50 protein-coding genes and 1 tRNA gene (2 of these 51 running past the window's edge) are annotated in these 57220 nt (G+C 60.5%); 18 read left to right on the top strand and 33 right to left on the bottom strand.

Annotated elements, in window-relative coordinates; translation table 11 throughout:
* The 3 genes from EL18_RS13995 to acnA form a co-directional block, all read right to left on the bottom strand.
* On the bottom strand, nt 1-5458 hold the 5' portion of the coding sequence (locus tag EL18_RS13995; protein WP_036485579.1) for an Ig-like domain-containing protein. Its footprint begins 413 nt before the window's first position; the window shows 5458 of its 5871 coding nt (coding positions 1-5458); it begins with the start codon at nt 5456-5458; its stop codon lies off the left edge, out of view.
* A gap of 190 nt (nt 5459-5648) precedes the next feature.
* Nucleotides 5649-6401: a DUF1223 domain-containing protein gene (locus tag EL18_RS13990; RefSeq protein WP_081871247.1), complete on the bottom strand. Its 753-nt coding sequence runs from the start codon at nt 6399-6401 to the stop codon at nt 5649-5651.
* A 161-nt stretch (nt 6402-6562) separates the two neighbouring features.
* The gene (gene acnA / locus EL18_RS13985; RefSeq protein ID WP_036485576.1) at nt 6563-9259 is read right to left on the bottom strand and encodes an aconitate hydratase AcnA; all 2697 of its coding nucleotides are present in this window, start codon (nt 9257-9259) and stop codon (nt 6563-6565) included.
* A 281-nt stretch (nt 9260-9540) separates the two neighbouring features.
* Here acnA and ccmA point away from each other — a divergent pair, with 281 nt between their 5' ends.
* The 5 genes from ccmA to EL18_RS13955 all read left to right on the top strand — a co-directional run bounded on the left by ccmA (nt 9541) and on the right by EL18_RS13955 (nt 12609).
* Nucleotides 9541-10146 carry a heme ABC exporter ATP-binding protein CcmA gene (gene ccmA, locus EL18_RS13980; protein WP_036486407.1) on the top strand — a complete coding sequence of 202 codons (606 nt, stop codon included), beginning with the start codon at nt 9541-9543 and terminating at the stop codon, nt 10144-10146.
* Nucleotides 10147-10345: 199 nt separating this feature from the next.
* On the top strand, nt 10346-11011 hold the full coding sequence (ccmB, locus tag EL18_RS13970; protein ID WP_036485575.1) for a heme exporter protein CcmB: 666 nt from the start codon (nt 10346-10348) through the stop codon (nt 11009-11011).
* A 79-nt stretch (nt 11012-11090) separates the two neighbouring features.
* Nucleotides 11091-11855 (top strand): heme ABC transporter permease, encoded by a 765-nt coding sequence (locus tag EL18_RS13965; protein ID WP_036485574.1) that lies wholly within the window; start codon nt 11091-11093, stop codon nt 11853-11855.
* Complete coding sequence (ccmD, locus tag EL18_RS13960; RefSeq protein WP_036485559.1) at nt 11852-12019, top strand: heme exporter protein CcmD; 168 nt, start codon at nt 11852-11854, stop codon at nt 12017-12019. The genes EL18_RS13965 and ccmD overlap by 4 nt, the downstream gene beginning before the upstream one ends.
* Nucleotides 12016-12609 carry a DsbE family thiol:disulfide interchange protein gene (locus EL18_RS13955; protein ID WP_036485557.1) on the top strand — a complete coding sequence of 198 codons (594 nt, stop codon included), beginning with the start codon at nt 12016-12018 and terminating at the stop codon, nt 12607-12609. The genes ccmD and EL18_RS13955 overlap by 4 nt, the downstream gene beginning before the upstream one ends.
* A 453-nt stretch (nt 12610-13062) precedes the next feature.
* On the opposite strand, the gene typA is transcribed toward EL18_RS13955, so the two are convergent.
* The 5 genes from typA to EL18_RS13930 form a co-directional block, all read right to left on the bottom strand.
* The gene (typA, locus tag EL18_RS13950; protein WP_036485555.1) at nt 13063-14886 is read right to left on the bottom strand and encodes a translational GTPase TypA; all 1824 of its coding nucleotides are present in this window, start codon (nt 14884-14886) and stop codon (nt 13063-13065) included.
* Nucleotides 14887-14982: 96 nt separating this feature from the next.
* Nucleotides 14983-16548: an alkaline phosphatase D family protein gene (locus EL18_RS13945; protein ID WP_036485551.1), complete on the bottom strand. Its 1566-nt coding sequence runs from the start codon at nt 16546-16548 to the stop codon at nt 14983-14985.
* Between the two features lie 137 nt (nt 16549-16685).
* Nucleotides 16686-18203 (bottom strand): tripartite tricarboxylate transporter permease, encoded by a 1518-nt coding sequence (locus tag EL18_RS13940; RefSeq protein ID WP_036485549.1) that lies wholly within the window; start codon nt 18201-18203, stop codon nt 16686-16688.
* A gap of 13 nt (nt 18204-18216) precedes the next feature.
* Nucleotides 18217-18648, bottom strand: a complete 432-nt coding sequence (locus EL18_RS13935; protein WP_036485547.1) for a tripartite tricarboxylate transporter TctB family protein — start codon at nt 18646-18648, stop codon at nt 18217-18219.
* A gap of 75 nt (nt 18649-18723) precedes the next feature.
* Nucleotides 18724-19710: a Bug family tripartite tricarboxylate transporter substrate binding protein gene (locus EL18_RS13930; protein WP_036485538.1), complete on the bottom strand. Its 987-nt coding sequence runs from the start codon at nt 19708-19710 to the stop codon at nt 18724-18726.
* 105 nt (nt 19711-19815) lie between these two features.
* On the opposite strand from EL18_RS13930, the gene EL18_RS13925 reads away from it, so the two are divergent.
* Genes EL18_RS13925 through EL18_RS13915 form a run of 3 tightly spaced genes read left to right on the top strand, consistent with a single transcriptional unit; the run spans nt 19816 to nt 22951 of the window.
* On the top strand, nt 19816-20487 hold the full coding sequence (locus EL18_RS13925; RefSeq protein WP_036485536.1) for a response regulator transcription factor: 672 nt from the start codon (nt 19816-19818) through the stop codon (nt 20485-20487).
* Nucleotides 20488-20489: 2 nt separating this feature from the next.
* Entirely contained in the window at nt 20490-21878 is a 1389-nt protein-coding gene (locus tag EL18_RS13920; RefSeq protein ID WP_051914296.1) for a sensor histidine kinase, read from the top strand.
* Entirely contained in the window at nt 21875-22951 is a 1077-nt protein-coding gene (locus EL18_RS13915; protein ID WP_036485534.1) for an ABC transporter substrate-binding protein, read from the top strand. Before EL18_RS13920 ends, EL18_RS13915 begins: the two co-directional genes overlap by 4 nt.
* A gap of 3 nt (nt 22952-22954) precedes the next feature.
* Here the strand turns inward: EL18_RS13915 and EL18_RS13910 are convergent, their stop codons facing one another.
* Nucleotides 22955-25009 (bottom strand): M3 family metallopeptidase, encoded by a 2055-nt coding sequence (locus EL18_RS13910; protein ID WP_051914294.1) that lies wholly within the window; start codon nt 25007-25009, stop codon nt 22955-22957.
* A 163-nt stretch (nt 25010-25172) separates the two neighbouring features.
* Here EL18_RS13910 and EL18_RS17630 point away from each other — a divergent pair, with 163 nt between their 5' ends.
* Nucleotides 25173-25619: a MarR family winged helix-turn-helix transcriptional regulator gene (locus tag EL18_RS17630; protein ID WP_081871271.1), complete on the top strand. Its 447-nt coding sequence runs from the start codon at nt 25173-25175 to the stop codon at nt 25617-25619.
* A gap of 85 nt (nt 25620-25704) precedes the next feature.
* Entirely contained in the window at nt 25705-26919 is a 1215-nt protein-coding gene (locus EL18_RS13900; protein ID WP_036486399.1) for a multidrug effflux MFS transporter, read from the top strand.
* 9 nt (nt 26920-26928) lie between these two features.
* On the opposite strand, the gene EL18_RS13895 is transcribed toward EL18_RS13900, so the two are convergent.
* From EL18_RS13895 to EL18_RS13885, 3 genes are read right to left on the bottom strand one after another with little or no spacing between them, the layout of a single operon-like run.
* Nucleotides 26929-27570: a carbonic anhydrase gene (locus EL18_RS13895; protein WP_036485530.1), complete on the bottom strand. Its 642-nt coding sequence runs from the start codon at nt 27568-27570 to the stop codon at nt 26929-26931.
* Nucleotides 27571-27610: 40 nt separating this feature from the next.
* Nucleotides 27611-28474 (bottom strand): pyridoxal kinase PdxY, encoded by an 864-nt coding sequence (gene pdxY, locus EL18_RS13890; RefSeq protein WP_036485529.1) that lies wholly within the window; start codon nt 28472-28474, stop codon nt 27611-27613.
* Nucleotides 28471-28731 (bottom strand): hypothetical protein, encoded by a 261-nt coding sequence (locus EL18_RS13885; protein WP_036485527.1) that lies wholly within the window; start codon nt 28729-28731, stop codon nt 28471-28473. The genes pdxY and EL18_RS13885 overlap by 4 nt, the downstream gene beginning before the upstream one ends.
* Nucleotides 28732-28822: 91 nt before the next feature.
* Here EL18_RS13885 and EL18_RS13880 point away from each other — a divergent pair, with 91 nt between their 5' ends.
* The 5 genes from EL18_RS13880 to ppa all read left to right on the top strand — a co-directional run bounded on the left by EL18_RS13880 (nt 28823) and on the right by ppa (nt 32205).
* The gene (locus EL18_RS13880) at nt 28823-29446 is read left to right on the top strand and encodes a LemA family protein (RefSeq protein ID WP_081871246.1); all 624 of its coding nucleotides are present in this window, start codon (nt 28823-28825) and stop codon (nt 29444-29446) included.
* 18 nt (nt 29447-29464) lie between these two features.
* Nucleotides 29465-30313: a TPM domain-containing protein gene (locus EL18_RS13875; RefSeq protein WP_161782005.1), complete on the top strand. Its 849-nt coding sequence runs from the start codon at nt 29465-29467 to the stop codon at nt 30311-30313.
* Complete coding sequence (locus tag EL18_RS13870; protein WP_036485524.1) at nt 30313-30951, top strand: TPM domain-containing protein; 639 nt, start codon at nt 30313-30315, stop codon at nt 30949-30951. Before EL18_RS13875 ends, EL18_RS13870 begins: the two co-directional genes overlap by 1 nt.
* Before the next feature lie 71 nt (nt 30952-31022).
* Nucleotides 31023-31529: a GNAT family N-acetyltransferase gene (locus tag EL18_RS13865; RefSeq protein ID WP_036485521.1), complete on the top strand. Its 507-nt coding sequence runs from the start codon at nt 31023-31025 to the stop codon at nt 31527-31529.
* 142 nt (nt 31530-31671) lie between these two features.
* The gene (ppa, locus tag EL18_RS13860) at nt 31672-32205 is read left to right on the top strand and encodes an inorganic diphosphatase (RefSeq protein ID WP_036485519.1); all 534 of its coding nucleotides are present in this window, start codon (nt 31672-31674) and stop codon (nt 32203-32205) included.
* Nucleotides 32206-32268: 63 nt separating this feature from the next.
* Here the strand turns inward: ppa and EL18_RS13855 are convergent, their stop codons facing one another.
* From EL18_RS13855 to EL18_RS13800, 11 genes are all read right to left on the bottom strand, one after another.
* Nucleotides 32269-32871, bottom strand: coding sequence for a hypothetical protein (locus EL18_RS13855; RefSeq protein WP_036485516.1), 603 nt, complete (start codon nt 32869-32871; stop codon nt 32269-32271).
* 88 nt (nt 32872-32959) lie between these two features.
* Nucleotides 32960-33439 carry a 23S rRNA (pseudouridine(1915)-N(3))-methyltransferase RlmH gene (rlmH, locus tag EL18_RS13850; RefSeq protein WP_036485514.1) on the bottom strand — a complete coding sequence of 160 codons (480 nt, stop codon included), beginning with the start codon at nt 33437-33439 and terminating at the stop codon, nt 32960-32962.
* A 219-nt stretch (nt 33440-33658) separates the two neighbouring features.
* Nucleotides 33659-34033, bottom strand: a complete 375-nt coding sequence (gene rsfS / locus EL18_RS13840) for a ribosome silencing factor (RefSeq protein ID WP_036485510.1) — start codon at nt 34031-34033, stop codon at nt 33659-33661.
* A 278-nt stretch (nt 34034-34311) separates the two neighbouring features.
* Nucleotides 34312-35628 (bottom strand): MFS transporter, encoded by a 1317-nt coding sequence (locus EL18_RS13835; RefSeq protein WP_036485507.1) that lies wholly within the window; start codon nt 35626-35628, stop codon nt 34312-34314.
* Nucleotides 35629-35783: 155 nt separating this feature from the next.
* Nucleotides 35784-36374 carry a nicotinate-nucleotide adenylyltransferase gene (locus EL18_RS13830; protein WP_036486394.1) on the bottom strand — a complete coding sequence of 197 codons (591 nt, stop codon included), beginning with the start codon at nt 36372-36374 and terminating at the stop codon, nt 35784-35786.
* 38 nt (nt 36375-36412) lie between these two features.
* The gene (locus tag EL18_RS13825; protein ID WP_036485505.1) at nt 36413-37702 is read right to left on the bottom strand and encodes a glutamate-5-semialdehyde dehydrogenase; all 1290 of its coding nucleotides are present in this window, start codon (nt 37700-37702) and stop codon (nt 36413-36415) included.
* A gap of 3 nt (nt 37703-37705) precedes the next feature.
* Nucleotides 37706-38860 carry a glutamate 5-kinase gene (gene proB, locus EL18_RS13820; protein WP_036485503.1) on the bottom strand — a complete coding sequence of 385 codons (1155 nt, stop codon included), beginning with the start codon at nt 38858-38860 and terminating at the stop codon, nt 37706-37708.
* Nucleotides 38861-38873: 13 nt separating this feature from the next.
* Entirely contained in the window at nt 38874-39914 is a 1041-nt protein-coding gene (obgE, locus tag EL18_RS13815) for a GTPase ObgE (protein ID WP_036485500.1), read from the bottom strand.
* Nucleotides 39915-40060: 146 nt separating this feature from the next.
* Nucleotides 40061-40648: a GNAT family N-acetyltransferase gene (locus EL18_RS13810; protein ID WP_036485497.1), complete on the bottom strand. Its 588-nt coding sequence runs from the start codon at nt 40646-40648 to the stop codon at nt 40061-40063.
* A 119-nt stretch (nt 40649-40767) separates the two neighbouring features.
* A complete protein-coding gene (rpmA, locus tag EL18_RS13805) occupies nt 40768-41037 on the bottom strand; it encodes a 50S ribosomal protein L27 (protein ID WP_036485495.1) in 270 nt (89 codons plus the stop codon).
* A gap of 90 nt (nt 41038-41127) precedes the next feature.
* Nucleotides 41128-41781, bottom strand: a complete 654-nt coding sequence (locus EL18_RS13800; protein ID WP_036485493.1) for a 50S ribosomal protein L21 — start codon at nt 41779-41781, stop codon at nt 41128-41130.
* 268 nt (nt 41782-42049) lie between these two features.
* Here EL18_RS13800 and EL18_RS13795 point away from each other — a divergent pair.
* A tRNA-Ser gene (locus EL18_RS13795) sits at nt 42050-42139 on the top strand.
* A 57-nt stretch (nt 42140-42196) separates the two neighbouring features.
* Here EL18_RS13795 and EL18_RS13790 read toward each other — a convergent pair.
* Nucleotides 42197-42556, bottom strand: coding sequence for a DUF2200 domain-containing protein (locus EL18_RS13790; RefSeq protein ID WP_036485491.1), 360 nt, complete (start codon nt 42554-42556; stop codon nt 42197-42199).
* On the bottom strand, nt 42529-42858 hold the full coding sequence (locus tag EL18_RS18090) for a hypothetical protein (RefSeq protein ID WP_200875547.1): 330 nt from the start codon (nt 42856-42858) through the stop codon (nt 42529-42531). Before EL18_RS18090 ends, EL18_RS13790 begins: the two co-directional genes overlap by 28 nt.
* 18 nt (nt 42859-42876) lie before the next feature.
* Here EL18_RS18090 and EL18_RS13785 point away from each other — a divergent pair, with 18 nt between their 5' ends.
* Complete coding sequence (locus EL18_RS13785; RefSeq protein ID WP_244444604.1) at nt 42877-45963, top strand: PAS domain-containing hybrid sensor histidine kinase/response regulator; 3087 nt, start codon at nt 42877-42879, stop codon at nt 45961-45963.
* Nucleotides 45964-45968: 5 nt separating this feature from the next.
* Here the strand turns inward: EL18_RS13785 and EL18_RS13780 are convergent, their stop codons facing one another.
* The 6 genes from EL18_RS13780 to EL18_RS13755 all read right to left on the bottom strand — a co-directional run bounded on the left by EL18_RS13780 (nt 45969) and on the right by EL18_RS13755 (nt 52767).
* Complete coding sequence (locus EL18_RS13780) at nt 45969-46739, bottom strand: hydroxypyruvate isomerase family protein (RefSeq protein ID WP_036485488.1); 771 nt, start codon at nt 46737-46739, stop codon at nt 45969-45971.
* Entirely contained in the window at nt 46736-47386 is a 651-nt protein-coding gene (gene otnC, locus EL18_RS13775) for a 3-oxo-tetronate 4-phosphate decarboxylase (protein WP_036485486.1), read from the bottom strand. The genes EL18_RS13780 and otnC overlap by 4 nt, the downstream gene beginning before the upstream one ends.
* On the bottom strand, nt 47383-48654 hold the full coding sequence (gene otnK, locus EL18_RS13770; RefSeq protein WP_036485485.1) for a 3-oxo-tetronate kinase: 1272 nt from the start codon (nt 48652-48654) through the stop codon (nt 47383-47385). Before otnK ends, otnC begins: the two co-directional genes overlap by 4 nt.
* Nucleotides 48655-48743: 89 nt before the next feature.
* Nucleotides 48744-49652: an L-threonate dehydrogenase gene (ltnD, locus tag EL18_RS13765; protein WP_036485483.1), complete on the bottom strand. Its 909-nt coding sequence runs from the start codon at nt 49650-49652 to the stop codon at nt 48744-48746.
* Nucleotides 49653-49654: 2 nt separating this feature from the next.
* Nucleotides 49655-51670 (bottom strand): TRAP transporter large permease subunit, encoded by a 2016-nt coding sequence (locus EL18_RS18340; protein WP_081871245.1) that lies wholly within the window; start codon nt 51668-51670, stop codon nt 49655-49657.
* Nucleotides 51671-51747: 77 nt separating this feature from the next.
* Nucleotides 51748-52767: a TRAP transporter substrate-binding protein gene (locus EL18_RS13755; RefSeq protein WP_036485480.1), complete on the bottom strand. Its 1020-nt coding sequence runs from the start codon at nt 52765-52767 to the stop codon at nt 51748-51750.
* 235 nt (nt 52768-53002) lie between these two features.
* On the opposite strand from EL18_RS13755, the gene EL18_RS13750 reads away from it, so the two are divergent.
* Nucleotides 53003-54013: a LacI family DNA-binding transcriptional regulator gene (locus tag EL18_RS13750; RefSeq protein WP_036485471.1), complete on the top strand. Its 1011-nt coding sequence runs from the start codon at nt 53003-53005 to the stop codon at nt 54011-54013.
* 59 nt (nt 54014-54072) lie between these two features.
* On the opposite strand, the gene EL18_RS13745 is transcribed toward EL18_RS13750, so the two are convergent.
* Together EL18_RS13745 and EL18_RS13740 are read right to left on the bottom strand one after the other, a co-directional pair.
* Complete coding sequence (locus tag EL18_RS13745; RefSeq protein WP_036485468.1) at nt 54073-57126, bottom strand: efflux RND transporter permease subunit; 3054 nt, start codon at nt 57124-57126, stop codon at nt 54073-54075.
* Nucleotides 57127-57134: 8 nt separating this feature from the next.
* On the bottom strand, nt 57135-57220 hold the end of the coding sequence (locus tag EL18_RS13740) for an efflux RND transporter periplasmic adaptor subunit (protein ID WP_244444603.1). Its footprint extends 931 nt past the window's final position; only the last 86 of its 1017 coding nucleotides appear in the window; its start codon lies off the right edge, out of view; the stop codon is at nt 57135-57137.

Here is a 57220-nt window from a genome sequence, read left to right as displayed (position 1 = left end):
TAAGCTGGTCATTCTTATCGGAGCCGGACATCCAGTCATCTGCACCCGACCCGTTTCGTATCAGCCCCGCACCAAAACCGTTCGTCTGGCCATAAATGATATAGGAAGCACCAGCATCGGTACCGCCCAGATCATTATTGTTACTGCCGATGATGATGTCATTCACTCCATCCCCGTTCATGTCGCCTGACGCGTCGACACGTTGTAGACCATCAGCGACATTCTCGCCGTGGAAGCTCACACCTTCCTCGGCAGTAAGCTCGGTGATATCGAGTATCCTCTTTCCTCCGACCACCTCGCCCCATACCCCGTCCGACTTGCCAAAGACGACCGTGATAAGTCCAGAATTTGCGTGGTAACCTCCGCCCAATGTGGAAATGAGCAGATCATCATGCCCGTCGCCGTTGATATCGCCATGCGTTACAAGGGTCGGATTTGACAATTCAGGGTCATATTTGATTGTAAATCCATCATCAGGTCCAATAGTTGCGAGGTTAAGAGATTGCCTTCCGGTAGTCTCAGTCCAATCCGTGCCGGCTTTTCCGTAGAGAATGGTTGTTTCGCCTGCGCTACCGTTAGCGTTTCCACCGACTGCGAGATCATCCAACCCGTCCTTGTTCAAGTCGCCAACGGAAGCCAATACATGTCCCAGAGAAATGCTCCCCGTCCGGTAGAACATGACGCCTTGATCATGTGTCATCGCTTCCAGGTTCATGCTGGTCCCGAGGCTGCGCTCCGCGTCACCGAAGACGATGTATGCCCTGCCGGGGGCATCATTTGAGCTGCCGCTTCCGGTGTATTCTCGCTGCTGACTGATTAACAGGTCCGTCAAGCCGTCGCCATTGAAGTCCCCGCTGTCAATATGCAGACCAATCAAACCCTGTTTCTTGGTGCCCACAAAAGCAACACCTTGACCCGTTGGTATGCTCGAAAGATCCAGTAACCTGCCGCTTCCATTCGCATTGCCCCACGCTCCATCTTCACGTCCGTAGATCAGGTACGAACGACCCGTTGTGGATGGATAGTTGGACCACGGTGTGCTCACGAGAAAGTCTTCTATGCCGTCTCCATCGAAATCTCCGGCAGAACTGATTTGAAATGACGAGTTCTCCAGAACCGGGTTGCTGGTGTTTCTGATCCTGACGCCATATTCGGCTGTCAGCCCCGCCAGTTTGAGCACCTGCCTTCCGCCTTCGACATCGCCCCATTGTCCATCGGCGCGCCCGAATAGGACAAAAGCTCCGCCTGCATTGCTCAGGTTGCTTTCTCCTCGGCCTTGGAGCAGAAGGTCCGCAATGCCATCATTGTTGAAGTCGCCCCCCAGAGAGGCGCCGGTAAGAAGGTGAAACCTCGTCCAGGGGCCTTGAATTACCAGCCCATCCTCTGGCGCCAAACTTCCCAGATCCACCATTCGCCTACCGTCGACAAGCGAACCATAATCTCCATTTGTTTTTCCGTAGATGAGGTAAACTTCGCCCGCATTCGTGGTATAGTCGTCACCGCCGTTAGCACCGACAATAAAGTCTCCAATCCCGTCGTCATTCACATCACCGACAAGTCTTACACTACCTGCGAAATCATTCGTCCGATCACCAACCACTACGAAGCCGCTATCGGGATTGAGCACCGATAGGGGTATTTCGTGATTGTGGCGCTCCACCACCTGCTCCGCAGTTGCCGTAATGCCTGCTGCGTTTCTGGCGCGTACGGTAACGTTGAGCGTGTCGCCAACGCCGAGTGCGCTGAGGTCGATGATTTCGGATTCCCAGTAGCCATTGGCATCCGAGATCATGGAGCCGATATTCACGCCCTCGACAAAGACATCGATGCGAATATTCGGGTCCGTCGTGCCTGACAGGCGCGTTTCTTCCGCATGCGTGATGAAGTCTCCCACCACGCCGAAGTCGTTGGACATGGCGCGGATCGACACGCTCGGCGCATCCGTGTCCACGGTCACCTGATAAGCATCGGAATAGCCCGAGATGTCATTGCCCGCGGCATCTTGCTGGCGCGCCGTGATCTGGTAGGTGCCCTGGCCAAGCGCGTTCTCCGTGTTGTCGATGAACCATTCGCCGTTCTCATCGACAATGTTCGAGCCGATCTCGTCGCCATCAATGTAAAGCCACACCGTCGCACCCGCCTCGCCCGTGCCATGGAAGACCAGATGCTGGTCCTGCGTGATGCCGTCTGTTGGATCGAAGCCGGAATCGGGATCGATATGCGTCACCACCGGCGGCGGTGTCGCATCGGCTCCGCCATTATTGGTGTCGATCACCATGTCGAACAGGTTCGAGGGAGCTGAAGGATCATTGCCCGCCGCGTCCTGCTGCGTGGCGCTGATCGTGTAACCGCCATCCGCAAGTGCTGCGGTCGGCTCCGTGCTCCACCGTCCCTCGAAGACCGTCGCCGTCAGCGTTGCGACCACTGCATTGGCGCTGTCGCGGATCGTCACCGTGACCACCGCGCCATCCGGCTCGTCGGAGGTGCCGAGGATCTGGATCGTGTTGTCATTGGTGATGCCGTCATCATTCTCGCGGCCATTGTCATCGGCAATGGCAAGGATCACCGGCGGCGGCGTGACATCAGCACCGCCATCATTGGTGTCGATGGTGAGGCTTGTGGCTTCGGACGCCGCGGATGGCGGATTGCCTGCTGCGTCCTGCTGGGTTGCCGTTGCGGTATAGTTGCCGTCGGGCAGCTCCGCGCTCTCATTCGTCGTCCAGGTGCCATTGGCAACCGTTGCCGTCAGGGTCGCGACTGTTGCACCACCCTCATCCAGAAGCGTCACCGTCACCACCGTGCCGTCTGTTTCCGTCGAGGTGCCGGTGAAGGCGATCATGTTGTCATTGGTGATGCCGTCGCCCACCACGCCGCTGTCTTCCTCGAAACCCGTGATCACCGGCGGCTCTGTCGGCACCGTGCCCCCTTCATTGGTATCGACAATGACGCGATAGGGGTCCGAGACGGGTGAAGGCGGATTGCCCGCCGCATCCTGCTGGGTGGCCGTCACCTGATAGGTGCCGTCGGCAAGCACCGTGCCGGTATGGTCATAGCGCCAGGCGCCGGTCTCGTCGGCAGTGGCTGTGCCAAGCTCCACACCGTCGAGCAGCACCGTCACCAGCGCATGCGGCTTGGCCGTGCCGAGGAAGAACAGCATGGTCTCATCCGTGATGCCATCGGCCGGATCTAGCCCGCCATCCACCTCGATGCCGGTCACCACCGGTGCCGGTGAGGGCGTCTCGCCACCCTCGCCGCCGCCATTGGTGTCCACCACCACCGTGAAGGGATCGGATGGCGCGGATACCGGATTGCCTGCCGCATCCTGCTGCGTGGCTGTGACCTGATAGGTGCCATCGGCAAGCGAGGTTTCGCTGTGGTCGAGATGCCAGACGCCATCCGCGCCCGCAATCTCCGACCCGATGACGACGCCGTCCAGCATGACTGTCACCAGCGCATGCGGCTCCGCCTCGCCAAGAAAGTGCAGCGTCGTGTCATTGGTGATGCCGTCGCTGCCGGACGCGCCATTGTCATCCAGTATGCCCGTGACCGTGGGCGGTTCGGCGGGCACCGGCGTGCCTTCGCCCGCACCATTGGTGTCGACCACCACCTCGAATGGCGCCGACATGGCAGACTTGGCATTGCCCGCCGCATCCTGCTGTTCGGCGGTCAGTTCGTAAGTGCCGTCGGCAAGCACCGTGCCTGTATGGTCATAGCGCCACGCGCCGTCATTGTCGGCCTGAACCGAGCCCAGAAGCACTCCGTCCAGATAGACCCAGACCGTGGCCAGCCGGTCGGCGGTGCCCTCGAAGAAGAGTGTGGGATCATTGGTGATGCCGTCCTCGGGATCGATCCCGCCATCCGTGTCGATGCCGGTGATCACAGGCGGCTCGGTCGGCACCGTGCCGCCCTCATTGGTGTCGATGGTAAAGGCCAGCGGAGCGGACGCCTGGCTTTCCGTGCCGCGCGGGCTGAGTTGGGTGGCCGTCAGCTCATAATCGCCATCGGAAAGCTCGTCGGAGGTGTAATGCCACTCCCCGCCCTGCACCGTGGTGGAGCCGACTTCCCTGCCGTCGAGATAGATCTTCACCACCGTTCCGTCCTCTTCCGTGGAGGTTCCGCGGATCGTCGGCGTCGTGTCGGAGGTGATGTTGTCGCCGACCGTGCCGGTATCCTCCTCGATGATGTCGGAGACCTCGGGCGCATCGGGCAGTTGTGCATCAACCACGATGGGCACCTTGCCCGATTCATTGCCGGCCGGGTCCTTCTGGCTCACATCAAGCTCACTGCCATCGCCAAGCGGCGGGTCGAAGGGAATGGACCAGTTGCCGTCATCTCCGACAATGACCGAATGATCGGGCGTGCCATCGCGTTTGTCATCAATGATGATGGTTGCACCCGGCTCACCCGTGCCCGACAGTTCGCGCCCGTCGGTCGGATTGACCTGCGGCAGGTCGGGCGCTTCCCCGTCCACCACCACCGGCACCTTCTCCGATTCATTGCCGGCCGGGTCCTTCAGGCTCACTTCAAGCTCGCGCCCGTCCTCAAGCGGCGGATCAAGCGGGATCACCCATTTGCCGTCATCGCCCACCACCGCCGTGTGATCGGGAATGCCGTCGCCATTGTCATCCACGATTACTGTGGAACCGGGCTCGCCCTCGCCGGACAGCTCCTTGCCATTGGTCGGGTTGACCTTCGGTGCATCGGGCGCCAGCGCATCCACCACTTCACGCACCGGATCGGAGGGATTGCCTGTCTCGGGGTCCCGTCCGACAAATTCCAGCTCGTCGCCATGCTCTGCCGGCGGATCGATTGGTATCACCCATTTGCCATCATCGCCTGCAACGGCCGAGGCATCGGGAATGCCATCGCCGTCCCGGTCCATTTCGATGATCGTGCCGGGCTTCGCAGTACCGGAGGCTTCCTTGCCATTGGTCGGATTGACCACCGGCTTGATGCCCGGCTGACCGCCGCCTCCATTGCCGCCGCCATTGTCGTCATCATCATCAAGCGCCAGAGCCAGCCCCACCGCACCGGCGGCAACGAGCCCGCCAATGACAAGCGGTCCGGCAATACCGCCAAGCGCCCCGCCAAGACCCGCACCGCCACCAAAATCCGCATTGCTGCAGGCGCCTGTGCTCACCTGCGGCTGCAGAAGGCCAGGATATTCGTCGGCAAAACTCACTGCGACGTAGCAGCTTGCATCCTCATGCATGATCTGCAGCTCGCCGCGCTCGTCCCCGTCCTCCTCGAACCAGCCGGCCAGAATGATCTGTTCGCCATCGAGAAGTTCGATCACCAGATCATCGCCCACCCGCCGGTAATTGGCGATCTGGCTGGAAGACGCGTCAAGCCGGATCTTCGAGATCGCCCGCGCATCAAGCGTCGGTGCAGAACCCTGAAACAGAACCTCCTGCGCAAGCGCATGATCGGAAGAAATGAATTGTGCGCGAATATCCATGGAAAACGTCCTTCAAAATGCCCCGGTAAAACCCGGCCTGAAAAAACGCCCCCACTGAAAATAAAGATGCCGCCGACACGGCCAATATGCGCCCACCCTGCCAGAGCAGGTGCTTATGCGTAAATCTACGAGGAAAGATGAAGGGTCCCGCAAGGACAGGACCATGCAGAACGAATTCGCGGATCCGCGCCTAGAGACGGGTGCGGGCTGCTCCCAGGATCGGACCGGGATGGCCGTCACCGTCGACCTGTTGAACCAAAACAACACATTCCTGGGCAACCGAATTGCCGACTTCATCGAGCGGCAACTCCAGCCGCATTTCAGCGCCTTTCCACATGCCGATGATGCGGTGATCACGCACGATGTTGCGATAAAGTATCGTTGCGCCGGAATTCTCGCCCGCCTCTATGCTCACCTCGCGTTGAGGCTCCACCGAAAGAAGCAGGATTTCCGTGCGGCCAGCCGGAACGGCCCCGGAAGCGCCTATGTGAAGCTGCAGCACATTGTCGTGCACCGCGAGATCGACTTCTACCGGCAAGGGTGTCCTGCTCTCTTCATGGAGCGCTCTGGCGATGGCTGCGCTGTCAGAACCCACAAGCGCCGTCTTGCCGTTGAGGATAAGCTGCGGCGTGTAGACGGTTCCGTCCGATCCCGCGCTGTATTCCCGTTGCCGCCTGCTGTTCTCCGGCGAGGCAAGCGCATCCTTCCAGCCCAGATAATCCCAGTAATCCACATGGTAGGACAGCGTCAGAAAATCCGGGTTTTCGGACAGATCGTTCAGCAAGGCATCAGCAGGGGGGCAGGAGCTGCAGCCTTGGCTGGTGAACAGCTCCATGACGGCCAGAGGCCGTTCCTGGGCGTGAATTAAGGAGGTTGGAAGCAGCACGGACGGCATGAGTGCGGTCAGGAAGCCAAACGTTAGTGTCCCTTTTCCAAAGCTCATGCCGCGTTTGTCTCCTGATGGTCCGATAGTGAGAGGAACAGTTCTACCGGTCTGTGCTGCTCCTTTGGAAGTCACTTTGCGGTGAGAAAGTCTTCAACGAAAAACGCCGCGCTCCCCGGTTGGGAGCGCGGCGCAGGATCGGCTTGTCCTGGTGAGCTGGCTTACGCGGCCAGATCGCGCAGCACGTACTGGAGGATGCCGCCATTGCGGAAATACTCCAGCTCGTCCAGCGTATCGATGCGGCACAGGATCGGCACGGTTTTCTCCGAACCATCCGCATAGGCGATCTTGGCATTGAGCGTTGCGCGCGGCTTCAGGTCTTCCAGACCTTCTATCGTCACCTGCTCGTCACCCTTCAGGCCTAGCGTCTGCCAGTCGACACCGTCTTCGGCGAAGACAAACGGGATAACGCCCATTCCGACCAGGTTGGACCGGTGGATGCGTTCGTAGCTGACCGCGATGACCGCACGGACACCAAGCAGATTGGTGCCCTTGGCCGCCCAGTCACGGGAGGAGCCATTGCCGTATTCGCCACCGGCGATGACGACGAGCGGCACGCCTTCCTGCTTGTAGCGCATGGCCGCATCATAGATCGACATCTCTTCCTTGGAAGGATAGTGGATCGTATAGCCGCCCTGCTGGCCGTTCTCGCCCAGCATGAAGTTGCGGATGCGGATATTGGCGAAGGTGCCGCGCATCATCACTTCGTGGTTGCCGCGGCGCGTGCCGTACTGGTTGAAGTCCACGATTTCCACGCCATTGTCCATCAGATACTTGCCCGCAGGCGACTGCGCCTTGATGGAGCCGGCAGGAGAGATGTGGTCGGTAGTGATCTTGTCGCCGAAGAGGCCGAGCACGCGTGCGCCCTTGATGTCGGAAACCTGGGCGACATCCTTGCCCATGCCGGCGAAATAGGGCGGGTTCTGCACATAGGTCGACTTGTCGTCCCAAGCATAGGTCTCGCCTTCGGGAACCTGCACGGCCTGCCAGTTCTCGTCACCCTCGAAGACCTCGGCATATTTCTGCTCGAAGAGTTCACGGGTAACGTGCTTCTGGATGAATTCCTGGATCTCCTGATTGGAGGGCCAGATATCCTTCAGATAGACGTCATTGCCTTGCTTGTCCTGACCGATCGGCTCCTTGGTGAGGTCCTTCGTGACCGAACCGGCAAGTGCATAGGCAACGACCAGCGGCGGCGACGCCAGATAGTTGGCCTGAACGTCAGGCGAGATGCGGCCTTCGAAGTTGCGGTTGCCCGACAGAACGCCGGCAGCGATCAGGTCCTTGTCATTGATCGTCTTGGAGACAGGTGCCGGCAGCGGACCGGAATTGCCGATACAGGTCGTGCAGCCAAAGCCGACAAGGTTGAAACCGATCTGGTCGAGCTCTTTCTGCAGGCCCGACTTTTCCAGATATTCGGCAACCACCTGCGAGCCGGGTGCCAGCGAGGTCTTGACCCAGGGCTTCTGCTTCAGGCCAAGGCGGTTGGCGTTGCGAGCCAGAAGGCCGGCACCGATGAGAACGCTCGGATTGGAGGTGTTGGTGCAGGAGGTGATTGCGGCGATGGCAACGTCGCCATGGCCCAGATCATAGTCCTCGCCTTCAACCTGCCAGCGCTTCTCCAGCGTAGACGGGTCCTTCTTGTATTCCTTCTCGAGCGAGGAGGCGAAGCCGGAGGCGATCTTCTCGAGCGGGATGCGGCCTTCGGGGCGCTTCGGTCCTGCCATGGACGGCACGACATCGCCGAGATCAAGCTCAAGCGTGTCGGTGAAGACCGGATCGGGCGAACCCGTCTCGCGGAACATGCCCTGCTGCTTCGAATAGGCTTCGACCAGCGCCACGCGATCCTTGTCGCGACCGGAAATGTTGAGATAGCTCAGCGTCTCCGAATCCACGGGGAAGAAGCCGCAGGTCGCGCCGTATTCGGGAGCCATGTTGCCGATGGTCGCAGCATCGGCGAGCGTCATGTGGTCGAGACCGTCACCGAAGAACTCGACGAACTTGCCGACCACGCCCTTCTGGCGAAGCATCTGCACGACGGTGAGCACGAGGTCGGTTGCCGTCACGCCTTCTTTCATCTTGCCCGTCAGCTTGAAGCCGATGACTTCCGGCAGCAGCATGGAAACCGGCTGGCCAAGCATGGCAGCCTCTGCCTCGATGCCACCAACACCCCAGCCAAGAACGCCAAGACCGTTGATCATGGTCGTGTGGGAATCGGTGCCCACGCAGGTATCGGGGAATGCGACCTCTGCACCATCCTCTTCCTTGGTCCAGACGGTCTGGCCGAGATATTCGAGATTGACCTGGTGACAGATGCCGGTGCCGGGCGGCACGACGCGGAAATTCTTGAACGCCTTCTGTCCCCATTTCAGGAAGCGGTAGCGCTCGCCATTGCGCTGGTATTCAAGCTCAACATTGCGCGCGAAAGCATTTGGATTGCCGAATTCATCGACGATGACCGAATGGTCGATGACCAGATCGACAGGCACCAGCGGGTTGATCTTCTGCGGATCGCCGCCAAGATTGGCCATGGCATCGCGCATGGCGGCCAGATCGACCACGGCAGGGACGCCGGTGAAGTCCTGCATCAGGACACGTGCCGGGCGATAGGCGATCTCGTGGCCGGCCGTGCCGCGGTCCTCGATCCAGTTCTTCACCGCTTCGATATCGGCCTTCTTGACCGTGCGGCCGTCTTCGTTGCGCAGCAGGTTCTCAAGCAGCACCTTCATTGAGAAGGGTAGCTTGGAGACGCCGTCGAGGCCGTTCTTTTCGGCCTCTTTGAGGTCGAAATAAACATATTCCTTGTCACCCACCTTCAGGGTGCGGCGGCAATTGAAACTGTCGAGTGATTTGGTCACGAGCGATCCTTTACAGTCTGTTCATCCGAAACGGGAACGGACTCCTCAAGGCATCACGCGCAAAAGGTGCGGGTACGGTCATTTCCGCTGTCCGCCCCCAAGCGTCCCGGCCGTTCAAGGCGGCGCGCGCGCGGGTATCGGCACAAAGAGTTACACGCCGACCGCTGGCGTGGTTGCCCGGGATATAAAGAATTTCGTAGAAGAGTTCTAGACTGCCATTGCGCATTTTCGCCTCAAACTCTCAAATCATGGAATCCGCCTTGTCCGCCGCATCGACCGCCTTGAAGCTTGAAGTGGAGGAATTGGCTGGAGACCGCGGAGATGAACGGGTTTTCAGCGCGGTTGCCTTCACCTTGACCGAGGGTGAAGCCCTGCTGGTCACGGGCCCCAACGGTTCGGGAAAATCGACCTTGCTGCGTGTGCTGGCAGGACTTCTGCCCAAGGCGCAGGGCGTGATTCGACTCGGCGGTGGAGGTGAGGAATGGCCGGACCTGGCAGCCGCCTGCCATTATCTGGGCCACCGCAACGGCCTCAAGGATGCGGCAAGCGTGGAGGAGAATCTCCGGTTCTGGCAAAGCTATTGCGGTCATGAGCACCTGGAACCCTGGGAAGCGCTTGAAATGGTGGGGCTTGGCGATATCGGCCATCTGCCCTTCGCCTATCTCTCAACCGGCCAGCGCCGCCGCGTGGCCATTGCCCGCATGCTGGTCAGCTACCGCCCGGTCTGGCTTCTCGATGAACCCACCGCCGGCCTCGACCGTGCTTCCGAACGCCAGTTCTCCGAACTCATGAAGGCTCATCTGGAAGATGGCGGGATGATTGTCGCCGCGACCCATCTGCCGCTTGGCCTTGATGGCGTACGGGAATTGCGGATGGGAGGAGCTTGATGGTGAGCGCCAAGGCCACCCCCCTCTGTCCTGCCGGACATCTCCCCCTCAAGGGGGGAGATTGGCTGGCTTTTGTGTCCCGTACACTTTTACGAGGTGGTGCGTCTCGGCACCGACTGATCTCCCCCCTTGAGGGGGAGATGCCTGGCAAGGCAGAGGGGGGTGAGCTAGGCACCACGCATCTCCACGAGAGCGCCCCATGCTAGCGCTCTATCTCCGCGAAATCGGCTTAAGCCTTCGCACAGGCTCGGGTGCGCTGACGGGGATTCTCTTTTTCCTCGCCGTTGTGGCCGTGGTTCCCTTTGGCGTCGGCCCCGACCTGAACCTGCTTGCGCGCATCGGACCGGCGATACTCTGGATCGGTGCATTGCTTGCAAGCCTGCTCGGTCTTGACCGTCTGTTCCAGGCTGACCGGGAGGATGGCTCGCTGGATCTGATCCTCATCAATGATCATCGCCATATGCTGGCACTGGCGATCTTCGTGAAATGCCTCGGCCACTGGACTGCAAGCGTGTTGCCGCTGGTGATCGTCTCACCGCTGCTTGGCCTCTTCATGAATATAGAGCCGCTTGGCATCGTCGCCGCCACGCTCACGCTTCTGGTGGGCACCCCGGCCATCACCTTTATCGGTGCAGTTGGTGCGGCCCTGGCCGTGGCGCTTCCGCGCGGGAGCCTCCTCGTCTCGGTGCTCATCCTGCCATTGACCATTCCGGTTCTCATCTTCGGCGTTGCGGCAAGCCGAGGCGCCGTCGCCGATCCCGACCCGTTTCTGCCTCCCTTCCTCATCCTCACCGCGCTGACGCTTTTCTTCGCCGTCATCGGCCCCTTGGCGGCCAGCATGGCGCTGAAGGGCAATTCGGACTGACGCAATTGTGAGACCTTCAGACCACGCGCGACATCGCGGTCGATTGCGAAGGCGTTTCAGGCGGTTTATCTAGGCGGCCATGAACAATGCGCCCGCACAACCTTCCCGCTGGATGGCACTGGCCAACCCCACGCGCTTCATCGCGCTGACCGACCGGCTGGTGCCGTGGCTCGGCACGGCAGCTGCCTTGCTTCTGGCCGTTGGCCTGTGGCTCGCCTTCAACGCGCCTGAAGATTACCAGCAGGGCATCACGGTGCGCATCATGTACATTCATGTGCCCGCCGCATGGCTTGCCATGTTCTGCTACACCGCAATGGCCGCATCTGCCCTTGGCACGCTCGTCTGGAAGCATCCGCTGGCCGATGTGTCCCTGAAGGCGGCGGCCCCGATCGGCGCCACCTTCACAGCCCTGGCGCTTGTCACCGGCTCGGTCTGGGGCAAGCCCATGTGGGGCACGTGGTGGGTCTGGGACGCGCGCCTGACATCCGTTTTTGTCCTGTTCCTGATGTATCTGGGCATCATCGCCCTGACCCGCTCGCTGGACGATCAGGCCAAGGCCGCCAGGGCTGCCGCCATCATGACACTCGTGGGCTTCATCAATATCCCGATCATCAAGTTTTCAGTCGACTGGTGGAACACGCTGCACCAACCAGCCTCCGTGATCAGGCTTGATGGCCCCACGATCCATCCGAGCATGCTCTGGCCTCTCCTCATCTGCGCCGTCGGCTTCACGCTCCTGTTCCTGACGCTGCACCTGATGGCCATGCGCGCGGAAATCTGGCGTCGCCGTTTGATTGCCATGCGCCGCATGTCTGCGCGTCGGGCCGAGGGGCAGGCGCAATGAGCCACGCAGCCTATGTAGCGCTTGCCTATGGCGCAGCGGTCCTGCTCATCGGCGGGCTCGTCGTCTGGATCATCACCGATCAGCGCGCTCGCAAACGCGAGATCGCCGAACTCGAAGCACGCGGTGTTCACCGTCGCGCTCGCAGGAAGGGTGAACAACCATGAGTGAGGCGGAGATCCGCAGACCGCGTCGCTGGCTGATGCTTGTGCCACTTGCAGCCTTTCTCGCACTTTCGGCCATCTTCCTGATGCAGCTGCTATCAGGCCGTGACAACTCCACCGTGCCATCCGCGCTCATCGATAAACCCGTGCCGCAGGTGACGCTCGAACCGCTGGAAGGCATGGAGATGCCCGGCTTCGATCCGCAGGCGTTCAAGGACAAGGTGAGCCTCGTGAATGTCTGGGGCTCCTGGTGCGCGCCCTGCCGGGCGGAACATCCGCTCCTGATGGAACTGGCCAAGGATGACCGCATCGCCATGTTGGGGCTGAACTACAAGGACAAACCCGAAAATGCCCGCCGCTTCCTCGGCGAACTCGGCAACCCTTATGACGCAATCGGCGTGGACAGATCCGGCCGCGCCGCCATCGAATGGGGCGTCTATGGCGTGCCGGAAACATTCCTAATCGGCCCTGACGGGACCATCCGCTACAAACATGTCGGCCCCTTCACCCCCGACAGCATCCGCACCGAGCTGATGCCGCGTGTGGAGGAGGTGCTGGCGGAGTTGGGGCCATCGGGCGCAGATACTGAGTAACTTCGCGCTTGGCTATGATCGTCATCCTATGGCTTGTCCATAGGATCTGCTGTCTGCTCAACTTGCTCAGCACAGGGTCGTTGGCATGCGGCAGATCCTCGGCACAAAGCCGAGGATGACGGCCATTTGATGTGTGCTTGTTCGTGATGCGAACATGCCGCGCCCCTTCGCACCCCCCTCTGTCCTGCCGGACATCTCCCCCTCAAGGGGGGAGACTATTCGCGGTGATGTCGGCGCCATACACTTCTGGGTAAGCGGGGCATCCCTCCTAGCCAATCTTCCCCCCTTGTGGGAGGGGGGGTGTTCTTGGGGCAAACCTCAGCGGCGGCAGCTGAGTCTCTCCAGCCGAACGGAGCGAGAGTCCGGACCTGTTGAGTGGTGCGGCCGGTCTCCGTGGATGGGGATAACGTTACTGGAAGCAAAACGGGGAAGGCATTGCCTTCCCCGGATCAATCATGCTGCTGCGGTTTTGCTTTTCTCGAAACGCTTGCGCTCATGCGGGTCGAGATAGAGTTTGCGCAGGCGGATGTTCTTGGGCGTGACTTCCACCAGTTCGTCGTCCTGGATCCAGGAAAGCGCGCGCTCCAGCGTCATGCGGATCGGCGGGGTAAGCTTGATGGCATCATCCTTGCCGGCGGCGCGAACGTTGGAGAGCTTTTTGCCCTTCAGCACATTCACTTCCAGATCGTTGTCGCGGGAGTGAATGCCGATGATCATGCCCTGATAGACCTTGACGCCGGCATCGATGACCATCGGGCCGCGATCTTCGAGGTTGAAGAGCGCGTAGGCCACGGCCTCGCCATTGTCGTTGGAGATCAGGACGCCATTGTTGCGGCCCGGAAGTTCGCCCTTGAAGGGCTGATATTCGTGGAACAGGCGGTTCATGATCGCCGTGCCGCGCGTATCGGTCAGAAGCTCGGACTGGTAGCCGATCAGACCGCGGGTCGGTGCGTGGAAGACAAGACGCTGACGGTCGCCGCCGGACGGCTTGAGCTCGACCATCTCGGCCTTGCGCTCCGACATTTTCTGCACGACGACACCGGCATGCTCCTCGTCGACGTCGATGACGACTTCTTCGACCGGCTCGAGCAGGTTGCCTGCCTCGTCCTTGTGCATGACGACGCGCGGACGCGAAACGGCGAGTTCGAAGCCTTCGCGGCGCATGGTCTCGATGAGAACGGCAAGCTGAAGCTCGCCACGACCGGAAACGTAGAACGAATCCTTGTCCGGTGCTTCCTCGATCTTCAGCGCCACATTGCCTTCTGCTTCCTTCAGAAGGCGATCACGGATAACGCGGCTCGTCACCTTGTCGCCTTCGGTGCCGGCAAGCGGCGAGTCGTTGACGATGAAGCTCATGGTGACGGTCGGCGGATCGATCGGCTGCGCCTGCATCGGCTCGCTGATCGAAGGATCGCAGAAGGTATCGGCCACGGTGCCCTTGGAAAGACCGGCAATTGCAACGATGTCGCCCGCGCGGCCTTCCTCGATGGGCTGACGCTCAAGCCCGCGGAAGGCGAGGATCTTGGAAACGCGGCCCGTTTCCAGAAGCGTGCCGTCGTGATGAAGAACCTTGACTGCCTGGTTCGGCTTGACCGAACCGGCTGCGATGCGGCCGGTGATGATGCGGCCGAGGAAGTTGTTGGCTTCCAGGATCGTGCCGATCATGCGGAAGGGACCTTCCTCGACGGTCGGCTCGGGCACATGCTTCAGGACCAGATCGAAGAGCGGTCCGAGACCCTCATCCTTTGGACCTTCCGGGCTGTAGTTCATCCAGCCGTCGCGACCCGAACCGTAGAGAATGGGGAAATCGAGCTGTTCGTCGGTGGCATCGAGAGCGGCAAAGAGGTCGAAGACCTCGTTGATGACTTCCTCGTGACGTGCATCCGGACGGTCGATCTTGTTGATCGCAACGATCGGCTTGAGGCCAACCTTCAGCGCCTTGCCGACCACGAATTTCGTCTGCGGCATCGGGCCTTCGGCAGCGTCGACCAGAAGCACGGCACCGTCCACCATGGACAGGATGCGCTCCACCTCGCCGCCGAAATCGGCGTGGCCAGGGGTATCGACGATGTTGATGCGGGTTTCCTTCCACTCCACCGAGGTGGCTTTCGCAAGGATGGTGATGCCGCGCTCTTTCTCAAGATCGTTGGAGTCCATCGCGCGTTCGGCCACGCGCTGGTTCTCGCGGAAAGAGCCCGACTGCTTCATCAGCTCGTCGACAAGGGTGGTTTTTCCATGATCAACGTGTGCGATGATCGCGATATTGCGCAGGTTCATTTTGTCTCTTTGGGGTCAGGCGGGCTGCGATGCAAACAAGCGCGGCCAAGTTACGTTGGCCGCGCTCATACAGGTTTTTTCACCGAAGTGAAAGGGTCAGGCCGATCTGACCGGGTCGAGGGTCACCTTGTAGAGCTCGTTGTCGTCGCGATCCATGAGCCGAACCGTCATCTGTTCGGTGGCAGCTTCGATGTCGACAAGGCCGAAGAACTGGAAGCCGTCCGAGGGCGGAAGATTGACGCCCTGCTCTTCGGACGGTGCCTTCACATATTTCAGTTCCGGGCCAAAAGTGTTGTCGAGCTTGTTCGGACCGAAAGTGCCGGCATGCAGCGGACCGGAGACGAATTCCCAGAATGGCTTGAAGTCCTGGAAGGCGGCCTTGTCCGGATTGTAGTAATGCGCTGCCGTGTAGTGAACATCAGCCGTGAACCAGACCGTGTTCTCGATGCCCGCATTCTTGATGTAGCGCAGAAGATCGGCGATCTCGAATTCGCGGCCTTTCGGGCCTGTATCGTCGCCATTGGCAATGGCTTCGATCCTGTCGCCATCGGGCACGACGAGGCCAATCGGCATGTCGGAGGCGATGACCTTCCAGGTGGCGCGGGAATTGGCGAGTTCACGCTTGAGCCAGCGGATCTGCTCGTCACCCAGGAAGCGCGTTTCCTCGCTCTGCTCTTCCTGCATGCTGTCGGAATTGCCTGCACGATAGGAGCGCATGTCGAGGAAGAAGATGTCGAGCGTGGGCCCATAGGCGATCTTGCGATAGACGCGGCCGGGCTCTGCCGGCGTGAAGCGGATCGGCGTCATCTCGTGGAAGGCACGCGCCGCACGCGCCTGCAGGAGCGCGACATTCTTTTCCGTGTAGCGATCGTCTTCGGAAAGATCCTTGGCAGCCGACCAGTTGTTGACGACCTCATGATCGTCCCACTGGAAGAAGGTCGGGCAGACGGCATTCATCGCGCGCACATGCTCGTCCATCATGTTGTATTTCCACTGCGCGCGGAACTCGCCCAGCGTTTCGGCAACCTTGCGCTTCTCATCGATCAGGACCGTGTTCTTCCACACGCTGTTGTCCTTGAGCGTGACTTCATCCTGCATCGGACCATCGGCATAGATCGTGTCGCCGGAATGGATGAAGAAGTCGGGGCGGTGACCGGCCATGGTGCCGTAGGTCTTCATGCCGGTCTCGTCGATGCCCCAACCCTGACCGGCCGTATCACCCGACCAGGCAAAACGGATGTCGCGGCGTGCCGAAGGTGCGGTCTTGAACTGACCGACGTTCCACTCGGAAGCGGCGTTCGTGTCGGTGAGGTCCACGGCACGCATCCGGTAGAAGATGTCCTGATCCGGCGTGAGATCGGTCAGGAGACGCTTCACGGCGAAATCGCTTTCCGGCAGGGCGTCGAGCGTGGGCAGGCGGCGTGCATTGGAAAAGCTTTCGGTGGTCGCGACCTCGAACTCGACACGGGCGGGACGATCCGTGCGCGTCCAGATCATGCCGGTGGTCATGTCCACGTCACCCGACTGGACGCCATGGGTGAATGCGGGGCGCGAGGCGGCACGGGAAATGGAAGGAAGAGCAAGGCTGGAGGTCGCAACAAGTGCGGCGGCACTGCTTTGCGCCAGGAACTGGCGGCGGGTACGCACTGCGTAATGTTTCATGACAGTCTCCCTCGGTTGAATGAGCAAGCGCGCACTCTGGGGGCAGACTGTTTCAGGAAGTTGATGCTGCCATGACAGCTATCTGACAAGCGTATGTCGCCCGCACCGGTGTGGCGCGGGCGACAGGTCCCGGTTTGTTATGGTGCGACGGTCGCGTCTTTCTTCGGGCGGAGGAAACGGCCCACCAGAAGCGGCGCGATGAAGCCGAGAATGGCCAGGCACCAGATGCCGATTGCCATGGGCGAGCCCCACAGGATGGAATAATCGCCATCCGAGATGGTCAGCGCGCGGCGCATGTTCTTTTCCATCTCGTTGCCAAGCAGGATGCCGAGGATGACCGGCACCAGCGGCACGTCGAGCTTGCGCAGGAGATAGCCGGCGACACCGAAGATGATCATCACCATCAGGTCGAAGGTTGAACCCGACAGGCCGTAAATGCCCACGAAGGAGATCATCGCCACGGCCGGCATCAGATATTTCGTCGGCACCTGCAGCACGCGCACGAACAGGCCCACCATCGGCACATTGAGCAGAAGCAGCATGATGTTGCCGATGAAGAGGGCTGCGATCAGGCCCCAGACCACATCCGGCTGCTGCGTGAAGAGCAGCGGACCCGGCGTTATGTTGAGCGCCATGAGCATGGCCAGAAGCACCGCCGTCGTGCCCGAGCCCGGAACACCAAGTGCAAGCATCGGCACCAGCGCTCCGCCGGCAGCAGCATTGTTGCCGGCTTCCGGAGCTGCAACACCGCGTGGATCACCCGTGCCGAACGTGCCCTCCTTGTCGGCGATGCGTTTCTCGATCGTGTAGGACACGAAGGATCCAAGCGAAGCCCCCGCGCCGGGCAGGACACCGGCGATGAAGCCCACCACGGTCGAGCGCGCCATGGTGCCGCTCGTCTTTTTCAGCATGGAAAGCGGAGCGGTGATGCGGTTGAGCTTCGTGTCCGATGCTTTCGGCGCCGTTCCATTGGCATGTTCGAGGAACAGAAAGACCTCGGAGATGGCAAAGAGACCGACAATCGCGATCAGGAAGTGGATGCCTTCATAGAGATGGATCTCACCGAATGTCAGGCGCGGCACGCCGGTCTGGTGGTCCACGCCGATCATCGCAACACCCAGACCAAGTGCTGCCGCCATGACCGCCTTCGCCTGATTGCGGGCGGCAATACCGCCAAGCGTGGCGAAGGCGAGCGTGAAGAGCGCGAAATATTCGGCCGGACCGAACAGCAGAGCCACCTTGACCAGCTGTGGTGCGAGGAAGACCAGACCCCAGGTGGCAAAGAAGGCGCCGACAAATGACGCGATGCCCGAAAGGGCGAGCGCCTCGCCGGCCTTGCCCTGCTTGGTCATGGGATAGCCGTCGAGTGTGGTCATCAGCGCCGGTTCGTCACCGGGGATGTTGAGCAGGATCGACGATATGCGTCCGCCATACATCGCGCCGTAATAGACGGAGGTCAGCAGGATGAGTGCCGGCGTTGCCGGCAGGCCCAGCGTGAAGGCGAGCGGAATGAGAATGGCCACGCCATTGGATGGCCCAAGGCCCGGCAGCGCGCCGATGATCGTGCCAAGAAAGCAGCCGACCAGCGCAAGCCCGAGATTCTGCCAGGTAAGTGCGACGGCGAAACCGTCTGCCAGACTGGAAAAGACGTCCATTGTTCAGGTCTCCTCAAAAGCCCATGGGGCCGAGCGCGAGGGAAAGGCCGAGGATCATGCGGAAGATGACGAAGATGCTGACCGCGATCACGACGCCCGCAATGCTGGCTGCCACCGGGCTGGCACCCAGACGCCAGCTCAGAATGCCTGCTGCGAAGGTGGTGGAGATCGTGAAGCCGACATGCGGCAGGGCATAGGTGTAGAGAACCAGCACCAGAACGGCCAGCACGATCTCGCCTACCCGACCGAAGGCTGGCCAGAGCGGCTCCGGATCAGGCCGGAAGAGCACGTAAAGGGAGCCAAGGGCGAGTGCTACACCGATCACGATCGGGAAGACTTTCGGGCCCATCGGGTCCGAGATGAAGCCGACGCGGATCTGCGTGGCGAACAGGATGTAGAGCAGCGCAAGGACGAGGCACGTCCCGCCAAGAACGCGATCGCTCATGGTTTACCTCCCCGGGTGGTATGAGTGCAGGCCGCGGCTTTCACGCGCGCGACCTGCAAGCCTTTGGTTGACGGCTTACTGAAGGATGCCGATCTCGCGGCTGAGCTCTTCGGTGTCCGCGATCTGCTTGGCGACGAAGGCTTCGAATTCATCACCGAACTTGGCGAGCGGCATCAGGCCATTGTTCTTCATGACCTCTTTCCACTCGTCGCTTTCATAGGTCGTCTTGATGGTGTTGACCCAGAAGTCATAGGCCTCGTCGCTCATCTCGCCGGGAGCGTAGAAGCCGCGCCAGTTCGCGCCCGTGGCGTTGATGCCCTGCTCGACGGCGGTCGGGAAATCCTTGAATTCGTCGCCCGGCAGACGCTCGTCGGCCAGGACTGCAAGAACCTTCAGATCACCGGAATCGACAAAGCCCTTCGTCTCGGAGATGTCCCCGGAGAATGCCTGGACATGGCCGCCCAGAAGCTGGGTCACGGCCTCGCCGCCGCCCTCGAAGGCGACATATTTGACGGAGCGGACATCATCAATGCCGGACTCTTTTGCTGCGATGAGAACCTTCAGATGGTCCCAGCCACCCACGGCAGAACCGCCGGCAAACGAGACCGACTTCGGGTCGTTCTTCACCTTCTCGAACAGTTCCGGCAGCGTGTTGATGTCGGAGTCCTTGGCAACGGCGATCACGCCATAATCTGCACCGATGGAACCCACCCAGCGCACCTGGTCCTTGCTGGCACCCGGAAACGCCCCCTGGGCAAGACGCGTGCTGGTGGCCGAGGAGGCCGCGACGATCAGATTGTTGTCATCATTGCGCTTGGAGGTGACTTCCGCATAGGCAACGCCACCGCCGCCACCGGCGAGATTGGTCACCTGCATGGGCGACGAAATGAGCTTGAGGTCATAAAGCGTCTTGCCGACCTGGCGGCACGTAAAGTCCCAGCCGCCGCCGGCATTGGCCGGTGCGACGCACTCGGTCTGCTTCGGCTCGAACGCGATCGCCTGACCGGCAAAGGCCAGCGCAGCGAAAAGGGTTGCAGCACCTGCTGCAGCGAGTTTCTTCATGGATAAACCTCCCTTATTCCTGCCGCACGCTTTTCGTGCGAAGGTTCGGGCACGATAAGACGGCAAGCTGTCATCAAGCTGTCAGATTCGGGGAGGCAACAATTCGTGCGCATACTGGTGGTCGAGGATACGGAGGATGTCGCGGACGCCATTCTTTCCCATTTCCAGCGCCAGGGGCATGTCTGCGAACATGCGACAACGCGCGAAGACGCCGAGCATTTTCTGGGTCTGGACCCGTTCGACCTGGTCATTCTCGACCTGAACCTGCCCGATGGCTCCGGTCTTGATATCCTCAAACAGCTACGCGCGGCGAAGAACATGGTGCCGGTGCTGGTTCTGACCGCGCGCATGCATGTCGACGACAAGATCGACGCGCTCGATTTCGGGGCGGATGACTATCTCGTCAAACCCTTCGACCTGCGCGAACTGGAAGCCAGGGCCCGTGCGGTGAGCCGACGACAACACGGGGTAGCCGATGCGGTCACCGAGATCGGCAATCTGCGCTGTAACCTGTCCGCCCGCACCGTGGATGTGGATGCGCGCGAGATAGAGCTGACCCGTCGCGAATTCGTTCTCCTTGAGGCCTTCATCTCCAATCTGGGACGGGTTCTGGACAAGGATGATCTCTATTCGCGCCTTTATGGACTCACCGGAGAAGCGGGACTTAATGCGGTGGAGGTTTATGTGGCCCGTCTGCGCAAGAAGCTGGAAGGTGCCGATCTCGAGATCAAGACGCTACGCGGCCTGGGCTATCAGGCAATCAAGCGCGGAATCTGAATGTGAGTCTGCCGTCATCCACGCCGCTTTCGCAAAAGACCCAGTCCATCGCCTTCCGCCTTGGGCTGGCCATGCTCGTGATCCTCGTTGTTGCCGTGATAGCCACCATCCTGGCGGCCAGCCGCTTTGGCCAGGCAGCAAGTGACGAGACCTTCGACCGACTCCTGCGCGGCGCGGCGCTACAGATCGCCGAACGCGTATATGTGAGCGAGGGCGAAGTCGGCATCGACCTTCCTGTTTCCGCCTTCGAACTTCTGTCGCTGGCCCGTGAGGATCGGGTTTTCTACCGCGTGATCGGCCCTCAGGGATCGCATCTGACCGGATATGCAGACCTTCCGCTTCCGGACGAACGCAAGGCGGGTGAGCCCACCATCTATGCAACCAGCTTCAAGGGAGTTCCGGTTCGAGCCGTGCTGATGTCACGTCAGCTTGCCGAACGGTCCATGCGCGGGAAGGTCGACATAATCGTCGCCCAGACAACGGCGGAGCGCGGTGCGCTGGCACGAAGCATAACAACCCAGGCAGCGCTCATCATCGCGGTGGCCGCCGTCGTGCTGTTCTTCATCTCGATGTTCGTGCTGCACATAGCCCTGCGCCCTCTGACCCGCGTGGAACAGGCGATCCTCGCGCGCGAAGCCAACGACCTTTCCCCGCTCGATGTCGCCGCGCCACAGGAGGTTGCGGTGCTTGTGTCTGCCATCAACCGCTTCATGGGCCGGCTCGACAAGCGCATCGAGGCCATGCAGAATTTTGTTGCCGATGCGGCACACCAGATCCGCACGCCCATCACCGCATTGCGCGCCCAGGCCCAGCTGGCCGTCGGCGAGAAGGATCCCGAGCGGCTCGAGCGGCTGCACCGTCGTCTGTATGCACGCAGTGTCGGCCTTGGGCGCCTGGCAGACCAGCTTTTGAGCCATGCGCTGATCTCCCATCGTGCCGATGTCGCGACGATGGAGGCGATCGATCTGCGCCGGGTGGCCATCGAGGCCGAACGCGAAATCCGCGCCATTGCCAACCAACCCATCGCCGTATCGCTTCCGGATGACGAAGTGATGGTGAAGGGAGATGCGGTCAGTCTGCGCGAGGCGGTGAAGAACCTGCTTTCAAACGCCGTCAAACATGGTGCTCATCCGATCAGCGTCACGGTCACGCCCGAAGCTGGAGACCGCGCCATGATCCTGGTGCATGATGCTGGCAAGGGCATGGATCAGACACAGCGGGCACGCATTGGCCAGCGCTTCATCGGTGACGGCATCAGCCCTGAAAGTGCCGGCCTCGGCCTGTCGATCACCGCTTCCGTCGCACAAATGCACCAGGCACGCATCATTTGCAGAAACACGGCAAAAGAAGGCTTTGAGATTGGCCTGGAACTGCCGAGGATAGCATCATGAAGCGCCTGATACTCCTGATCGCGCTGGTATTGGCATCCACGCCCGGCCAAGCGCGCCAGTTCGACCTGCCACCGGCCGGTGGCGGACCGACGGTTGAAGAACTCGTGATCGAAAGCACCACCGACCTGGCCGTATTCCGGCCTATGGTGGAAGCCTTCCAGCTGCGCAATCCCGGCCTGGCCGTGACCTATCGCGAACTGACCTCCAACGAGATAGCCGCGCGGCAGGAAGAAGCCTGCGCCTCAGGCGAATTCGTGGCGGATGTGGTGATTTCTTCAGCCGTCGATCAGCAGTTGAAGCTGGTGAATGACGGCTGCGCAAAGCCGCTTGTTCTGGCCGAAGCGGAACGCCTGCCCGGTTGGGCGCGCTGGCGCGACGAGCTGTTCGGCTTCACCTTCGAACCGGCAGTCATGGTTTACAACCGCGCCTGGTTCAGCGAGGTCGGCGCGCCGCAAAGCAGGTTCGAATTCATCGACCTCCTGCGCTCCAGCACCTATTATGCAGGGCGCATCGGCACCTATGACATTGCCAGTTCGGGCCTTGGCTATTTTTTCGCATTTCAGGATGCGCTTCAGGCCGGCACCTGGGGCCGCGTGGTGGAGAGCCTCGGCCGCAACAATGCGAAGCTTTATTGCTGCACATTCGACATCCTTGAACGCGTTGCCGATGGCCGCCTGCTGATCGGCTACAACGTTCTCGGCTCCTATGCGCTGGACTATATCAGGGAGGATGATCGCATCGGCATCGTCCTGCCACGCGATTACACGCTGGTTATGGCGCGCGCAGCCTTCGTTCCGCGCCAGGCACGCGCACAGCTGGCGGCAGCGCGTTTTGTCGATTTCATGCTCTCCGCCGAGGGACGGGACATCCTCTCCAACGATATGCGGCTGCTCTCGCCCATTGATGGCGCTGAGCGACTGGAGCGCCTGACGGGACAGAAGGCGGATGACCTTGAGACCTTCCGTCCAATCTCCATGACGCCCGCACTGCTTGTGGGACTCGATGAGGCAAAGCGCGAGATCTTCATGCGCCAATGGCGCGCGGCCCTGCCTGGCCTTAAAGCCAGACGTTAGACCTCAGCTCAGCCCGCGCTTTTCCATCATCGGCTCGGGTGTCGGCATGCGTCCGCGAAAGGCGGTATAAAGCTCTTCCGGGTCCCGGCTGCCGCCAGCGGCATAGATATGCTCCAGAAGCTTTTGCGCGGTTTCGCGGTGGAACGGATCGCCCGCTTCCTCGAAAGCGGCAAAGGCGTCGGCATCAAGCACTTCCGACCACATATAGGAGTAGTAGCCGGCTGAATATCCGTCGCCCGCAAAGACATGCAGGAAATGCGGCGTCGCGTGCCGCATGGGTATCGCTTCCGGCGCTTCGAGCCGCGCAAGCTCGGACGATTGGAAGGCCAGTGGGTCCTCAACGGGCTCCGCACGCGCATGAAAGGCCATGTCCATGAGCGCCGATGAGGCAAACTCGACCGTCGCGAAACCGGCATCGAAAGTCTGTGCCGCTCGCATCTTCTCCAGGAGATCGAGCGGCATGGGTTCACCGGTCTCCACATGCTTTGCATGCTTCTTCAGGATTTCCGGCACGGTGAACCAATGCTCGTAAAGCTGGGATGGAAGCTCGACGAAATCGCGCGACACGGAGGTGCCGGAGACCGACGGCCAGCGGGCCTCCGAAAGCAGCCCGTGCAGGGCATGGCCGAACTCGTGGAACAACGTTCGCGCATCGTCAGGCGAAAGAAGGGCAGGCTTGCCTCTCGGCGGCTTTGCGAAATTCATCACATTGTAGATGATCGGCATCTGGCCGTCGCCCAGCTTGTGGGATGACTGAAGCGCGCTCATCCAGGCACCAGACCGCTTCGAAGGCCGGTTGAAATAGTCTGCCAGAAAGAGGCCGCGTTCGCTGCCGTCGGCATTGAGAACATGGAACACCCGCACATCCTCATGCCATGCAGCCACATCCTTCAGTTCCTCGAAACGCAGGCCGAACAGGCGCCCTGCCACATCGAAAGCTGCAGCGATGACGTTCTCCAGCGCTAGGTAGGGCTCCAGCGCGCCCTCATCGAAATCGAAGCGCTCGGCGCGAAGCTTCTCCGCATAATAACGCCAGTCCCATGGCGCGATGGCATGATTGGCACCTTCCTTGGCAGCAATGTCTTCCAGTGCTTTCTGATCTTCTGCCGCCTTTTCCCGTGCCTTGTGCCAAACGGGTTCAAGAAGCTCCATCACGCGCTCGGGCGACTTCGCCATGGTATCGTCGAGCTTGTAGGCGGCATAGCTTTCATAGCCGAGCAGTTTCGCCTTCTGCGCACGCAGCTCAAGCATGCGCCGAACCAGTTCCCCATTGTGGCGCTCGCCTTCATTCGCGCCGCGGGAGGTGAAGGCTTTCAGAACCTTTTCGCGCAGATCCCTGCGTGCAGAAAACGAAAGGAACGGTTCGGCTATCGAACGCGACAGGGTGACCGCAAAGCGTCCCGCCTGCCCGCGGCTTTCGGCAGCTTCCGCCATGGCGCTCCTGAATGACTGCGGCAGCCCCTCCAGATCGCCCTCGTCCAGGAAAAGTGCCCATTCGCTTTCATCGCCCAGCACGTTCTGCCCGAAGCGCGCACCGAGGCCTGCAAGTTCCTCATTGATGGCAGCAAGCCGCTTCTTGTCTTCCGCGCCCAGCATCGCGCCGCCGCGCACGAAGCCTTTCCAGCTCTTTTCCAGAACACGCATGGTTTCGCCATCAAGCCCCAGCGTCTCGCGCTTCTCGTAAAGCGTGTTGATGCGGGCAAAAAGCTTCTCATTCATGGCGATCGCGGAAAAATGCGCCGCCATTTTCGGCGAGATTTCGCGCTCCAGCGTCTGGATCACATCATTGGTATGCGCGCCGGCCTTGCACCAGAAGATCGATGCCACTCGGTCCAGCGCGTCACCGGAGAGCTCGAGCGCCTCAAGCGTGTTCCTGATGCCCGGATCATCCGGATTATCGGCGATCGCCTCAATCTCGGCCTTGTGCTCCGCCAAGGCCCTGGCGAAACTGTCAGCAAATGCGGCGTCATCAATTGCAGCGAAATCCGGCAGGCCATGGGGTCCGGTCCAGCGGGTCAGCGCTTCGATTTCTGACCGGGATGCAACTGTATCGCTCATGGAGATGCTCCTTGCCTTGGCAGGCCAAGAGCTTTAGCCGCTCCAACCCGCCTGGCACAACATGAAGTTTTTGCACGGCAACAGCTTGCCGCCCCCCTTCACCGCCCTATAACTTCTATATTATAAGCATGACTTAGTAATGGCACCTTACAATGTAGCGCTCATGAAATCACCTCCATTCGACCCGCAGAACTTCAGTTTCCTCATCCATGACATTGCCCGGCTGCAGCGCCGTGAATTCGACCGGAAATTCGCCGACAGCGACATAACGGTAACTCCCGGAGAAGCCCGGGCACTGGTTCATGCTGCACGCGCGGGCGAAGTGAGGCAGGTCGTTCTGGCTGACGCTTTGGGACTGGAGGCGATGACGCTCAGCGCCTATCTCGACCGTCTTGAGAAACAGGGCCTCATAGAGCGCATAGCCGATCCGACAGATCGCCGTGCCAAGCTTGTTCGCTTGACGGATGCGGCCTATGACGTGCTGCGTGGCATAGCCGAAAAAGGTGCTGAAGTGCGTGAAATGGCGCGCGACAAGATCAACGATCGCGATTGGGAAAAGTTGATGAAGCTTCTCAGGCAGATCCGGAGCAATCTCCACCCAGATGAATGACATGACGCCTGACCGCCAGGTCAAGCCCGTCGAAGGTGAGGCGGCAGGCAGTGGCCCAAGCCCGAACCAGGCCGCCACACCTCTGATGAGCGAACGGCGCGTTGGCATGCTCGGCGCGATGCTGGTTGCCATCGGCCCGGTATCCATGGCGCTCTACACACCCGCAATGCCGGAGATCGTGCAGGCCTTTGGCACCACCGCATCAGCCGTGAAGCTCACGCTCTCGGCCTATTTCGCGGGCTTTGCCTTCTCGCAACTCTTTTGCGGGCCGCTATCCGACGGCTTCGGTCGCAAGCCTGTCACGCTCGCCTTTATCGGCATTTATGTCGCTGCGAGCCTGGTTGCCCTTCTCGCGCCAGGCATCGAATGGCTTATTGCCGCCCGCTTCATACAAGGCGTGGGCGCTGCCGTAGGCGTTGCGGTATCGCGTGCGGTGGTACGTGATCTGTTCACCCACGAGCAATCAGCCCGCATCATGAACCTCATTGGTATCATTCTGGCGGTCGGCCCGGCCCTGGCGCCCACCATCGGCGGGCTGACCATGGAGTTTTTCGGCTGGCATGCAATCTTTCTGGTGATGCTCCTCGCCGGCCTGGCGATCATGGCAACCATCCAGCTGGCTTTGCGCGAAACGGTGATCCGCGACACCTCTCGCATAGCGCCCAAGGCGCTTTTGAAATCCTACGCCACGCTGCTGACGAGCCGCTATTTCATGAGTTCGGCGCTGGTGATCGCCGGTTCGACCGGCGCACTCTACACGCTGGCCACCGTACTGCCATTCATCCTGATGGACCGCGTGGGGCTGACGCCCTCGCAGTTCGGGATCGGCATGCTGATGCAGTCCGGCTTCTTCTTTTCCGGTTCGCTCACCGTCCGCTTCCTGATGCGCAGGCTTGGTGCCTACAGGTTGGTGCCGATCGGCCTGACCTGCATTGCAACCGGCAGCCTGGCGATGTTGATCATGCTCAACACGCTTGAACCCACCTTCCTGCGCGTGATGGTGCCCGTCTCGTTCTACGCCTTCGGCATCGCCTTCGTCATGCCAGCCATGATGACGGCCTCGTTGGCACCTTTTCCTCGCATTGCGGGTTCCGCATCAGCGGTTGCAGGCTTCCTGCAGATGGGGGGCGGTCTTTTGGGCGGATCGATATCCGCGCTGATCGGCGACGCGGTTTTCGCCATGAGCGTGATCATCCCGACCATGGGACTGGTCGCGATCATCTCATGGCTGGTCTGGCGCCGGCTCCCGGAACCGGTGATGGCTTCGGCCGTACGCTCGGTACCAGACACCAGCGCCTGACGCCGGCGACTAGATCGCGGGACGTTCGAAGTCGCCGCTTTCGGGATCCATCACCCAAAGCTCGCCCTTGGAGATGTCGAACCACGCGCCGTGAAGGGTGACCTCACCCTTTTCCTCACCTTCCTTGATGATCGGGAAGCTGCGCAGATTGTCCACCTGATTGCGCACCGAAACGCGCTCCATGGCGGTCTGGCGCTCTGCGGCGGTCAGGAGATTGGCACTGGAAATGGCTTCTGCCGCCGGGGCGACCAGCGACATCCACTTGCCGATGAAATCACCCGGCGACAATGGCTCTGAAAGCCCGCCGAGAGCCGCACTGATACCGCCGCAACGGCCATGCCCCATCACCACGATATGCTTCACCTTGAGCGCCTGCACGGCAAATTCCAGTGCGGCGGATGTGCCATGGAATTCGCTGTCGGGAGCATAGGGCGGAACCAGATTGGCCACATTCCGGACCACGAAGAGTTCACCCGGCCCGGCGTCGAAGATCGTCTCGGGCGCCGCACGTGAATCGCAGCATGCTATGACCATGGTCTGCGGCTTCTGCCCTTCACGGGCAAGGCGCTCATAGCGCTCGCTCTCGCTGGAATAGCGACCGGACATGAAGTTGCGGTAACCGGAAAGAAGGCGTTCTGGAAGATGTGTCATGTGAGTTCCGATAATTATATTTCCGAACCAAGGCAAGAGCTTAAGCCGGGGTTGGTGTCAGCTCGTTCACGGTGACCAACGCGGTCGGAGCGTTCAGGATGCGTGCATCCGTTTCCAGCATCAGCTCGTCGGCACCGCGGGCCGCGGCATTGGCGAACATCTCATACACCGCCGCGGTCGTCTCACGCAGGGCTTCCCTGGGAGGAAGACCATTGAGCAGGCGCGACAGGAACAGGCTCGCCGTCAGGTCGCCGGTGCCCTTTACCGGATGGTCGATCCGCCGGTGCTCTGCAAGCAGGCTTTCCTCTGCCGAAAGATAAAGATTGGCGATATTGCCAGGCGACTTGCCTTCCGCCGAAGTCACGAGAACACGCCGGGGACCGAGCCTGCGCGCGGCATCGATGATCGCCGCCATGTCATTTAGAGGCTGACCCGCGAACCACGACAGTTCGAAACGGTTGGGTGTCGCGAGATCGGCGATGGGCAGCAATATGTCGCGAATCGCGGCAGCGGTCTCAGACAGCACGTAAAGCCCGCCATCATCACCGATGACCGGATCACACAGGAAGAGCGCCGCGGGATTTGCGGACTTCACCTGCCCGACAAGTTCGGCGACGGCGACCGCTTGTGCGGGCGAGCCGAAATAGCCGGTGATGACGGCATCGATCTCGCCAAGCCAAGGCGCGCTTCCCAACTCCATCAGAAAGCGCGCGAAAGCCTCGTCGTCCGGGCGGATTGGTGTGGAGCGTCCATGGCCGGGATGCCAAGGCAGCATGATCGTCGGCACGGACCAGACGGGATGGCCGAGATATTCCAGCACGAATACCACCGAGCGGTTCCCCACCGACCCCCGTGCCACATGGCTTGAAATGGCAAGAACCGACTTGTGCTTCCGAGCATTCATGCCGGTGCCCCCATGATCTGGCTGAAGAGCCACAGGACGGCAATGGCCAGCGCGATCAATGCGAGAATGCGCCCGATACGGCGGCCCCACAGCTCGATCGGATCACCCTTGGGCGCATCGGCTGCACTGAAATGGTCCTGCACGCGCCCGCTGAACCGGTTGATCGCGTTTTGGGGATCGCTTTCCCGTCCGACGCGATCGAGAATCTGCCGCGCCTCGCGTTGGCGCTCATCTTCCTCGAATTGCCCCTTCCCCATGCTTCACGTATCTCCAAACACGAGCGCATTTCCTTATAAGCGCAATAGCACTAATCTTCGCGCCGGTCGAACCGGCTGTAGAGGGGAAAAGATGATCCAGGCCATGTCCATGCGTGCATCCGCCATGCGCGCCATTCTCATGCTCATGCTGGCGATGCCGCTGCTTTCCGCCTGCGGCTTCAACACCATCCCCACGCGAGAAGAACAGGCGAAAGCCGCCTGGAGTGAGGTCCTGAACCAGTATCAGCGCCGTTCCGACCTGATCCCCAACCTGGTGGAAACCGTGAAAGGCTATGCCGCTCACGAGCGTGAGGTGCTGGAAGGTGTCGTCGAAGCGCGCGCCAAGGCGACGCAGATCCGGGTGGATGCAAGTCTTCTTGAAAACCCGGAAGCCTTCGAGGCCTTCATGGAAAGCCAGTCACAGCTCTCAGGCGCGTTGTCGCGACTGATAGCTGTCGCGGAAAACTATCCCGATCTGAAGGCAAGCCAGAACTTCCTGGCGCTGCAGGCGCAACTGGAAGGCACCGAGAACCGCATCGCCGTTGCGCGTCGCGACTATATCGAGGCCGTGCGGCTCTACAACACCTCGCTGAAAACGCTTCCCAGCATGCTGTGGGCGAAGTTCTGGTTCACCGATGCAGAACCTCTGCCGACCTTCACCATTGCACAGGAGAACCAAAACGCACCCACGGTCGATTTCGGCAACGGCGGCTAGGCCGGCGTCGGGGCGGAGATGATGCAGGCCTCTTGCGAGCAATCCGGTGGAAGCTTGACGCATGCATTGCGTCTAGTCGTGCTTGCGCTGCTGGTCTCCTGCATCACCAGCATTGTCGCGATGGCGCAGGGACTGCCTGCCCTGACCGGGCGCGTCGTCGACAATGCCGGCCTGCTTGATGCCGCAAGCGAAACGAGGCTGACCGCACGACTTGCGGCCTTCGAGGAGCGTGCGAGCGACCAGATCGTCATCGCCACCCTTCCCTCGCTCAACGGCGAAGCGATCGAGCCTTTCGCCAACCGGCTCTTCAGAAGCTGGGGGCTCGGCCATACGGGCGAGGACAATGGCGTGCTGCTTCTCGTGGTGCCGAACGACCGGAAAATGCGTATCGAAGTGGGCTATGGGCTCGAGGGCACGCTCACCGATCTGCATTCCAAGCTCATCATCGAAAACACCATGGTACCCGCATTCCGAAACGGCGATTTTGCCGCCGGTATCGAAAAAGCCGTTGAAGACATCATCATGGTACTCGAGGGCAATGGAGCCGAACTCGAAGCGCGTGCAAGGCGCGTTGTCGAAGAACAACAAGATCCGATCTGGCCGCTTGCCCTCTTCCTGGTGGTTTGGGGGACGCTTTTCTTCGGCGGCTTGGGCCTTGCCCTCCTGGCCCCGATCTTCGGCCGCAAGATCGGGCCAGGCCGCTATGAATGGCTGGGCATGGAGATCGATACCAACCCCAAAAAGCCCCGGCGCAAAGGCAGCTGGTCGCGCGGCGGCTATTCCGGCGGTGGGGGATGGTCCGGTGGCGGCGGATTCTCCGGAGGCGGGGGATCCTCCGGCGGTGGTGGAGCTTCGGGGAGCTGGTGATGGCGGGCAAATTTCTCAATGACGCGGAGCACGAACGGATCCGCAATGCCATCACAAATGCTGAAGCGCGCACCAGTGGCGAGATTCACTGTGTGCTCGCACAACGCAGCGACAGCTACTTCCTGCCTGCAGCCTTCTTCCTGACAATGGCTATCATTGGCTTAAGCCTGATCGCAGCCATTGTGTTACACCTCTATTGGCTGGCCCTCCCGCTCTACCAGTTCGTGCTGGCTCAGGCGGCGTCCGTAGCAACCGGGCTGCTTGTGCTCCATTTCCGGCCGGGCATCCGTGTCCACCTCGTGCCGCGCAGCCTGCGTTATCGCCGTGCGCATGAAAATGCCCGCCGCCAGTTCGTGGGAAGGAACATCCACCTGACGCGCCAGCGTACAGGCGTGCTGATATTTCTTTCGCTCGAAGAGCATTATGGCGAAGTGCTGGCCGATAGCGGGATAGCGAATGTCGTGCCGCAGGCGCGCTGGAATGAAACGGTCGCCAAACTGATCGAGGAAGCATCCTGCGGGAACCTTGCGGAGGCGTTCAACGCAGCCATCGCGATGGTGGGAGAAGAGCTCGCGCGGCATTTCCCGCCGACAGTCGATGATCAGAACGAACTGTCCGATCACCTCGCCGAAATCTGATCGCAGTTGAACAAGCTGCCAATGCGAATGGCTTGCCATGGGTACGGCGAGGCGGCTATGGTTAACAAATCATGAAGACACTGACGATCGACATCAGACGGGCAGGTATGGAGGATGCAGAGGCAATCGCCTCCGTCCATGATCGTGCCTGGCGCGGTGCCTATGCCGGAATCATCCCGCACAAGGCGCTGAATGCCATGATCGGCCGGCGCGGTCCCGTTTGGTGGTCAAATGCCATCAAGCGCTCGGCAACAGTGCTCGTCATGGAGATCGGTGGGGAAATCGCGGGCTACGCCACGCTTGGTCGCAACCGCGCGCGAGAGCTGCAGCAGGACGGCGAGATATACGAACTTTATCTCGCCCCCGAATATCAGGGCATAGGCCTTGGCCGCCGCCTGTTCAATGCGGCCCGCGAGATGCTGGTTTCCCACGGTTTCGACGGTCTGGTGGTCTGGGCGCTGGAAGAAAATGACGGTGCACGCTCGTTCTATGAACGCGCAGGCGGGCGCGATTTCGCCGAAGGTGTCGAGGTCTTCGACTCCAAGGCCCTGCGCAAGATCGCCTATGTTTGGAACTAGGTTGGCCGAACCGCTCGCCAACCAGCCGGAAAACCCGCACGCTTCCCTTTAAAATTGCGCAATTGCGCCCTTCTGCGCATTGCCTGCAGGCGCAAGAACGGCTACCCCTCCCGCGCAAGGTCAACCAGCATGGAAGAGTGCGATGCGTATCGAAGCCATCTCCATTGGCGACAATCCTCCTGAAGACGTGAATGTGATCGTAGAAGTGCCCGTTGGCGGGCAGCCGATCAAATACGAGATGGACAAGGAAGCCGGCACGCTGGTCGTGGACCGCTTCCTCTATACTCCGATGACCTATCCGGGCAATTACGGCTTCGTGCCGCACACGCTTTCGGATGACGGTGACCCGATCGACGTCCTTATCTGCAACACGCGCCAGCTGATGCCCGGCTGCGTGATCAATGTACGCCCGATCGGCGTATTGGTCATGGAAGACAATTCCGGTCAGGACGAGAAGATCATCGCGGTCCCCTCGCCGCATCTCACGCGCCGCTATGAGGACGTGAAGAACTATTCTGACCTGCCGGACATCACGCTCAAGCAGATCCAGCACTTCTTCGAGCACTACAAGGACCTGGAGCCCGGCAAGTGGGTGAAAATCGGCGACTGGATGGATTCTTCAGCCGCACGCCGCCTCATCACCGAGGCGATTGACCGCGCGAAGGCAAAAGCCTGATAGCGGTCACTCTGCCAAGAAAGCTTGAAAAGCCGGCCCCAGCGCCGGCTTTTTCTATCCAGCTTACTGGTCGCCGAAGCCGGTCATGGGCGGTACGGGAATCTCGCCGAACTCGACAACCGGCTGGTCCGCGCCGCAGGCGAAATCGAAGACCTGGTTGTCGGCAATGCGTCGTGCCGCTTCATTGGCATTTTCATTGCCCGTAGCCGCTACATACCCGACCGCGCATCCTTCACGTGCCTGGGGCTGCCCCACCTTCTCGACCACCAGGACTTCCATTTCCTCATCGAGGTCGGAAACCACCGTCCATCGATGGATGGTCGCAAGCGGGATCGTCTTGCCACCATAGGACATCAGGCGCCATTCCACCTTTTTTCCCACACTGTTGAAGGGCGTGAAGCTTTCCCAGACCGGCTGATCCTCACCTTCCGGCGGGATACCATAAAAGACGGATTCACGTGCGTCCGAATAGGAAAGGAAAACGGGGTAGCCCTTGTAGCCCTCGCACAGAAGCTGGCTCCAGTCGCCTTCGCCGTCCGGTGCCTGATCATAGACGACGCAATTCTGCTCGGCATCCAGATCCGTGTAGACGCTGGAGAATTCCTGCGCGCTCGAAGTGCTGCTAAAAGCAGCCGTTGCAAGCAGACCTGCCAGAATGCGTTTCATCTCATCCCTCCATCATCGGCCTGCACAGTTGCCGACCGCCTCGCAAAGGCCATGATAGCAGTGCTGGACTGCTGCACAATGACGGCGTTCAATCGCGATGATAGGGGTGGCCGGAGAGGATCGTGACTGCACGATAAAGCTGTTCGGCAAGCATCACGCGCACGAGCTGGTGCGGCCATGTCGCCTTGCCGAAGGAGATCACGCGCTCCGCACGTGCCTGCATTTCGGGATCATGCCCGTCAGGCCCGCCAATGGCCAGTGTGAGCTGTTTCTCACCGCGATCACGCAGGTCGGCAAGAAGCTGTGCAAATTCGCGGGAGGAGAGATCGCGCCCGTTTTCATCTAGCAGGACAAGCGGAGCGGCACCCACCTGCTCTGCAAGCTTTCGGCCCTCTTCACGCTTTCGCTCCTCGACACTGCGCGCACGGCTCTCGGCAGGCTCGACAACGCCTCCGCTTTCAAGCCCGACAGCCCCGCCGGCTTTGCGAAATCGTTCGAGATAGCGCTCGGCCAGTTCCTTCTCAGGACCCGATTTCATGCGGCCGACGGCATGGATGAATATGCGCATGGATGCCTCTGCAGCTTCTGCTGCAGGCAATAGCCGTTATCGGGTCTGGATGCAAAAGGGTGTGTTTGCTGCAGATGCCGTCTTCGTGTTTCGGATCAGACGCTCCCGCAGCCGGCGCATTTCGCTTCCGGCCGCAGAGTCAGCCTTCTTCCCTGCCGTGACACTCTCGGCATCAGGCGTTGCAAACAGCGCGCGAACCGCACGGTCCGCGAGGTGTCTCTAGTGCAGCGTCTCGTCTTCCAAGTCGGGAGCCGACCACATCTTTTCGATGTTGTAGAACTCACGAACTTCGGGACGGAAGACATGGACGATGATATCGCCCGAATCGATCAACACCCAATCGGCACCGGACAGTCCCTCGACGCGTGCAGTGCCAAGCCCGGCTTCCTTCAGCGCCTTGATGAGGTGATCCGCAACAGCCGCAACGTGACGATGCGAGCGACCGGAGGCTACTATCATGTAGTCTGCCAGTGCGGACTTGCCCTGAATGTCAATGGAAACAATATCTTCCGCCTTGGAGCCTTCGAGACTTGCAAGTGCGATTTCTACGGCGCGAGAAGCGGAATTGCCGCTGGCCCCGGCCGGCGAAGGCATGGTTTGAGCCTTCTTTTCAAGTGCTGTTCTCAGTGTCTTTCCTTTCCAACAAGAACAACGTTTCGCAGCCGATCACCGGTGCGATGCGTCAGCATGACCCAAAACAGTTCGTTTCAAAAGCAAAAACGGTAAGCCCCACCGTTAAGTTGCCGGCTACTCATTCACTTTTCACCGGCATTCTCCTGGATAGCGTCACCATTTGGGCCACTGCTCAGGTCTTGCACCCCGAAGATAGGCAGAGCACCTTGTCAGTTTCAAGACACGGCGCTGCGGAAAACTCAATTGGCTTGGGCAACCGCCACTGGCTCTTCCTCGACTTCATACTCATAGGCAAGTTCTGCAGGCAGCGGGGCCTGGGCGGGAAGCGGAGCAAAGTCCACAGTCTCGTCAGCCGGCGTTGCCTCGGCGATGCGGATGCGCCAGGTGATGAAGGCAACGAGCAGCAGCGCCACGAATATTGCGACATACATGAAGGCCTGGGTGCCGACCACTGCCGTCAGAATGGTTGTGCCGCCTGGAATGATGAAGCCGGAGAGTGACCAGGCGAAAAGCAGCGTGGAAGAAACCGAAACGAGATCCTTCTTCTGCGCCCGGTCACCCGCATGGGCGCTCGACAGGGAGAAGATCGTTTCCGTTGCACCGCTCCAGATCATGTACACGGCAAGAAGCATGACAATGCTGCCGCCATCGACCCGGGCTGCGAGCAGACCGCCAAAGAATACCAATGCCCCTGCCGCAACCATCATGTAGCGGCGGTCCATCCTGTCCGACAGCCAGCCGAATGGCACCTGGATCAGGATGGTGCCAAGCGGCATCGCGAACATCAAAAGCGCGATTTCGGCCTGGGCCAGTCCCGTTGCCGCTGCGTGGATGGGAGCAAAACCCGCCACCATGACCGAAAGCCCGCCGACGGCGAGCATGCCCGCCACACCAACCGGCGAGACCTGCCAGGCAAGATTGAGCGCGATGGACGCGGTTTCGGGCGGCGGTGGCGGGCGCAGACGCGTGAGACCTACCGGAATGATGGAAATGGCGGCGAATACGACACCGATGACAGGCGCGGTATTGCCGGAAATGTCGATATAGCTGATGCCGTAGGACCCCACACCAAGCGCAACCACATAGGTGACGTAGAAGATAGCCAGCACGCGGCCGCGGATATCGTTCTCCAGCACATCGTTGAGCCAGCTTTGCGCGACGATGAAGAGCCCGTTCATCGCGAAGCCGTAGAGCATGCGCGCGACGAGCCAGAGATAGGGGTCGGTCTTCATCCCGATAACCGCATTCGACAGAATGATGATGGCGGTCAGTGTCATGAAGACACGTGCATGTCCTACCCGGCGCACCAGATGCCCGGTCAGAAAACAGGCGGCCATGCCACCGGCTGCAAGTGCGGTCAGGATCGAACCCGCCCAGGTCGGGCTGAAACCCTCCGCGGACAATCGCAAGGGGATGAACGCGAACATGAGCCCGTTGGCGATCGCCAATACGCCGAGTGAGAGGATGATGGATGTTACAGCGATGGCCGGTGTCGGCAGCGCCTCGCCGCCATACTCCCCTTCCATCGGCCGAAATGCCTGTGCCTGATCGCTCATGCTGAACCCTTTTTTGATCAACAGATGGGCCGCAGTCGGTTCAGGTCAAATAAGAACTCGCAGTGGCGCGTGGCCGGGCCGCATCTGGCGCAGGCTAAAGCCACGCATCGAGTCATTGTGATGACGGGATGGGCAATTCCGCAGATTTTTTCTGCTCAGTCCTTCGCGGCCTGCCGCCGCAGCATGGTCGAGGACAAGGGAGAGCGCGGACCATGGATGAAGGTCCATGCGGGTGGATTTGACCGCGCAAGCAGCGGCGCGTCCTCCTCATCGATCCGCGCGTGATCAAAGGTCTTTGCTACCTTGGAAGAGAGGAAGGAGAGCGTCGCCCCCGGGCGGTCGAACACGGCAATCGGGATCGAGCGGATGATCTCCTGCCAGCGCTCCCACTTGTGAAAGTCGCGCAGGCTGTCCGCGCCCATGATCCAGACGAAACTGACGCCGGGATTGCGGGCCTGCACCAGCGCCACGGTATCGGCGGTATAGCGGACGCGATAAGCGGCCTCGAAAGCGGTGACCTTCATGCGCGGGTCTTCCGCCGCAGTTTCCGACAGCGCGAGACGCTCTTCCAGGGGAGCGAGATTGCTGTGGTCCTTGAGCGGATTGCCGGGCGTGACCATCCACCAGAGCTGGTTGAGGCGCAGCCGCCGCATGGCCGTCTCCGCCACCAGCGCATGGCCCGCATGGGGCGGGTTGAACGATCCGCCGAAAAGAGCGACCGCCATGCCCCTTTCGACATGCGGCATGCGCAGATAATGCCCGGGAACTTTGCCCTGTTGCACCGTCATGAGGGACGGGTCTGCCCGTTGCCGCGCACGCGATATTTGAACGAAGTGAGCTGTTCCACGCCAACCGGCCCGCGCGCATGCATCTTGCCGGTGGCGATGCCGATCTCCGCCCCCATCCCGAACTCGCCGCCATCGGCAAACTGGGTCGAGGCATTGTGGAGCAGGATGGCGGAATCGATCTCGTTGAAGAACCGCTCCACCGCGTGCGCCTCCTCCGCCACGATGGCTTCGGTGTGATGAGAGGAATAGGTCTCGATATGCTCGATCGCACCACCGACACCATCCACCAGCCGCACCGAGATGATCGCGTCGAGATATTCGGTCCGCCAGTCTTCTTCAGTTGCCGTTGCCGCCTGCGGATAGAGCTTTCGCACCTCGTTATCGGCGCGTATGGCACAACCCGCCTCTGCCAGCGCGGTGAGGATCGGCACAAGATGCGTCTCGGCTGCCGCGCGATCGACAAGAAGCGTCTCGGCGGCACCGCAAATTCCGGTGCGCCGCATCTTCGCATTGACGGCGATCTCGCGCGCCATGTCGAGATTGGCCGATCCGTCTATATAGAGATGGCAGATGCCTTCCAGATGCGCGAAAACCGGCACGCGCGCATCGCGCTTCACCCGCTCCACAAGCCCGCGGCCGCCGCGCGGCACAATGACATCCACATTGCCCTGAAGACCCGCCAGCATCTCTCCGACAGCAGCCCTGTCCGTCACCGGCACACGCTGGATTGCATCGGCGGGAAGCCCGGCCGCCTCAAGCCCCTCCACGAGGCAGGCATGAATGGCCGAGGAAGAATCAACCGAATCCGAGCCGCCGCGCAGGATCACTGCATTGCCAGCTTTCAGGCAAAGCGCTCCAGCATCCGCTGTGACATTGGGGCGGCTTTCATAGATCACGCCGATGACACCCAGGGGTGTGCGAACCCGTTCGATCTGCAGGCCGTTGGGCCGTTCCCATTCGGCGATCACGCTTCCAACCGGATCTTCGAGCGCGGCAATCGAACGGATACCCGATGCAATGCCTGCAATGCGTTTCTCGTCCAGCATGAGCCGGTCCATGAGGGCGGCAGAAAGAACGTTGGCGCGGCCGCGTTCCAGATCCTCTTCATTGGCGGCAAGGATTTCGGGAACCCGCGCCTCGAGTGCCTCCGCCATGGCGAGGAGCGCCTTGTTCTTCTGATCGCTCGAGGCAATGGCCAGTGGTCGTGCGGCAGCGCGGGCACGGCCCCCCATGTCTGACATGATCTGCGCGACATCCATTGTCGCTGCCTCATTTGCTTTCAGCATTTCCTAGCCCTCTACCATTCCTGCGGCATCGCGCATCAGCGATGCAGCCAGCACCATGTCATCACGATGGATCATGGCGCCGCGGCTCTCATAGCCTATGGCTTCCGATATCTCCGCCGTTTTAAGGCCTGCGATCTTTATGGCATCCGCCGCGTCATAGGCAACCAGACCGCGAGCGCATTCGCGCCCGTCAGGCCCCACAACGGCCACCGTATCACCCCGTGCAAAGGTACCAGCCACCGAGGTCACGCCGGCCGGAAGCAGGCTCTTGCCGGCGCCAAGTGCCCGCATTGCCCCCTCATCGACCGTGATGACACCGGTGGGTTCCAGATGTCCCGCGATCCAGGTCTTGTAAGCCCGCACCGGCGTCTTGCTTGGTGCGAACAGGCTGCAATTCTTACCCTGCTCGATGGCCCGCAACGGATTGAGTTTCAGACCCGAAGCGATGATCATCGCGGTTCCGGCGCCGGTCGCAATCCTTCCCGCATCAAGCTTGGTGCGCATTCCGCCCCGTGAAAGCTCCGAGGCTGCCTCGCCCGCCATCGCTTCGATTGCCGGGGTGATCTCCTCAACATACGGGATCAGCCGTGCATCAGGGTCACGCGCGGGAGGCGCGGTGTAGAGCCCATCGATATCTGAAAGAAGAACGAGCAGGTCGCCACCCATCATGGTCGCCATGCGCGCGGCCAGCCGGTCATTGTCGCCATAGCGGATTTCCGTGGTGGCCACCGTGTCATTTTCATTGATGATCGGCACCGCCTTCATCTTGAGAAGCGTGGAAATGGTCGCACGAACATTGAGATATCGCCGGCGCTCTTCGGTATCGCCCAGCGTGACCAGCACCTGACCGGAAATGAGCTCGTGGCGCGAGAGCGCTTCGGCCCAGGCGCTTGAAAGTGCGATCTGCCCGGCAGAGGCAGCAGCCTGGGCTTCCTCAAGCTTCAGCTTGCGCGAGCCAAGGCCAAGGACGGTGCGACCAAGCGCAATGGCACCTGAAGAGACCACGAGAACTTCTACGCCTGCACGGGAGAGCCAGGCGAGATCATCGACAAGAGCAGTCAGCCATTCGCGCCGAAGCCCGCTCTTGCGGTCGACCAGAAGTGCCGAACCAACCTTTACCGTGACCCGGCGATATTGCGTGAGGGAGCGCCTTTCCATCGCGTCAGCTCCCTCAGTCCTGCCACCTTGGGTCCGGCTCGGCATTCGCTTCCTGCTCGGCGGAGCGGGCAGTTTCGATCTCGCCCATGAGGGCGCGCAGCACCTCCTCCACGCCTTCACGGGTGGCCGAGGACAGAACCAGCGGCCTGATGCCCGCTTCTTTTTCAAGTTCGGCGAGCTTTTCGGCGCGTTCTTCCTCGTCAAGCAGATCGGCCTGGCTGAGCGCGAGCACTTCCGGCTTGTCGGTCAGCCCGTGCCCATAGGCCTCCAGCTCCCCGCGCACGGTGCGGTAGGTGCCCGCCACATCTTCCTCGCGTCCGGAGACGAGATGCAGAAGAACGCGCGTGCGCTCCACATGGCCAAGGAACCGGTCGCCGATACCCACACCGGCATGTGCACCTTCAATGAGCCCCGGAATATCCGCCAGAACGAATTCACGAGCATCGATCCGCACCACACCCAGATTGGGATGAAGCGTGGTGAAGGGATAGTCGGCGATCTTCGGCTTTGCTGCCGTGACAGAAGCGAGAAATGTGGATTTGCCCGCATTGGGCAGACCGACAAGCCCTGCATCCGCGATCAGCTTGAGGCGCAGCCATATCCATGCCTCTTCACCGGGAAGACCGGGATTGGCGCGGCGCGGGGCCTGATTGGTAGAGGATTTGAAGTGCTGGTTGCCGAAACCGCCATTGCCGCCCTTGGCGAGCAGATAGCGCTGGCCGACTTCAGTCAGATCGCAGATCAGCGTGTCATTGTCCAACTCATAGACCTGTGTGCCGACCGGCACCTTGAGCACGACATCGCTGCCCTTCGCACCGGTTCGGTTGCGTCCCATGCCATGCACGCCGGTCTTGGCCTTGAAGTGCTGCTGGTAGCGATAGTCGATCAGCGTGTTGAGCCCGTCCACGGCCTCAACCCACACATCGCCGCCGCGGCCGCCATCACCGCCATCCGGGCCGCCGAACTCGATATACTTCTCGCGTCGGAAGGAAACGGAGCCTGCCCCGCCATCGCCAGAGCGGATAAAGACTTTTGCCTGATCCAGAAATTTCATCGTTCGGCCAATTCTCGTTCGTCATGCCCAGCCCGAACGGTCTACATGATCGTTGGGACAAGCGAAATGCCTGCCGGATAAAGCGAGGCGGATTAAGGAAGGGCGAAAGCAGTCCTGTCTACCGCTTTCGCCCTCAATCAACTCAGTCATGCGCCCCAGCTTCTGAGGCTGACCCATGTCTTGCGGTCGAGCTGGTAGCGCTCGACGGGAACCTTGCCCGCCACGACCGAATCCATCATGCCCTGCCCCACATACTGGAAGCCGCATTTGTGGATGACACGGCGCGAGGGCGAGTTGATGACGCGGCACGAGACATTCAGCCGGTCGATTTCGGTCGCGCGAAATGCCAGATCCACAAGCGCATGCGCCACCTCGGTCGCATAGCCGCGGCCCCAATAGGGCTCGCCGATCCAGTAGCCAAGCTCCAGCCCGTGCTCGCGGGTATCGAGCCCTGCACAGCCGATAAAGGCTCCGGTCTCCGCCAGCGCCACCGCGTAATTGCAGCCGCCGCGATTGCGGGAGCGATAATTTCGCACGAAGCTTTCCGCATCGCTGACCGTATAGGGATAGGGCATGCGGGAAAGCATTTCCGCTACCTTGCGGTCATTTGCCAGCTCCGAAAGCTCCTCCACGTCATCCCTGTGGGGCGGACGCAGGACGAGCCGCTCGGTCACCAGAACCGGGCATTCTATGCTGTAACTTTCGTCTTCACTCTCTTCACTTTCGAGAACCATTCCTCTTCCTCCGGGCAAAAATAAAGGGGAGATGGCAACCCATCTCCCCTGAACTTTTCCGGATGTTTCGACACCGGGCCCCGAGATGGGTCGCCGGTGTTATATGTCGCGGAAACCGGCTATTCCGCTGCGTCCAGAATCGGGTTTACCGATACATAGGTTCGGCCGTTGGCTTTCTTGGCGAAAGACACATTGCCGCCTTCGAGTGCGAAGAGCGTATGGTCCTTACCCATGCCGACATTGGTGCCGGGATGCCACTTGGTGCCGCGCTGACGAATGATGATGTTGCCCGGAACGACCTTCTCGCCGCCGAACTTCTTTACGCCAAGGCGCTTCGACTCTGAATCGCGACCGTTACGCGAAGAACCGCCAGCTTTTTTGTGTGCCATGGTCTTACTCCTTTGCGCCGCAGGGGCGCTTCTCTTTCCTTATGAACGCTCAAGCGTCCGAAATCAATCTACTGGCCTTGAAGCCTGACCTTACTTGGTCAGTTCCTTGGCCTGCTCGCGCCAGTCGCTGATCTGCTCGGCGGAAAACGGCATGGCTTCGTCGATGCGTGCAACATCGTCGTCGCTGAGTGCTGCGATCTGCGCGAAGGTCGCGATGCCCTGCTCCTTGAGCTGGCCAGCGGCGACCGGGCCGATGCCCTTGATCTTCGTCAGGTCGTCGCCCTCACCCGCGGGTGCGGAAAAGAGCGGCTGTGCTGCAGCTTCGGCCTTCGGCGAAGCCTTCTTCGGCGCAGCGGCCTTCTTCGGTGCGTCAGCCTTGTCTTCAGCCTTCGCAGCCGGCTTTGCAGCGGCCTTCTTCGACGGCTTTGCGCCACCGGTCAGGATCTCGGAGATCCGCACGGTGGTCAGGAGCTGGCGATGACCGCGCTTGCGGCGCGAATTCTGACGGCGGCGCTTCTTGAACGCGATAACCTTCGGGCCGCGGCCCTGCTCGACAACTTCTGCGGCAACCGTTGCGCCATCAACGAAGGGCGCGCCAAAGGTCACGTCTTCGCCTTCACCCACGGCAAGAACATTGCCGATCTGGATGATGTCGCCGGGCTCGCCGTCGAGCTTTTCGATTTTCAATACATCATCGGCAGCAACGCGGTATTGCTTGCCACCGGTTTTGATGACTGCGAACATTTTTTTGCCTTTCGGTGTCCGGTCCGGCTATGACGCGCGATTGCTGCGCCTGCCGTCTTTTTATCAGTCTTGGTTCACGAAATAAGCGGCGCACGGGAAGACCCTTACGCCGCATCGCGCGGTGCATAGACGAGATATGCCACAAGGTCAAGCAGACGGGCCCCACAAACTGGCCGCACCCCGCATATTTGGCCTTGTAAGCCACGCCATTCATCGCTATCTAGGCGCCCGCACGACCATCGCCCCGGGCTGGGCGACCCCTTGAGACGGAGAGGTGGCTGAGTGGTTGAAAGCACCGCACTCGAAATGCGGCATGCTCGCAAGGGCATCGGGGGTTCGAATCCCTCCCTCTCCGCCATTCCTGCACGGTTCATTGCGTGGGCATGCGTGACGGTATCATCCGACCCCGTCCGGATCATGGCGTCTGCTGACGCAGAATCTTTTCCATTGGTCGGCCTTTGGCAATTTCATCCACCAGTTTGTCGAGATAGCGGATCTCCCGCATCAGCGGATCCTCGATCTCTTCCACCCGCACACCGCAGATCTTGCCAGTAATGAGCGTGCGGGCCGGATTGAGCCGCGGCGCCTGGGCGAAAAACTCGCGGATCGTGACCTTGGCCGCGATCTGGCGTTCGAGCCCCTCCCGGTCATAGCCCGTCATCCACATCACCACCTCGTCCACCTCGGCCTGTGAGCGCTGCTTGCGCTCCACCTTGGCCACATAAAGCGGATGGATGCTTGCAAAGCTCATCGAATAGATTCGGTGTTCGGCCATTCCTGCGCCTCATGGTGCTGAAAGGTGGCATCGTCTATCGCAATGGTGGCAACATGAAGCCGCTCCGCCAGGCCCGGGGCAATTGCCAAACCTTTTGGTGACAATAAGTTGCACAACCCATTGCCTAATGAAACCGGCGCAATAAATCTGCACCTGACGCATGCCGTTCCGGCAGTGTGCGGCAGTTGATTGCGCATGAAGGGCATATTGGAATGACCGGAGAGCTTGGTGACGCCGTCAGACCTGCTGATGCTGATTTTCTGACCGGTGGCGGCGAGATGGGGGAGCTGATCCGGCAACATCCTTGGGCAGACACGCCAATGGATGAGCCACGGAATTGGCCAACGCCGCTCAAGACACTGACAAGCATCATGCTATCCGCCAACCAGCCGATGTTTCTGGTCTGGGGCGCCGGTCGCTTGATGATCTACAATGACGCCTATTCGCAGATCCTGGCAACCAAGCACCCCCACGCCCTTGGCCGCGACTTCCTGGAGGTATGGCGGGAGATCCGCGACGACCTGAACCCGATCGTGGAACAGGCCTATTCAGGCAAGCCTGTTCACATGGATGACATCGAGCTTGTCCTCAATCGCCGAGGATATCCCGAAGAGACACATTTCAGCTTCTCCTATACGCCGATCCGTGGTGACGACGGCCAGATACTCGGCTTCTTTTGCCCGCTCACCGAAACCACCGCGCAGGTATTGGCCGAAAGACGGCTTCGCGAAAGCGAGGCGCGCGCCAAGGGTGTGCTCGATGGAATGGCGGAAGGCTTCCTTCTGCTTGATCCCGGATTCCGCATTCTGGATCTCAACTCCGAATTCCTGAGACAATCTTCCCGCTCCCGCCACGAGCTTCTGGGGCAGAGCTATTTCGCGACACATCCCGACAGTGAGAATTCCGAGATCGGGCGATTTTTCAAACGCTCCATGACTGAACGCGTCGCCGCTTCCATGGAACATCGCAGTGTCACTGTAGATGCCGAGACCTGGCTGGAGACACGGGTCTATCCGGTGGAAGAAGGGCTCGCCGTCTTCTTTCGCGACATCACCGAACAGAAGCTTTCCGAAGCAGCGGCTCACGAGACTGATGAGCGTTATCGGCTGGCGATACGGGCCACCAACGATGCCATATGGGATTGGCACTTCGCGACCAATCATGTCCTTTGGAACGAGGCCCTCGAGACCGCCTACGGGCATCGCCCCGAAACGGTGGAACCGACGGGCGAATGGTGGCTGGAACAAATCCACCCGGATGACCGCCAGCGCATCCATGACAGCATTCATGAAGCCATTGACGGCACCGCGGAGAGCTGGAGCGACGAGTATCGTTTCGCCCGCGCCGACGGCACCTATGCCGAAGTCTTCGATCGCGGCCACGTGATCCGCGACGAGCATGGCAAGGCCGCTCGGATGATCGGCGCCATGCTTGATCTGACGGAGCAGCGCAGAAGCCAGACCGCGTTGCGCAAGAGCGAGGAACGTTATCGCACCCTCTTCAACTCGATGGATTCCGGGTTTTGCGTGGTTGAAGTGGATCTCACCTCGGACCAGCGGATCGACTACCGTGTGGTCGAGGCCAATCCGGCCTTTTATGAGCATACCGGATTTCCCAAGGAGATTCTTGGCCAGTGGCTGAGGCAAGCTGCACCGGCGCTTGAGGAATTCTGGTTCAGGACCTATGGCCGCGTCGCACGTACCGGCATTGCGGAACGCTTCGAGCAAGGATCAGAGGCGCTCGGCCGCTGGTTCGATGTCTACGCATTCCGGCTGGGCGATCCCGACGATCAGCGCGTTGCGATCCTGTTCAACGACATCTCCGCCCGCCGCGCCGCGGAACTGCGGCTGACGGAGCTGAACGAAAATCTCGAGACCGAAGTTGCCGAACGCACGGCCGAACGTGACCGCATGTGGGACACCTCCCCCGACCTGATGGTCGTGATCGATTTCGAGGGCTATCTCCGCAGGGTGAATCCGGCTTGGGAAGCGGTACTTGGCTACAGCGAGAGCGAGTTGGTGGGCCGCCACGTGAACGAATTCGTCCTCGAGGAGGACCACCGCGATACGGTGGACGCCTACGAATTTGCGGCGCAAGGCGGCAAGCCGAAGATCATCAACCGCTACCGGCACAAGGACGGATCGACCCGGTGGATCTCATGGGTTGCAGCCCCCACAAGCGACCTCACCTACGCCACCGGGCGTGACATCACGAGTGAGCGCAAGGCCGCAGCCGAACTGGAACAGGCGCAGGAAGCGTTGCGCCAGAGCCAGAAAATGGAAGCTGTCGGCCAGTTGACGGGCGGTCTTGCCCATGACTTCAACAATCTTCTCGCCGGTATCTCCGGATCTCTCGAACTGATGGGCAAGCGCCTGGAACAGGGGCGCATGGCCGATATCGACCGGCTGCTCAACGCGGCACAGGGTGCAAGCAAGCGCGCAGCCGCCCTGACCCACAGATTGCTCGCCTTCTCCCGCCGCCAGACACTCGACCCCAAGCCCACCAACATTGGCGCACTGGTGGGCGGAATGGAGGAGCTGATCCGCCGCAGTGTCGGACCGTCCATATCGGTGGGCACCGTCACCGACGGCAGCCTGTGGAACGTGCTGGTGGACCCCAACCAGCTCGAGAACGCACTGCTCAATCTGTGCATCAATGCGCGTGACGCCATGCCGGGTGGCGGAGAGATCACCATCGATACGAGCAATCGGGAACTCGACGAGCGGGCGGCCCGGCTCTCGGAACTGCCCGCAGGCCAATATGTCCTGCTGGCCGTGCGCGACACCGGCTCGGGCATGACGCCCGACGTCATAGAAAAGGCCTTCGACCCCTTCTTCACCACAAAACCGATCGGCCTGGGCACGGGCCTTGGCCTTTCGATGATCTATGGCTTCGTTCGCCAGTCGGGCGGCAGCGTTAAAATCAGCTCCGAGGTCAATGTCGGAACAACCGTCGAAATCTATCTTCCTCGCCATGTGGGTGAGGACGACGATACGGGTCTTGCTCCACAAGAGCTGGAACATTTCGAAGCACCGGCAGCGAGGTCCGTGCTTGTCATCGATGACGAACCGCTGGTCAGAATGCTGGTCGTGGATGTTCTCGAGGAGCTCGGCTACTCCGCCCTTGAAGCCGGTGATGGCCCGTCAGGCATGAAGATCATCGATTCTGACGAACCGATCGATCTGCTGATCACCGATATCGGTCTGCCAAACGGCATGAACGGGCGTCAGGTCGCCGAAGCTGCCAGACTTTCCCGTCCGGAACTGAAGGTATTGTTCATAACCGGCTATGCGGAAAACGCCGTGTTCAATCACGGTCACCTCCAGCATGGGATGCAGGTGGTGACAAAACCCTTCGACATCAGCGTCCTGGCCGAGCGCATCCAGACCATGATGGCAGAGGAATAGGCCGACTATGCGTCTCGAAGCTGCCGCGCCATCCATCCGAGACTGTTCTCGGTGGACCCGACGGGCTTGTACTCTGCACCAAGCGGCGCATCATAGCCCAGCTCTTCGAGCAGGCCGAATATGTAGGAATAGCTGACCTCGCCACCGTCAGGTGGGCCCCTGTCCGGCACGGACGCAAACTGGACATGACCTGTCACCGGCAGAAGCCTTTTCAAACGATTGGTCAGATTACCTTCCATGAGCTGCACATGATAGCAGTCGAACATCAGCTTGAGGTTGGGCGCGCCGAGCTCTTCCATGATCATGCATGCCTGCTCCGTCGTGGACAGGAAATAACCCGGTGCATCGTAGTGATTGAGCGGCTCGATCAGGATCGTGATGCCATGCGGCAATGCCGCCTTGCAGGCATATCCGAGATTGGCGAGGAAGCAGCGATGTGCCTCTTCCCCTGAGGCGAAACCGGCCATGACGTGGATATTGGCAGCACCGATAGTGCTCGCATAAGAAATTGCCTCGTCGATGGCGGCTCTGGCGTCGGTCTCGCGCCCGGGCAGCGCGGAAAGCCCGTTCTCGCCTGAAGCGACATCGCCGCGGCTCGTGTTGAGCCCCAGCATCTCGAGCCCCGTCTCCCCGAGCGCTGCAGCAACCTCCGCAGCGGGCACATCATAGGGCCAGTGGCACTCCACCGCATCAAACCCGGCCATTTTCGCCGCACGAATGGCCTCGGGCAGCGACCGGTCCTTCCAGAGAAAGCCGAGATTGGCGGAAAATCTCATGCCTCCCACTCCACATCGAACTTTGTCACCAGTTGTTGAACCTGCGCATTCGACAGAACCCGGGGATTGAGTCCACGCGTCATCATGGCAAGCCGTGCGGTATCCTCCAGTTCCTCGATGGCATTGCACGCGGCCTCGACATCCTTGGCGGCGACAACCGGCCCGTGATTGGCCAGCATCACCGCCGAGCGCTTGCCCGCAAGCCCGCGCACGGCTTCGCCCATCGCGGGATCACCGGGCAGGAAGAATGGCAAGAGCTTCACCTTGCCAAGCTTCATGATCGCGTAAGGGGTCAGTGGCGGCAGGAAATTGTCCTCGTCCACATCCGGCATCATGGAGAGTGCCACCGAATGACAGGAGTGAAGATGCACCACGGCACCCGCAGTCGAGCGTGTTTCGTAGAATGCCGAGTGGAGCGGCATTTCCTTGGTAGGTTTGTCACCACCGATGAGGTTTCCGCCGGCATCGAAACGGCTGAGTCGGCCGGGGTCAAGCCGGCCGAAACTCGTGCCGGTCGGGCTGACGAGCAATCCGCCATCCTCCGTGCGCGCGGAGATGTTTCCGGTGCTGCCACCAGTGAGGCCACGGTCGAACATGGACTTGGCCAGAAGGCAGATCTGCTCTCGAAGCTGGGCTTCCTTGCTCATGGCCGATCAAGCACTCCCTGTGCATCCGTGAAAAAGGTCTCGCTGCCGAAATTGCCTGATTTCAGCGTCAACGCAATCTGCTGTCCGCCGGACTCGCAATATGTCCACGGTACGCCAGGCGCTATTTCAGCACCGATATCGAGCTGTGATACGCCGAGAGCCTTCGTGACGGCACCTGAGGTCTCGCCACCTGCAACGATGATGCGCCTTGCGCCCTTGTCGCGAGCCGCCACCGCACATCGCGCCAGCGCTTCTTCGACAAGTGCACCGGCCTTCGCAACACCAAGCTTTTCCTGTGAGGCTTTCACCTTGTCCGGCTCGGCGGTGGCATAGAGGATCGGTGCCTTCGACAGATCCTGCGCCTGCAACCAGTCCAGCGCGCCCTCCGGCCCTTCTTCGGCAAGGGTCAGTGGATCAAGTTGATAGGCTGGTGCGCCGGTCTTCCGGTAATACGCAACCTGCTTGTTGGTCATCGCCGAGCAGCTTCCCGAAAGGACGACCGTTTCACGGTCAAGCTGCGGCCTCGTTCCCCCGATGGCATCGCGTGAAAGTGTGCCATCCTGCAGATAGAGTGCGGGTAGTGGCATGGCAACGGCGCTGCCGCCGGTAAGCAGGGTCATGTCGCGGCAGGCTTCGGCAATGATCTCGAGATCACTGTTGGCCACCGCATCGACGACCACATGAGCGACGCCCTCGCCCCTCAGCCGGTCGAGCTCGCCGCGAAGCCGCCCGGCACCGGCAGCCACCGTCAGCCGGTCCGCCAGGCCCACCGGGCGCTTCACCTGCGGCTCAAGCAGGCGCATCAGATTGCTGTCGCGCATGGGGGTCAGCGGATGATCCTTCATGGGGCTTTCGGCCAGAGGCTGCCGCCCGACGAACAGATTGCCCATGAAGATGGAGCGGCCGTTTTCCGGGAAGGCAGGGCAGTAAATCGTCTGCTCGACGCCCAGTTCATTCATGAGCGCTTCGGCAACCGGACCGATATTGCCTTCCGTCGTGCTGTCGAATGTGGAGCAATATTTCCAGAAGAAGCGCGGGGCACCCGCGGCCTTGAGCCAACGCAGCGCCGCGAGCGCTTCCCCCACGGCTTCGTCCACCGGGGCGGTGCGTGACTTGAGCGCGATCACTTCGAATTCGGCCGCATCGCGCGGCGGCTCGGTCGGTACGCCTATGCGCAGCGACACACGCACCCCGCTGCGCGCCAGAAGCCCGGCGAGGTCTGTCGCACCCGTAAAGTCATCTGCGATACAGCCCAAAAGCGTGGCCATGTAATTGTCCCCCTTGATAAAGCACGATGCCGCGCGATTTGGCGCGCAGCATCAGGTTCTAAAATTGATTTGCTGCCGCGAGCAGTCGGTCAGCTTTCGCCTTCGCCGGGCAACCTGAGCCCCGCCTTGCGTGCGTAGACCTTGGCAACCGCGGCATCGTCATCCCAACCCAGCCCCATCTCAGCCGCAGCCTTGAACTGCTGCAGCGCGACCGCAGTGATTGGCGCCTCGAAGTCGCAGGATTGCGCAATGTCGAGCACTATGCCGAGATCCTTCGGCCAGATATTCACCGAACTTCTGGGTGTGTAGTCACCCTCAACGATATGCGGCGCGCGGTTCTCCAGCATCCAGCTCGTACCAGCACATTTGCTGATGACCTCGACAAAGGTTTCCGGCTGGATGCCTTGCGTCATCCCGAAAGTCAGCGCCTCGGCCATGGTCGCGATATGAACACCGGCCAGAAGCTGGTTCACCGCCTTCATGGCGCTGCCTGCACCTGCCGAATGACCAAGTTCGAACACGCGCTCGGCGATGCTGTCCAGAAGCGGCTCGGCAGCAGTGAAGGCCTCAGGCCTGCCGGAGGCCATGATGGAAAGCTCGCCATTTGCTGCCTTGGCTGCACCACCTGAAATGGGTGCATCCAGATAGAGAACACCACGCTTCTCGCATCGCGCAGCCATGTCACGGGCAAAGGCAGGCGGGACGGTTGCACATGCAATCACGACCGCACCCGGATGCAAGCGGGGGACAATTCCGTTCTCGCCGAAAAGCACCGTATCCGTCTGTTTGGCGTTCAGCACGACTACCGCCACCGCGTCCAGATCGCCGGCAACAAGTTCCACCTCGTCTGCTTCACCACCCTCTGACCGCAAGCGTGCGACGCGATCGGCGTTGATGTCGCTTCCCCATACGCGGTGCCCACCACGAAGAGCGGAGAGCGCCATGCCATAGCCCATTGAACCGAGGCCGATCACGGCCACCTTTTGGCGGATGGTCATAGTCAATTTCCTTTGAGCCAGTTTGGCAGCCAGAGTGCGACTTCGGGGAAGAACAGGACGATCGCCAGCGCCACCACCTGAATCGCGATGAAGGGAACCAGCGCGCGGAATATCTCCGACAGGCTCATATCCTTCGGCGCCACCGATTTCAGGTAGAACGCTGCCGGCCCGAAGGGCGGAGAGAGATAGCTTACCTGCATGTTCATGGCGAAGAGGATGCCGAACCAGACCGGGTCCATGCCAAGCTTGATGATGATCGGCACGAAGATCGGCATGGTCAAAAGCGCGATGCCGATCCAGTCCATGAAAAGGCCGAGTACCACGAGAATGGCCATCATGATGAGCACGATCACGAGCGGCGTGGCCCCACTGTCGAGGATCGCACCTTCGATGAAGCGGTTGCCGCCCATCAGATTGTAGACACCCACAAGTGCCGCCGCCCCGAGGCCGATCCAGATGATCATGCCGCAGGTCTCAAGCGTCTGGCGCAGACTGTCGCGGATGAGATCCCAGGTGACTTCGCGCCGGATGAGAGCGGATACAAACACGCCCACCACACCCATCGCAGCCGCTTCCGTGACCGAAGCGATGCCGCCATAGATCGAGCCGAGAACGGTGAAGGCGACAAAAACCGGCAATACGACACCCTTCAGCTTGGAGACCTTTTCCGAAAGCGGGATGTCGAGTTCTTCCTCGGAAATGGCCGGGCCGAGATCCGGGTCCAGCGTACAACGCGTATAGATATAGATGATATAGAACGAGGCCAGCATCAGGCCAGGCGTCACCGTTGCCAGGAAGAGGTCGCCAATCGAGACGCTGGAGGTGAGGCCGTAGACGATGAGCACGATGGATGGCGGGATCATCGTGCCAAGCGAACCGCCGGCACAGACCGTACCGATTGCCAGCGCGCGGTTGTAGCCAAGACGCAGCATCTGCGGCAGCGCGATCAGGCCAAGCAGCACGATCTCGCCGCCGATGATGCCGGATATCGCCGCCAGGAAGACCGCCGCGATGAGCGTCTGGATCGCAACGCCACCTTTCAGTCGACCGGCAACAAGCCGCATCGCGTCATAGAGATCACGCGCCATGCCCGAGCGGTCCAGAAGCGATGCCATCAACACGAACATCGGGATGGCGACCAGCACATATTCGTTCACGAAGGAGTAGATGCGGCTGGAAACGAGCGGAACACCCATGGTTCCAAACCAGGCGATCGTGAAGAGAAGAGCAATCAATCCGGTGACAAATGCAAGCGGTATACCTGTCAGGATCAGCACCATGATGCTGCCCACCAGCATCAGCGAGCCGGTCTGGATGCCCAGGCTACGGCCTTCGGTGAACAGCACATAACCGCCAATCAGGAGAATGCCGAAAACCACGGCGATGCCGATCAGTGCCAGCTTGTTCGGTGGCTCGCCCGCGCTCTGGCGAAAGCCCTTCCCCTGCCAGGCGGTCCATAGCTGGCCAATCGACTGAATGGCAAGGAAACCGGCGGTAATCAGAAGCGCCATTTTCACGAGCGCGGGTGTGATGGGATTCCAGGCTGAACCGGATTTTTCCAGGCGAAGATCACCTTGCGGTGTCCACCAGGACTTTTCGACCATCGTGTAGGCTGCATAGGCGATGGCCAGCGCAAAGAAGAGCGCCAGAAGCGCATTGACGAAGTCGAGCATCCGGCGCGTGCCGCCGCTGGTGCTGAAATAGATGAGGCCGATGCGGATGTGCTTGTCGCCCGCAAGACACTGCATTCCGCCATAGAGGTAGCAAACGGCAACCAGCGCGATAACGGTCTCGTGGGCCCAGATGGTGGGCGCATTGAAGAAATAGCGCGCCACGATCTCGTAGATCGAGATGACCGTCGCGATTGCAAAGAGGAAACTGACGGCGCCTCCAAAGGAAACGATGCTACGGTCGAGCAAATTCTGCGGACCACCCTTTTCGTCGTCCAAGGCAGATTTCAGCACATCGAGCTGATCGGGTATGTCGACCTCGTTTACTGCAAGCTTTTGCTGAGACACCGTTGCTCCTCCCCTAGAGCGCTTACTGACAAAAAGGGGGAGGCTTCAGTGAAGCCTCCCCGCAAGCCCATGGATGTCTACTCTTCGAGGAGTCCTTCGGAGACGAGATAGGTCGTCACGCTGTCATAGGCCTTCTTGGCCATTTCCGAGCGCTCCGCCCAGTTCGACCACTGGCTCTGTGCGATGCCGCGGAACTTGGCACGCTCTTCGTCCGACCAGTTGATGACGGTGATTTCCGGATCCGCTTCAGCTTCCGCGACAGCCTTCTCGTCCTGCTCGCGCAGCTGCGAAACCATGTCACGCGCAAATGTGGGAACCGAATCGTTGAGGATCTTCTTCAGATCATCGGGCAGGCCATCATAGATGTCCTTGTTCATCGAGATTTCGATGATCGGCATGGAATGGAAACCCGGATAGAGCGGATATTTCGCGAAGTCGTGCATGCCCTGGGCATGATTGGTGGAGAAGACCGTGTAGTCTGCTGCGTCGATCACGCCCTTTTCAAGCGAGGTGTAGACTTCCGAGCCCGGCAGATTGACGGGCGATGCACCTGCTGCCGCGAACACCTCCTGCACCATGCCCTCCGGCGCGCGCATCTTCACGCCCTTCAGATCTTCCACGCTGTGAATAGGCTTGGTGGAGATGAAGGATTCCACGCCCGTTGCAGAAGCACCGAGGAACTGCAGGCCGTAGGGATTGACCAGCTCGTTGAAGAGCTCCTTGCCGCCGCCATTTTCCATATAGCCGAACATCTGCTCAGGCGCCGACCAGGCACCAACGAGATTGCCGAGCATGGCAAATGCCGGGTCCTTGCCGGAGAAATAGGACGGATCGGTGATGTGGCCCTGCAGGATGCCGGCGCCGACAGCGTCAAGCGTTTCGTTATGCGCAACGACCGTGCCCACCGGCACAACCGTGATTTCGATGCGGCCATCCGAGGCTTCACCGACGCTCTCCGCCCAGGCCTGCTGCATTGGAAAGAAGTTGTCGCCAGCCTGCGCCGAGGTCTGGAATGTCCATTCATATTCCTGCGCTACCGCAGGGGCGGCTGCGAATGCGCTGCCCAGCAGAATGGATGCAAAAAGCTTCAGTTTCATGATTCCTCCCGTCACCGCCCGCGCGGTGTGTTTTCGATCCTCCCCTCCGACCGATCTGTCGAAGAGTTTACCGGCTCCATAAATGCTGGTATCGATACCGGTATCGATATCATGAACAGAAGATTCGGAATTTGTCAAACACCACACGCATTGCGCGTCACCAGCGAAATGCGGCATAGGACAAGGAAACCCAGGGGAGGCCGCCATATATCGCAGCGGTCAACAGGATCACCCGATGAGAAAGCGAAAAACGCTGGTTGATGTCGCGGCCGCTGCCGGCGTCAGCAAGATGACGGCTTCACGTGCATTGCGCGGCGACAAGGACGTTTCGAAGGCGAGCATCGAGCGCGTTCGGGCAGCCGCTCGTGAGATTGGTTACTACGGCAATCATCTCGCGGCTTCGCTTTCCAGCTCCCGCGCCGAACTGATCGGTGTGGTCGTCCCCGCACTCGCAAATGTTGTGTTTCCCGAAGTCATGTCCGGTGTATCCGATGCGCTGCGTGGGACCGGGTTCCAGCCCGTCTTCGGAGTCACCGAATACGACACCGAGAAGGAATACGAGATCATCCGCAGCATGCTGTCCTGGCGGCCAGCTGGCCTGATCATCACCGGTCTCGAACAGACCGAAGCGACAAGAAAGCTCCTGAGCGGCGCAGATATTCCAATCGTTCAGACAATGGACTGCGATGGCGAGCCCCTGGACGCATGTGTCGGTTTCTCCCATAGCAAGGCTGGCTATGACATTGCAAAGGCGCTGCTTGCGACCGGTCGCAGGAGAATTGGCTATGCGGGCTGCAACCTGGACAAGGACACGCGTGCTGCCAAACGGCGACAGGGCTTCCTCAGGGCACTTGCGGACAGCGGCGTCCCTCTTGCAGGCGAAGTGACTGCTTCAGGCCTTTCATCCATCCAGAGCGGCAGAAAGCTGGCAGAGGAGATATTGAAGCGGTACCCTGATCTCGACTGTATCTATTTCTCGAATGACGATCTTGCCGCCGGCGGCATCTGCTACTGCCTGGAAACCGGCATGGCCGTGCCGGAGCAGATAGCCCTTGCGGGCTTCAATGGGCTGGACATCATCGAGGGGTTTCCCGGCCGCATTGCCACTTCCAAGACCGCAAGACACGCCATCGGTCAGGCCGCAGCCGGCATCATCCTCGAAGCCGTCAAGGGCAATGGCAGCACAGGCGGGCAGAGGATCATCCTGGAGCCAACGATCTCGCTCGGTGCCCTGCAAAAGGCCTGATGGGGCGAAGTGTCGGATCGGCCGGATGCTTTCTCCACACCCGGCCAATCACTCAAGGTTCAGGCTGCTGCGGGAACCGGTGCGGCAGCCTTCGCGGCACTGCGTCTGAAGAACAGATAGTAGAACACCGGTGCCGCGATCAGCGTCAGGATGGAGGCAAATGCCAGACCACCCATGATGGTCGCTGCCATAGAGCGGAAGAACGCGTCTCCAAGCAGCGGCAACATGCCGAGGATGGTCGTCGCTGCAGCCAGGAAGACAGGACGCAAGCGCGAGGTAGATGCTTCCACGATGGCATCCTTGAGCGGCAGGTCCGGTCTCGCTTCACGCGTCAGATCGATCTCCTCGACCAGCACGATGCCGTTCTTGATCAGCATGCCTGATAGCGAAAGCAGACCGAGCAGCGCGGTAAAGGTAAACGGCATACCGGTGCCAAGCAGCGCCAGAGCCACGCCATTGACCGACATGGGCACGAGAAGCCAGATGATGATGGGTTGGCGCAGCGCATTGAACAGCAGAACCGAGATCAGCACCATGATCAGAAGGCTGAGCGGAAGCTGTTTTCCAAGCGAGGCCTGAGCGTCTGACGAGCTCTCGAATTCGCCACCCCACTCCATCGTGTAGCCTTCGGGAAGTTCCATACCCTCGATAACACCGCGCACTTCCGCAAAGACCTGCGCGGCAGTCATGTTGCGTGGAATATCCGCTCCGACCGTGATGACATTGGTACGGTCTCGACGCTGGATCAACGTATCCTGCGCCTCGAACCGGAAGCCGTCGATCACCTGCGCGAGTGGAACGAATCCATTGGCGCTGTCGGAATAGATGACGTGATCGCTGAGCGACATTCCTTCATCCTGCGGGGCGCGGACGATGATCGGGATCTGTCGATTGCCCTCGCGGAATGTGCCGGCCTGCAGCCCGTCGGTGGCAAAACGCAGGATGGAAGCGACGTCGGAGCGTGAGACGCCCGCTTCCTGCGCCCTGTCATCGGCATAGACCGGACGCAGGACGAGCTCTTTCTCACGCCAGTCCATGCGCGGGTTCAAGATGTCTTCCGATGCCGAAGACAGTCGCTCGATGGCATCTTGTGCAAGAGCGCGAAGCACAGCCGGATCACGGCCGGAGAATCGCGCTTCAATGGGCGCGCCACCGCCCGGACCGAAGGCCAGCCTTTGCACGCGCACCTCGCCCTGAGGCAGGGTGAGCTCGGCATGATCTTCAAGAGCCCTCATCTCTTCTTCGATCACATCCAGCGATGAAACGCGCACGATAAGATGGCCATAGCTGGGATTGGGATCTTCTGCCGCATAGGTCAGCATGAAACGTGCAGCGCCCTGGCCCGAATAGGACGTCATCGCCACCACTTTCTCGCGTTCCTCCAGCCAGTCTTCCAGTTTCTGCATGTCCGCAGAGGTCTGGTGGATGGAAGCGCCCTGCGGCAACTTGTAATGCACGAAATAAAGCGGCGTGTTGCTGTCGGGGAAGAACTGCTGCTTCACCTGACCGAAAAGCATGTAGCAGACCACCGTTGTGGCCATCAGAAGCACGACCACGAGCCAACGCAGGCGAAGGCCCAGCCGCAACACACTGGCATAGGCACGGAAAAGCCCGCCGTCATAGCTGCCACTCTCCCCTGCAACGCCGCGGCGGAAGAAATAGTGACCCAGCAGCGGAGTGACCGTGATGGCCAGAAGCCAGGACATCAGGAGCGAAATTCCAATCACTGCGAAGAGCGAAAACAGGAACTCTCCCGTAGCGTCCGGACTGAGACCGATGCCGGCGAAGGCCATGATGCCGATGACGGTCGCACCCAGGAGCGGTATCTGCGTCTTGCGCGCGACGTCTGACGCGGCCTCGCGCGAAGACTGCCCGCCGGCCATGGCGATCTGCATGCCTTCGGCCACCACGATGGCATTGTCGACAAGCATGCCCATGGCAATGATCAGGGCGCCAAGCGAAATGCGCTCCATCTCGATGGAGCCGATCGCCATGAAGAACAGCGTTCCGACCACTGTCAGGAGCAGCGTCACGCCAACAACGATCGAGGCGCGCCAACCCATGAAGACCGCGAGCACTGCGATCACGATGGTGACCGACATTGCCAGATTGACCAGAAAGTCGTTTGAAGCTGCCTCCACGACTTCATGTTGCTGATAGATCGGCAATACGGAGACGCCCAGGGGGATCTCCGACTTCAGCTCTTCGAGCTTTGCGTCGACCCGTTTCCCGACCTCCACGATATTCTCGCTGGAAATGCCTGCGACGCCGAGCGTGAAGGCATCCACTCCATTGTGGCGGATGATCAGTTCCGGATCGCTTTCGCGATCCCGGTGAACCTTGGCGAAGTCGATGAGATTGACCACCTCACCCCCAACGCCCACCGACAATGCCGCAATCTCGTCGACCGAACTGGAGCCGTCCGGCCGCTGGATCAGAATCCGACCATTGTCGCGCTGAACCTCGCCGCTATCCACCACCTCGTCGGCACTGTTTATGGCGCCCTGAATGGCTGCCGGTGGAATGCCGAGCGTGGCTGTGAGCGCGAGATCCGGCTCCACATAGATCGCCTCATTGGGCACGCCCGAGACTATCGCATCGGCCACGCCGTCGACCGAGAGAACTTCGCGGCGCAGAAAATCCGCAAGTTCATTTATCTCCGCATCCGAATATCCCGGCGCGGTGACAGCGTAATAAAGGCCGTAGACATCACCGAAGCTGTCATTGACGAAGGGAGCCGACGCGCCGGTCGGCAATCGGGCTTCTGCCACGCGGTTGCGCAACTTGGTCCAGATCGCCGGAAGCTCCGTGCCGTCATACTCGTCCTTCATCGTGACCGACAGCCAGGAAAGCCCCGGCTGGTTCATGGTCTCGATTTCCTTCACCTCTCCGAGCTTCTGTATCTCGGACTCGATCGGTTCGGAAACCTCCTCGGCGACTTCCCTGGCAGAAGCACCGGGATAGTTGGTGACGACAACGGCGGTCTTGATGGTGAAGGCCGGATCTTCCAGCCGCCCAAGGGTGGAGAAGCCCCAGATGCCGCCAAAAAGACAGATGAGGATGAGGATCCAGGTATAGATCGGCCGATCTATCGAGAGGCGTGCAATATCCATGGTCTGGCCTATCCCTCGAAGCCGACGAACCGGCGCACCGCGTCGCCATCAGACAAGCTGGAAGCGCCGACTGCCACGATTTCCTGACCGGCCT

It is taken from the genome of Nitratireductor basaltis, from assembly GCF_000733725.1.
Lineage (GTDB): Bacteria > Pseudomonadota > Alphaproteobacteria > Rhizobiales > Rhizobiaceae > Chelativorans > Chelativorans basaltis.
This window is presented reverse-complemented; position numbering and strand designations above follow the sequence as displayed.

What these genes read in the sequence shown, in the direction of transcription:
- EL18_RS13990 (WP_081871247.1), bottom strand. Translation starts at nt 6,401, where the DNA reads ATGAGCTTTGGAAAAGGGACACTAACGTTTGGCTTCCTGACCGCACTC.
- ccmB (WP_036485575.1), top strand. Translation starts at nt 10,346, where the DNA reads ATGCTAGCGCTCTATCTCCGCGAAATCGGCTTAAGCCTTCGCACAGGC.
- EL18_RS13965 (WP_036485574.1), top strand. Translation starts at nt 11,091, where the DNA reads ATGAACAATGCGCCCGCACAACCTTCCCGCTGGATGGCACTGGCCAAC.
- ccmD (WP_036485559.1), top strand. Translation starts at nt 11,852, where the DNA reads ATGAGCCACGCAGCCTATGTAGCGCTTGCCTATGGCGCAGCGGTCCTG.
- EL18_RS13955 (WP_036485557.1), top strand. Translation starts at nt 12,016, where the DNA reads ATGAGTGAGGCGGAGATCCGCAGACCGCGTCGCTGGCTGATGCTTGTG.
- typA (WP_036485555.1), bottom strand. Translation starts at nt 14,886, where the DNA reads ATGAACCTGCGCAATATCGCGATCATCGCACACGTTGATCATGGAAAA.
- EL18_RS13945 (WP_036485551.1), bottom strand. Translation starts at nt 16,548, where the DNA reads ATGAAACATTACGCAGTGCGTACCCGCCGCCAGTTCCTGGCGCAAAGC.
- EL18_RS13940 (WP_036485549.1), bottom strand. Translation starts at nt 18,203, where the DNA reads ATGGACGTCTTTTCCAGTCTGGCAGACGGTTTCGCCGTCGCACTTACC.
- EL18_RS13935 (WP_036485547.1), bottom strand. Translation starts at nt 18,648, where the DNA reads ATGAGCGATCGCGTTCTTGGCGGGACGTGCCTCGTCCTTGCGCTGCTC.
- EL18_RS13930 (WP_036485538.1), bottom strand. Translation starts at nt 19,710, where the DNA reads ATGAAGAAACTCGCTGCAGCAGGTGCTGCAACCCTTTTCGCTGCGCTG.
- EL18_RS13915 (WP_036485534.1), top strand. Translation starts at nt 21,875, where the DNA reads ATGAAGCGCCTGATACTCCTGATCGCGCTGGTATTGGCATCCACGCCC.
- EL18_RS13910 (WP_051914294.1), bottom strand. Translation starts at nt 25,009, where the DNA reads ATGAGCGATACAGTTGCATCCCGGTCAGAAATCGAAGCGCTGACCCGC.
- EL18_RS17630 (WP_081871271.1), top strand. Translation starts at nt 25,173, where the DNA reads ATGAAATCACCTCCATTCGACCCGCAGAACTTCAGTTTCCTCATCCAT.
- EL18_RS13900 (WP_036486399.1), top strand. Translation starts at nt 25,705, where the DNA reads ATGAGCGAACGGCGCGTTGGCATGCTCGGCGCGATGCTGGTTGCCATC.
- EL18_RS13895 (WP_036485530.1), bottom strand. Translation starts at nt 27,570, where the DNA reads ATGACACATCTTCCAGAACGCCTTCTTTCCGGTTACCGCAACTTCATG.
- pdxY (WP_036485529.1), bottom strand. Translation starts at nt 28,474, where the DNA reads ATGAATGCTCGGAAGCACAAGTCGGTTCTTGCCATTTCAAGCCATGTG.
- EL18_RS13885 (WP_036485527.1), bottom strand. Translation starts at nt 28,731, where the DNA reads ATGGGGAAGGGGCAATTCGAGGAAGATGAGCGCCAACGCGAGGCGCGG.
- EL18_RS13880 (WP_081871246.1), top strand. Translation starts at nt 28,823, where the DNA reads ATGATCCAGGCCATGTCCATGCGTGCATCCGCCATGCGCGCCATTCTC.
- EL18_RS13875 (WP_161782005.1), top strand. Translation starts at nt 29,465, where the DNA reads ATGATGCAGGCCTCTTGCGAGCAATCCGGTGGAAGCTTGACGCATGCA.
- EL18_RS13870 (WP_036485524.1), top strand. Translation starts at nt 30,313, where the DNA reads ATGGCGGGCAAATTTCTCAATGACGCGGAGCACGAACGGATCCGCAAT.
- EL18_RS13865 (WP_036485521.1), top strand. Translation starts at nt 31,023, where the DNA reads ATGAAGACACTGACGATCGACATCAGACGGGCAGGTATGGAGGATGCA.
- ppa (WP_036485519.1), top strand. Translation starts at nt 31,672, where the DNA reads ATGCGTATCGAAGCCATCTCCATTGGCGACAATCCTCCTGAAGACGTG.
- EL18_RS13855 (WP_036485516.1), bottom strand. Translation starts at nt 32,871, where the DNA reads ATGAAACGCATTCTGGCAGGTCTGCTTGCAACGGCTGCTTTTAGCAGC.
- rlmH (WP_036485514.1), bottom strand. Translation starts at nt 33,439, where the DNA reads ATGCGCATATTCATCCATGCCGTCGGCCGCATGAAATCGGGTCCTGAG.
- rsfS (WP_036485510.1), bottom strand. Translation starts at nt 34,033, where the DNA reads ATGCCTTCGCCGGCCGGGGCCAGCGGCAATTCCGCTTCTCGCGCCGTA.
- EL18_RS13835 (WP_036485507.1), bottom strand. Translation starts at nt 35,628, where the DNA reads ATGAGCGATCAGGCACAGGCATTTCGGCCGATGGAAGGGGAGTATGGC.
- EL18_RS13830 (WP_036486394.1), bottom strand. Translation starts at nt 36,374, where the DNA reads ATGCCGCATGTCGAAAGGGGCATGGCGGTCGCTCTTTTCGGCGGATCG.
- EL18_RS13825 (WP_036485505.1), bottom strand. Translation starts at nt 37,702, where the DNA reads ATGCTGAAAGCAAATGAGGCAGCGACAATGGATGTCGCGCAGATCATG.
- proB (WP_036485503.1), bottom strand. Translation starts at nt 38,860, where the DNA reads ATGGAAAGGCGCTCCCTCACGCAATATCGCCGGGTCACGGTAAAGGTT.
- obgE (WP_036485500.1), bottom strand. Translation starts at nt 39,914, where the DNA reads ATGAAATTTCTGGATCAGGCAAAAGTCTTTATCCGCTCTGGCGATGGC.
- EL18_RS13810 (WP_036485497.1), bottom strand. Translation starts at nt 40,648, where the DNA reads ATGGTTCTCGAAAGTGAAGAGAGTGAAGACGAAAGTTACAGCATAGAA.
- rpmA (WP_036485495.1), bottom strand. Translation starts at nt 41,037, where the DNA reads ATGGCACACAAAAAAGCTGGCGGTTCTTCGCGTAACGGTCGCGATTCA.
- EL18_RS13800 (WP_036485493.1), bottom strand. Translation starts at nt 41,781, where the DNA reads ATGTTCGCAGTCATCAAAACCGGTGGCAAGCAATACCGCGTTGCTGCC.
- EL18_RS13790 (WP_036485491.1), bottom strand. Translation starts at nt 42,556, where the DNA reads ATGGCCGAACACCGAATCTATTCGATGAGCTTTGCAAGCATCCATCCG.
- EL18_RS18090 (WP_200875547.1), bottom strand. Translation starts at nt 42,858, where the DNA reads ATGTTGCCGGATCAGCTCCCCCATCTCGCCGCCACCGGTCAGAAAATC.
- EL18_RS13785 (WP_244444604.1), top strand. Translation starts at nt 42,877, where the DNA reads ATGGATGAGCCACGGAATTGGCCAACGCCGCTCAAGACACTGACAAGC.
- EL18_RS13780 (WP_036485488.1), bottom strand. Translation starts at nt 46,739, where the DNA reads ATGAGATTTTCCGCCAATCTCGGCTTTCTCTGGAAGGACCGGTCGCTG.
- otnC (WP_036485486.1), bottom strand. Translation starts at nt 47,386, where the DNA reads ATGAGCAAGGAAGCCCAGCTTCGAGAGCAGATCTGCCTTCTGGCCAAG.
- otnK (WP_036485485.1), bottom strand. Translation starts at nt 48,654, where the DNA reads ATGGCCACGCTTTTGGGCTGTATCGCAGATGACTTTACGGGTGCGACA.
- ltnD (WP_036485483.1), bottom strand. Translation starts at nt 49,652, where the DNA reads ATGACCATCCGCCAAAAGGTGGCCGTGATCGGCCTCGGTTCAATGGGC.
- EL18_RS13755 (WP_036485480.1), bottom strand. Translation starts at nt 52,767, where the DNA reads ATGAAACTGAAGCTTTTTGCATCCATTCTGCTGGGCAGCGCATTCGCA.
- EL18_RS13750 (WP_036485471.1), top strand. Translation starts at nt 53,003, where the DNA reads ATGAGAAAGCGAAAAACGCTGGTTGATGTCGCGGCCGCTGCCGGCGTC.
- EL18_RS13745 (WP_036485468.1), bottom strand. Translation starts at nt 57,126, where the DNA reads ATGGATATTGCACGCCTCTCGATAGATCGGCCGATCTATACCTGGATC.